The 48,958-nt window shown below is 37.9% G+C and carries 39 protein-coding genes, 1 other RNA gene, 3 pseudogenes and 2 riboswitches (1 of these 45 cut by a window edge); of the genes and pseudogenes, 38 read left to right on the top strand and 5 right to left on the bottom strand.

Translation table 11 applies throughout. The features are described from left to right. Positions 1-290: 290 nt before the first annotated feature. The 7 genes from VEB00_10475 (at position 291) to VEB00_10445 (ending at position 10,301) form a co-directional block, all read left to right on the top strand. Positions 291-2,285 carry a methyl-accepting chemotaxis protein gene (locus tag VEB00_10475; protein HYF83435.1) on the top strand — a complete coding sequence of 665 codons (1,995 nt, stop codon included), beginning with the start codon at positions 291-293 and terminating at the stop codon, positions 2,283-2,285. A gap of 122 nt (positions 2,286-2,407) precedes the next feature. Next, positions 2,408-3,901: a YjjI family glycine radical enzyme gene (locus VEB00_10470; GenBank protein HYF83434.1), complete on the top strand. Its 1,494-nt coding sequence runs from the start codon at positions 2,408-2,410 to the stop codon at positions 3,899-3,901. Then, positions 3,894-4,730, top strand: coding sequence for a YjjW family glycine radical enzyme activase (locus tag VEB00_10465; GenBank protein HYF83433.1), 837 nt, complete (start codon positions 3,894-3,896; stop codon positions 4,728-4,730). The genes VEB00_10470 and VEB00_10465 overlap by 8 nt, the downstream gene beginning before the upstream one ends. Before the next feature lie 70 nt (positions 4,731-4,800). Then, positions 4,801-4,988, top strand: a non-coding RNA gene (gene ssrS, locus VEB00_10460) — 6S RNA. Positions 4,989-5,272: 284 nt separating this feature from the next. Continuing rightward, positions 5,273-7,429, top strand: coding sequence for an ATP-binding protein (locus VEB00_10455; protein HYF83432.1), 2,157 nt, complete (start codon positions 5,273-5,275; stop codon positions 7,427-7,429). 179 nt (positions 7,430-7,608) lie between these two features. After that, the gene (locus VEB00_10450) at positions 7,609-9,273 is read left to right on the top strand and encodes a Na/Pi cotransporter family protein (GenBank protein HYF83431.1); all 1,665 of its coding nucleotides are present in this window, start codon (positions 7,609-7,611) and stop codon (positions 9,271-9,273) included. A 176-nt stretch (positions 9,274-9,449) separates the two neighbouring features. Then, a complete protein-coding gene (locus VEB00_10445; protein HYF83430.1) occupies positions 9,450-10,301 on the top strand; it encodes a histidinol-phosphatase HisJ family protein in 852 nt (283 codons plus the stop codon). A 38-nt stretch (positions 10,302-10,339) separates the two neighbouring features. On the opposite strand, the gene VEB00_10440 is transcribed toward VEB00_10445, so the two are convergent. The 5 genes from VEB00_10440 to VEB00_10420 form a co-directional block, all read right to left on the bottom strand. Beyond that, positions 10,340-11,176 (bottom strand): MetQ/NlpA family ABC transporter substrate-binding protein, encoded by an 837-nt coding sequence (locus tag VEB00_10440; protein HYF83429.1) that lies wholly within the window; start codon positions 11,174-11,176, stop codon positions 10,340-10,342. A gap of 92 nt (positions 11,177-11,268) precedes the next feature. Further along, a complete protein-coding gene (locus VEB00_10435) occupies positions 11,269-11,934 on the bottom strand; it encodes a methionine ABC transporter permease (protein ID HYF83428.1) in 666 nt (221 codons plus the stop codon). Then, positions 11,934-12,938 (bottom strand): ATP-binding cassette domain-containing protein, encoded by a 1,005-nt coding sequence (locus tag VEB00_10430; GenBank protein ID HYF83427.1) that lies wholly within the window; start codon positions 12,936-12,938, stop codon positions 11,934-11,936. The genes VEB00_10435 and VEB00_10430 overlap by 1 nt, the downstream gene beginning before the upstream one ends. A 65-nt stretch (positions 12,939-13,003) precedes the next feature. Further along, a riboswitch (SAM riboswitch) is annotated at positions 13,004-13,099 on the bottom strand. A 70-nt stretch (positions 13,100-13,169) separates the two neighbouring features. Then, positions 13,170-13,265: riboswitch (SAM riboswitch) on the bottom strand. Positions 13,266-13,360: 95 nt separating this feature from the next. After that, positions 13,361-14,854, bottom strand: coding sequence for an AAA family ATPase (locus tag VEB00_10425; GenBank protein HYF83426.1), 1,494 nt, complete (start codon positions 14,852-14,854; stop codon positions 13,361-13,363). After that, the gene (locus VEB00_10420; protein HYF83425.1) at positions 14,854-15,396 is read right to left on the bottom strand and encodes a hypothetical protein; all 543 of its coding nucleotides are present in this window, start codon (positions 15,394-15,396) and stop codon (positions 14,854-14,856) included. Before VEB00_10420 ends, VEB00_10425 begins: the two co-directional genes overlap by 1 nt. A 212-nt stretch (positions 15,397-15,608) precedes the next feature. Between VEB00_10420 and VEB00_10415 the strand changes: the two genes are divergently transcribed. From VEB00_10415 to VEB00_10265, 31 genes and pseudogenes are all read left to right on the top strand, one after another. Continuing rightward, positions 15,609-15,827, top strand: coding sequence for a DUF378 domain-containing protein (locus VEB00_10415; GenBank protein HYF83424.1), 219 nt, complete (start codon positions 15,609-15,611; stop codon positions 15,825-15,827). Positions 15,828-16,421: 594 nt separating this feature from the next. Continuing rightward, positions 16,422-17,600 carry an ABC transporter substrate-binding protein gene (locus VEB00_10410; protein HYF83423.1) on the top strand — a complete coding sequence of 393 codons (1,179 nt, stop codon included), beginning with the start codon at positions 16,422-16,424 and terminating at the stop codon, positions 17,598-17,600. Between the two features lie 104 nt (positions 17,601-17,704). Beyond that, entirely contained in the window at positions 17,705-18,583 is an 879-nt protein-coding gene (locus tag VEB00_10405; GenBank protein HYF83422.1) for a branched-chain amino acid ABC transporter permease, read from the top strand. 13 nt (positions 18,584-18,596) lie between these two features. Next, positions 18,597-19,505, top strand: coding sequence for a branched-chain amino acid ABC transporter permease (locus VEB00_10400; protein ID HYF83421.1), 909 nt, complete (start codon positions 18,597-18,599; stop codon positions 19,503-19,505). A 2-nt stretch (positions 19,506-19,507) separates the two neighbouring features. Further along, positions 19,508-20,296 carry an ABC transporter ATP-binding protein gene (locus tag VEB00_10395; GenBank protein ID HYF83420.1) on the top strand — a complete coding sequence of 263 codons (789 nt, stop codon included), beginning with the start codon at positions 19,508-19,510 and terminating at the stop codon, positions 20,294-20,296. A gap of 4 nt (positions 20,297-20,300) precedes the next feature. Next, entirely contained in the window at positions 20,301-21,008 is a 708-nt protein-coding gene (locus VEB00_10390; GenBank protein ID HYF83419.1) for an ABC transporter ATP-binding protein, read from the top strand. A gap of 30 nt (positions 21,009-21,038) precedes the next feature. Then, positions 21,039-22,277: a M20/M25/M40 family metallo-hydrolase gene (locus VEB00_10385; GenBank protein HYF83418.1), complete on the top strand. Its 1,239-nt coding sequence runs from the start codon at positions 21,039-21,041 to the stop codon at positions 22,275-22,277. 17 nt (positions 22,278-22,294) lie between these two features. Beyond that, positions 22,295-23,707: an AbgT family transporter gene (locus VEB00_10380; protein ID HYF83417.1), complete on the top strand. Its 1,413-nt coding sequence runs from the start codon at positions 22,295-22,297 to the stop codon at positions 23,705-23,707. Between the two features lie 137 nt (positions 23,708-23,844). After that, a complete protein-coding gene (locus tag VEB00_10375; GenBank protein ID HYF83416.1) occupies positions 23,845-24,759 on the top strand; it encodes a dihydrodipicolinate synthase family protein in 915 nt (304 codons plus the stop codon). Between the two features lie 18 nt (positions 24,760-24,777). Beyond that, the gene (locus VEB00_10370; GenBank protein ID HYF83415.1) at positions 24,778-26,064 is read left to right on the top strand and encodes an MFS transporter; all 1,287 of its coding nucleotides are present in this window, start codon (positions 24,778-24,780) and stop codon (positions 26,062-26,064) included. 38 nt (positions 26,065-26,102) lie between these two features. After that, positions 26,103-27,185, top strand: coding sequence for a Glu/Leu/Phe/Val dehydrogenase dimerization domain-containing protein (locus VEB00_10365; GenBank protein HYF83414.1), 1,083 nt, complete (start codon positions 26,103-26,105; stop codon positions 27,183-27,185). Positions 27,186-27,286: 101 nt separating this feature from the next. Further along, complete coding sequence (gene panB / locus VEB00_10360) at positions 27,287-28,135, top strand: 3-methyl-2-oxobutanoate hydroxymethyltransferase (protein HYF83413.1); 849 nt, start codon at positions 27,287-27,289, stop codon at positions 28,133-28,135. A gap of 171 nt (positions 28,136-28,306) precedes the next feature. Then, positions 28,307-29,065 carry an IclR family transcriptional regulator gene (locus VEB00_10355; GenBank protein ID HYF83412.1) on the top strand — a complete coding sequence of 253 codons (759 nt, stop codon included), beginning with the start codon at positions 28,307-28,309 and terminating at the stop codon, positions 29,063-29,065. A gap of 514 nt (positions 29,066-29,579) precedes the next feature. Then, positions 29,580-31,610, top strand: a complete 2,031-nt coding sequence (locus VEB00_10350; protein HYF83411.1) for an S-layer homology domain-containing protein — start codon at positions 29,580-29,582, stop codon at positions 31,608-31,610. A gap of 60 nt (positions 31,611-31,670) precedes the next feature. After that, positions 31,671-32,204 (top strand): hypothetical protein, encoded by a 534-nt coding sequence (locus VEB00_10345; protein HYF83410.1) that lies wholly within the window; start codon positions 31,671-31,673, stop codon positions 32,202-32,204. Between the two features lie 41 nt (positions 32,205-32,245). Then, complete coding sequence (locus VEB00_10340) at positions 32,246-34,093, top strand: nucleoside-diphosphate sugar epimerase/dehydratase (GenBank protein ID HYF83409.1); 1,848 nt, start codon at positions 32,246-32,248, stop codon at positions 34,091-34,093. A 46-nt stretch (positions 34,094-34,139) separates the two neighbouring features. Further along, positions 34,140-34,592, top strand: a complete 453-nt coding sequence (locus VEB00_10335; protein ID HYF83408.1) for a sugar transferase — start codon at positions 34,140-34,142, stop codon at positions 34,590-34,592. Between the two features lie 521 nt (positions 34,593-35,113). Continuing rightward, the gene (locus tag VEB00_10330) at positions 35,114-36,238 is read left to right on the top strand and encodes an aminotransferase class I/II-fold pyridoxal phosphate-dependent enzyme (protein HYF83407.1); all 1,125 of its coding nucleotides are present in this window, start codon (positions 35,114-35,116) and stop codon (positions 36,236-36,238) included. A 6-nt stretch (positions 36,239-36,244) separates the two neighbouring features. Then, positions 36,245-36,976 (top strand): sugar transferase, encoded by a 732-nt coding sequence (locus VEB00_10325; protein HYF83406.1) that lies wholly within the window; start codon positions 36,245-36,247, stop codon positions 36,974-36,976. Between the two features lie 14 nt (positions 36,977-36,990). Continuing rightward, on the top strand, positions 36,991-38,244 hold the full coding sequence (locus VEB00_10320; GenBank protein ID HYF83405.1) for a glycosyltransferase family 4 protein: 1,254 nt from the start codon (positions 36,991-36,993) through the stop codon (positions 38,242-38,244). Positions 38,245-38,248: 4 nt separating this feature from the next. Beyond that, positions 38,249-39,562 (top strand): nucleotide sugar dehydrogenase, encoded by a 1,314-nt coding sequence (locus VEB00_10315; GenBank protein ID HYF83404.1) that lies wholly within the window; start codon positions 38,249-38,251, stop codon positions 39,560-39,562. Between the two features lie 11 nt (positions 39,563-39,573). After that, positions 39,574-40,656 carry a Gfo/Idh/MocA family oxidoreductase gene (locus VEB00_10310; GenBank protein HYF83403.1) on the top strand — a complete coding sequence of 361 codons (1,083 nt, stop codon included), beginning with the start codon at positions 39,574-39,576 and terminating at the stop codon, positions 40,654-40,656. 21 nt (positions 40,657-40,677) lie between these two features. Then, a pseudogene (locus tag VEB00_10305) lies at positions 40,678-41,113 on the top strand (MaoC family dehydratase). Next, positions 41,110-42,009, top strand: a complete 900-nt coding sequence (locus tag VEB00_10300) for a UDP-3-O-(3-hydroxymyristoyl)glucosamine N-acyltransferase (GenBank protein ID HYF83402.1) — start codon at positions 41,110-41,112, stop codon at positions 42,007-42,009. Before VEB00_10305 ends, VEB00_10300 begins: the two are co-directional and overlap by 4 nt. 46 nt (positions 42,010-42,055) lie before the next feature. Beyond that, the gene (locus tag VEB00_10295) at positions 42,056-43,189 is read left to right on the top strand and encodes a DegT/DnrJ/EryC1/StrS family aminotransferase (protein HYF83401.1); all 1,134 of its coding nucleotides are present in this window, start codon (positions 42,056-42,058) and stop codon (positions 43,187-43,189) included. Between the two features lie 44 nt (positions 43,190-43,233). After that, entirely contained in the window at positions 43,234-44,352 is a 1,119-nt protein-coding gene (locus VEB00_10290) for a glycosyltransferase family 4 protein (GenBank protein HYF83400.1), read from the top strand. 211 nt (positions 44,353-44,563) lie between these two features. After that, positions 44,564-45,691 (top strand): annotated as a pseudogene (locus VEB00_10285) (O-antigen ligase family protein). Between the two features lie 212 nt (positions 45,692-45,903). Beyond that, a pseudogene (locus VEB00_10280) lies at positions 45,904-46,232 on the top strand (UTP--glucose-1-phosphate uridylyltransferase). Positions 46,233-46,261: 29 nt separating this feature from the next. Next, positions 46,262-47,854 carry a murein biosynthesis integral membrane protein MurJ gene (murJ, locus tag VEB00_10275; protein HYF83399.1) on the top strand — a complete coding sequence of 531 codons (1,593 nt, stop codon included), beginning with the start codon at positions 46,262-46,264 and terminating at the stop codon, positions 47,852-47,854. A gap of 49 nt (positions 47,855-47,903) precedes the next feature. Continuing rightward, positions 47,904-48,374, top strand: a complete 471-nt coding sequence (locus tag VEB00_10270; protein ID HYF83398.1) for a VanZ family protein — start codon at positions 47,904-47,906, stop codon at positions 48,372-48,374. A gap of 24 nt (positions 48,375-48,398) precedes the next feature. After that, positions 48,399-48,958, top strand: partial view of a Wzz/FepE/Etk N-terminal domain-containing protein gene (locus VEB00_10265; GenBank protein ID HYF83397.1) — the 5' portion only. It continues 127 nt past the right edge of the window; the window shows 560 of its 687 coding nt (coding positions 1-560); the start codon lies at positions 48,399-48,401; its stop codon lies off the right edge, out of view.

The raw sequence follows: 48,958 nt of genomic DNA, 5'->3' as shown, positions 1-48,958 counted from the left end.
TATATCTACTTTTACAACTATGAGCGTATCCAATTAAAAACTAAACTGACACCATACGAAAAACGGTGTCAGTCTGCTTAATTTTATGAAATTCTGCGATAGGGCTTTTTATTTGTGTCCGATTAACGGGTATCAGTTCATTATAATGTGGTGCTTTTTTTTTAAAACAGATGAACCATAATTCGCGAAAATTGCAGGAATTTGACGAATTATGTAGAAATAGGACATAAGTATTCATATTCGTATTATTATATCATTATAAAATAAACTAAGCTAGGGGGGGTAAATGTATGAGGTCAATAAAAACCAGATTAGTAATCTTCTTCAGTATTGTTTTAATTCTATTATGTGCGGTTCTGGGGTATGCTGCCGACAACAGGGCAGCTGCTGCTGTAATGGCTGAAGGAGAACATGGTTTGGAAAGTACGGCAGCAGAGGCATCAATGCTTATTGGGAGCTTTGTAAATCAGAAAATAATTTTAATGGAAGCAATAGCGGCTCAAAAGATACTTACAGATGAAACACCTTGGGAGGAGAAGGTAGCAACTCTTCAGCCCGAAGCTGAAAGGAACGGCTATGAAACCTTTGTTATAGCTGATTTGGCAGGGAATGCTACAAGACTTAAAGGGGATCCGGTAAACGTTGCAGACAGAGCTTATTTCAAGCTGGCTGCAAGTGGAAAGTCAAATGTTTCTGATGTATTAATAAGTAAAGCTACCGGAAAGCCTTCTATAATTGTAGCTGTGCCAATTATTAGGGATAGCGCTGTAGTGAGTGTACTGTATGGTGTTATAGATGGGACAGAGCTCTCAAATATTATAAAACAAATAAAACTTGGAGAAACCGGATATTCATATGTCGTAAATAAAACAGGCGTGTTGATGGCACATCCAAAGGACGAAAATGTATTGACACAGCTTAATCTAATCGCAGATGCGGAGAAAAGGCCAGAACACAAAGAACTTGGTGATATTGTTGCTAATAAGATGGTAAAGGGAGAGACCGGTATTGCTCATTATTATTTTGAAGGCTCCCAGCGAATTGTAGCCTATACACCAGTCGCCGGTACTGAATGGTTCATAGCCATAGCGATTGAAAAAAGTGAAATGCTTGGAAGGATAAAGGAATTGAATACCTGGATGCTGATTCTTTCATCGATTGCAATACTGTTTGGAATTGCTATTACATTTGGGATAAGCATATACATATCAAAACCAATTGTGGATGCCAGCAATTATGCAAAGAAAATAGCTGAGCTGGACATTACTCAGGATGTGTCTGGCTCATTAAAGAAGAGAAAAGATGAATTAGGTGTGCTTGCACATTCCTTCCAGCTTGTTACAGATAATTTAAGGGTTTTTGTTAAGGGAATTGCAGATGCTTCACAGCATGTGGCCTCTTCAGCTGAAGAATTGACTGCTACAAGCCAGCAGGCTGCAACATCTGCTGAAGAAGTTGCGAAAACCATTGAAGAAATGGCGACGGGTGCCGGCGATCAGGCAAGGGATACAGAGGTTGGCGCAGTGAAGGTCAATGAGATAGGTCAGATGATAGCTGAAGAAGAGCTTCAGAGGAAGGTGCTGAACAATGCTGCACTTGAGGTAACAAACCTTAAGGATGAAGGCTTCCAGGCACTTAAAGACCTTGTTGTGAAAACTGAAGCAAGCAGCAAATCCTCTAAAGAAATATATAATGTAGTGCTTAACACAAGTGAAAGCGCTAAAAAAATTGAGAATGCAAGTCAAATGATACGAAACATAGCAGAGCAGACAAACCTGCTTGCATTAAATGCAGCAATAGAAGCAGCTAGAGCTGGGGAAGCCGGAAGAGGCTTTGCAGTTGTTGCTGATGAAATACGAAAGCTGGCAGAGAATTCAAACATGTTCACTAAAGAAATTGAGGAAATAGTGAAGGAACTTACAGATAAGACTAACAGCGCAGTCAGTACGCTGCAAGGAGCAGCTGTTCTGGTGGCTGCACAAACTGAAGGTGTTGAAGTAACAAAAGCAAAGTTCGAAGGAATTTCAGATGCAATTGAGAAGACAAAGGAAGCTATTGTGCAGTTGAATCAAACTGGAGAAGCAATGAATCTGAAGAAGGACGAAATAATCGATGTAATTCAAAACCTGTCTGCTCTTGCAGAAGAGAATGCAGCAGGTACACAGGAGGCTTCCGCATCAGTTGAAGAGCAGACCTCATCAATGGAGCAGATTTCAGGAGCGAGTGAGGAGCTTGCAAAGCTTGCAGAAGATATGCAGAGAAGCATATCGAAATTTAAGTATTAATATAAATTAGTTTTAAAAACACCGTATTTTAAATACGGTGTTTTTTATGGGTTCAAACTATACTATATGATATAATTTAAATATAATGTTTAAAAAATGTAATTTTTGTGGAAGGTGTTATGATGAGTGATATTTTAAGTATTATTAAAGACAGAACTCAGACTTATGAACAGAAGCTGGTGAGTCTGGCACGTGCTGCAGAAAATACTCTTGAGGTGCTGAACGTTTCAAAAGAGGTTCAGGAGTATAAGCGGGAAGGAATTATATGCGATTTGAACGAGGGAAATGCGCCATACAGACCTCGCTATATAGTACCGGATTATAGAAGGTTCATGGAGCAGGGCAGTGAATTCCTTAGACTGAAGCCTGCAAATGATATATGGGAAGCTGCAAACAATCTGCTGATATTATACAGACATGTACCATCAGTTACTACGATGCCTGTTTATGTAGGAAATCTGGATACTTTGCTGGAGCCTTATATCAATGATGAAGAGGAAGCTTATAAGGCTATTAAGCTATTCCTAATGCATTTGGACCGCACTATTACTGATTCGTTTTGTCATGCTAATATTGGCCCGGAGCCGACAACGGCTGGCAGGCTTATTCTGAGGGCAGAGAGGGAGCTTCAGGATGCTGTCCCGAACCTGACAATCAAATACAGTGCGGAGACACCTGACGATTTTGCACTTGAAGCAGTCCGTACTGCGCTTGTATCAGCAAAGCCCAGCTTTGCAAACCACGAAATGTTTGTTGGAGATCTCGGTATCAATTACTCCATAGCAAGCTGCTACAATGGGCTGCCAATAGGCGGAGGAAGCTTCACACTGGTAAGACTGGTGCTTGCAAGATTAGCCAAGAAGGCTGATAATCCAGAGCATTTCTTAAATGAAGTACTACCGGATGCTGTTTCTAAAATGTCAGAATTCATGGATCAGCGCATAAGCTTCATATTAGAAGAAAGCGGCTTCTTTGAAAGCAGCTTCCTTGTAAATGAAGGATTATTGAATAAGGATGCATTTACAGCCATGTTTGGCATGGTAGGGCTTGCAGAATGTGTGAACCATCTGCTTGGGGCGAAGGAGCAGAAGGATAGGTTTGGACATAGTAAAGCTGCTGATGCACTTGGACTTAGAATAATTGAGAGAATGCATCAACTGGTATCAAAGCATACTAATAAATACTGCAAGGCATCTGATGGTCATTTCCTGCTGCATGCGCAGGTAGGAATTGATACTGATTTGGGCATTAGTCCGGGATGCCGTATTCCCATTGGTGATGAGCCGCAGATTCATGAGCATTTGGTGCAAAGCGCGCCCTTTCATAAGTTCTTTCCTTCTGGGATAGGAGATGTATTTAGCTTTGATGAGACTGTAAAGAATAACCCGGAATATTTGCTGGATATTATTAAAGGCGGTTTTTCCGCAGGCTTAAGATATATCTCTTTTTATGCTTCAGACAGTGATTTAATCAGAATAACAGGATACCTTGTTAAAAAGTCAGATATTGAAAGACTTCAGAAAGGCAAGCAGGCTCTTCATGATACTGTTGCATTAGGGCTTGGAGCAGTACAGAACTCTAGAATAATGGAGAGAAAGGTCAGACATAATGGCTAAGGCACTTGTGAACAAGATACTGCCTTTCAGCTCAGTTGATGGTCCTGGCAACCGTATAGCTATATTTTTGCAGGGCTGCAATTATAGATGCCTATATTGCCATAATCCTGAGACAATAAGTCGGTGTACACACTGTGGACTGTGCATATCAGCTTGTCCCTCCAGTTCATTGGACAATATTAATGGAAAAGTGACTTGGAATTCCAGCAGCTGCATAAGCTGTGATGCTTGTCTTGCTGCCTGCCGCAATAAAAGTAGTCCCAAAGCGGTTCTTATGACAGTAGGAGATGTAATGAAAACAGTTGATAAGGTAAGGCCATTCATTTCTGGAATTACTGTTTCCGGAGGCGAGTGTACTTTGCAGAAAGAGTTTCTTGCAGAGTTGTTTTATGAGGTGCATAAATCAAAACTTACAGCCTTTATCGATACTAATGGCAGCATTGATTTTTCGAAAGAGGATATGCTGGTAAATTCTATGGACATGGTGATGCTCGACATTAAGTCCTTTGATGAGGAAGAGCATAGAATGCTGACAGGCATGTCCAATGATTTAGTACTTAAAAATGTCGAATATCTTGCAGGTTTGGGAAAACTATATGAGATAAGGACAGTCATTGTACCGGGTTTGCTTGATAATCATCGCAATGTATGTGAAATAAGCGCGATGATATCGAAGTTGAACCCCGAAATAAAATATAAGCTCATAAAATTCAGGCCGCTGGGTGTTTTTGGAGATATGAAAAAAGTACCCATGCCATCCAATGAGTTAATGGAAGATTTAAAGAAGTCTGCAGAGGAAAAAGGCTGCAGGAATGTAATAGTGGTGTGAAAATGCTAAAAACTGATTGTTGATTAGATTAATATTAGCGTTTATAATAGTGTTACACGAAAGATAAAAAATGTTTCTGAGATATTTGATAAGCTTTTATTTTGAACCTACATCAATGAATCGGGAGTCCTACATCAAATGACGGATATCAAGCCCATAGTAAGTCCTAATGAGGCCGGGGAAGGTAAAAGCATGCTGCGGACACCCACCTATCGAGAGATAGGTGTCAAAATAAGGCGTCGGTATCTTGGTACAATAACGCGCAATAAATAAACCTGAATACGTATGTATTCGGGTTTTTGCTTTTCATATCCCATATATGTTTACATATAATCCCATAATATATAAATAGTGGTTTGTTAAAAAAATGGTTTAGAGATATAATATACATAATATGTAATCAATGTGAAATTACACCATAATCTGAAGTCGCATCTTGATTAGGGGAGGTAAGTGCATTGTTTCAGTTGTCCAAAAAAAAACCTATCTTCGCAAATAACCGTCATTTGTTGTTATTGGCAGCTATAATAATTTGTGGATATGTGGTATCACATTTATTATTTGTAAAGCTGTGGAGTGCAAATTATCAATTCCTGCACACAACTATAGAGCTATTCAGCCTTTTCTTAATGATATTCACTTTCTTCCAGGTATGGAGTACATATTCAGAAGCCAATTGTTTTATTCAATGGGTTGGATCTGGCGCTTTGGCAATGGTAATCTTAAACTTACCTCATATTGTAAATCTTTCCGATGTGATAAATCTACCATATCCCTTAGTTAATTCCCTTATAGATATTTCATTGAAATATGGGGTGTTAACAGCTTTTTTTGAGTTATTAATTTGGCTGCTGCTTAGCTTTTATAAGAGGGGATGTACAATTAACCGGTGGCTGGGTCACCTGCTGTCACTGTGTACAGCTTTGCTGCTGCTGACTGCAGCTATCGGTATAGTGAACTACATCCCTGTTTTTTATATTAAATCAAACATAACCATAAATAAGCATCATGCGGATATATCATTGGCTTTAACCGCGCTCTGCTTGATAGTCATCTATAGGGCAAAGTACATAGAAAGTACGGATGACAGAGAAAAAGCCATGTATAAATATATAATACTTTCCATGAGTGTCTTTATGCCTGCAAGGATATGCTTTGCAATGAGTGATGCAGTAGCATCTCCAGTGCAGTTTATGGGGCACATATTCAAGCTGGCATATCATGGTTTCATTTATTATGGCGTATATAAAACAACAGTTGAATACCCCTATATGCAGGTAAGAAAAGTTAAGGATTTTTATGAAAAGCTGCTAGATAATTCGCCTATTGGAATAATAACCTTCGATTTGGAGGGAGTTATTACTTACACCAGCAAATTGTGCGATAATCTATTCAGATATGAAATGAGAAATCTGTATGGAATAACAATTGAAAAGTTTTTGGGGTCCATAGAGCTTTACGGCTTAAGCAAGCTTGAGCTATTGGAGAAGCTGCCGAAGCTTCAGGATGGAAGCATAACCTTTTATGGGAAGACGTCATTTTCAAATGAACCGGGAGGGAAATTGATTTTTATTGCCATGAAACAGTCCATGGGTATGGCGTTTGCTGTGAGAGATGCAAAAAAAGCACAAGCAATTGAAAATATGCAGCTCCAGACACAGACTGTCCTTGATTCAATGGATAATCTGATTTGCATTCTTGATACAAATAGAAAAGTAGCTATGTGCAATAAAAAGTTTGTGGAAATCACTAATATGAGAACCAATGAAATAATAGGGTTAGACATTATGGAGCTGTCCCGTCTTTTACAGTCCAATCTTAAGGACAGCGCTCATATAAACATTAAGAATGAGAATATGATGCACGGTGAAAAATGGAATATAAGGGCAATGAATGGAGAAATAAAAAAGATAAGTCTCGATAGCTCATCAATCTATGATGTTGATAATGAGAAAATAGGATGGATAATTATAGGCAGAGACATTACCGAGTTTGAGGGAGAACAGGAGAAGATAATACATGGCGAAAAGATGGCAGTAATAGGACAAATGGCTGCTGGACTAGTTCATGAAATAAAAAACCCCCTTGCATCAATTAAAGGCTTATGTCAATTGATGCGCAGCAGAGCCAAACCGGAAAAAGTATCAGAGTATACTTTAGTAATGGAGAGTGCTGTGGATGATATAGGGGAAATAGTATCGGATTTCCTGCAGTTTTCTAAGCCGGCTTCGGGAGATTATATAGAAACAAGTATAAACAATCTGCTGAACTCCCTTGAGATGCTGATATCAAGCAATGCCTACAAGCATGGAATAAAGACCAGATTTTACTATTCCGACACAGAGCAGCCTGTTCTAACGAGCAGTCAGCAGATAAAGAATGCTGTACTTGGAATGGTTGACAATGCTATTGATGCTATGAATGGTGCAATTGATCCCAAATTGGATATCAGCACTGAGCATGATAGAAAAAGCAAGGTGATGCGCATTATCATCAGAGACAATGGAATCGGAATGACTGAGGAGCAGCTTGAAAGCATCGGGACTCCATTCTATACGACTAAACCAAAAGGGACAGGTCTGGGGGTAAGCGTTTTCAAATATATAATCAATGAGCATGGTGGGTCACTCAAGGTCGCTAGTAAATTTGGTGAAGGAACTACATTTATGATTATTCTTCCATGTGCAATAAATAACTAACTATCAGAGCAAGACTGCACTTTTATAGATGTAGTCTTGTTTTTTTTCTTGTGAACAATTTGTTAAATTTCTATTAATTCTCTCTAATTGCCTTGTAAGCTATTGTGTAGAAAGTCTTGTTGTTATATAATATAAAAGGTCTTGTACAAATATAATATTATATGTCAGGGAGGATTCTTATGCCGGATTTGAACCATTTAATACAGGATAATGTCACAATCCAGATAATTTTCAACCTTTTTGGTGGGACAGCCTTACTCATGTATGGTGTTGATTTCATGGGCGGCGGACTGGAAAAGGCCTCAGGGAAAGTGATGAAGAAAATTCTCTCTGTGCTGACAAAGAACATATATGTAGCATTTTTTGTAGGTACGTTTATTACAATGCTGGTGCAAAGCAGTACAGCTATTACAGTAATGACTGTCGGTTTTGTGAATGCAGGTTTGATGAATCTGACCCAGGCAGTGGGGATTATATATGGAACAAACATAGGAACGACTATAACTGCACAGCTTATGTCATTGAAGCTGACTTACATAGCGCTCCCGGTTGTGGCAATAGGCTTCTTCATAATGGCCTTTTCTAAGAAAGATAGCACAAAGAATATTGGTCAGGCACTAATGGGCTTCGGTCTTATGTTCCTTGGATTGAAGACTTTGAACGCCAGTCTGCCTTATATAAAGGACAGTGAGACAGCAAGACAGTTGTTCCTGCAATACGGACAGAGTCCATTCTTAGGATTATTTGTTGGTATGATCGCAACGATGCTTATACACAGCAGTTCTGCTACAGTTGCTTTGACCATATCACTCTTTAGTGCAGACTTGATCAGCTTTCAGGCTGCTATAGGCTTAACGCTTGGTGATAATATAGGAACATGTGTCACAGCTCAGCTGGCAAGTTTGAAAGCAAATACTGCTGCCAGAAGGACTGCATGGGCACATACTCTTTATAATGTAATTGGTGTTGTGATGGCGATTATTGTTCTGAAACCGTTTACAGGTATAATTGAATGGGTCACTTATAATGTGCTTCATGAGCCAAAGGCGTTTCTGGTAGCAAATACACATACTGTTTTCAATGTAATCAGTGCCCTGGTATTCCTTCCAATAACGAAATACTATGTGCAGTTCCTAGAAAAGATCATCCCTGAGAGAAAAAATGAAGAGTATGAGGGTGAGCATTTGGATCGCCTTCTTATTGAAACTCCGGTAGCTGCTTTGAAAGCCGCCACTCAAGAAGTGCTTAATGCAGGAGCGATTGCTAAGAGTATGCTGGAGGACGCTGTTATCAGTTTGATGGATGATGACAGGAATAAGATAAGTACAGTACTTGAAAATGAGGAAAAAATAAACAAAATGCAGGCTGAGATTACCCAGTACCTGGTGGAGATATCTAGGAAAGACCTTGATAGTGATCAATCAGCAAGAATACCGGCACTTATTAACAGTATCAATAACTTTGAAAGAGTCGGAGATCATTGTGAGGATATAATTGAACTGGCACAGCGCAAGATGGAGTTGAGGCTCCAATTCAGTGAGATGGGACTGTGTGAGCTTGACATTCTATACAATGAAATTTCCTTAATGATGAATGAGTGTCTCACAGCGTACACTGAAGACAATGGGGAAATAGCATTGCTGGCTGCATCAAGGGAAGACACAATAGATAACCTGTCCGATGAACTCAAGGAAAAGCATATTCAGAGGTTGGAGGCAGGCACCTGCAATGTACAGTCAGGCATCATATTCCTTGATGCAATCAACCATTTGGAGAGAATTGCTGATCATCTGCATAACATTTGCTTGATAGTTGCAGATAGCGTCAACTCAAAGGAAAATTAGAGCAGCTGATAATAATAGAAAGAAATAATACTCTCGAAATATTAAGGCCGTATAGGTAAATCTATACGGCCTTTTGTCATATTTCTTTGTAATCAATATTTAACATAATTTTCATATATCCATAACCTTTCATAAGCCGATAAGTGATAATATAATATAAGAAAGGAGGTGAGAGAATGAAATATTTAATAGATTATCATGTACACTCCACCTATTCAACCGATGGACACAATACTATAATGGAACTTTGCCAGAGCGCGGTTAACAAAGGAATAAGGGAAATAGCCGTAACAGATCACTTCGAACCATACATTGGAGATGTGAAGTGCCTATATTATGATCAGAAGGGATACTGGGCAGATATCACAAAAGCCAAGCAGGCATTTAAGGGCAAGCTGAAAGTTAAACTAGGCGTAGAACTGGGTCAGCCCCATTTGTTCCCAAAGGTTTCAAGTGCGATTCTTGCAGATTTCCCCTATGATTATGTCATTGCATCTGCACATAAGCTTCCAGAGGGTATGGATGTTTCAGAAGTTGACTATTCCAAAATAAGTGAAGAGGAAATATGCAGCAAATACCTGGAGCAGCTAAAGCAGCTTGTTAATTGGGGTGATTTTGAATGCATCGGCCATCTGGACTTGATTAAAAGGTACAGTGCGGCCGTGTACAAGAAGAACATAACCTTGGCGTGCCAGTATGAGCTTCTGAAGGAAGTACTGCAGCTTGCGATACTTCGTGGGAAGGGCATAGAAATAAACACTTCAGGACTGAGACAGACCCCGAAAGAAACAATGCCGGGCTTGGATGTGCTGAGGCTCTATAAAGAACTGGGAGGCGAGATACTGACCACGGGCTCTGATTCACACTTCGCAGAGGATGTGGGCAAGGGTCTGGCGGAAGCGGAAGAGCTGGCAAGGGAAGCGGGCTTCAGATTCATAACAGTATTCAGCAATAGAAAGCCTGAATGGGTAAGTATTACAGAAGAGAAAAACACCTTCAGCAACATGAAGCAAATTATCAATAGATAAGAAACAGATGCCGGAAGGTGTTTTTTTTATGTCATTTTTTAGAATGCAGGTACAATGGCTCCATCATATTTGTCCTGTATAAACTTTTTCACTTCATCACTTTGCAGGATCTCAATGAGCTTCTGAATTTCAGGCCGTGTTTCATCACCCTTTCTTACTGCAACTAAATTCGCATAGGGAGAATCCTTTCCTTCAATCAACAGTGCATCCTTTGCAGGATTGAGGTTAGCCGGCAGTGCATAATTGGTGTTAATCACCGCTGCCTCCACATCTTCAAGTATTCTTGGAAGCTGTGCCGCTTCAGCCGGTTGTATCTTTATATCCTTTGGATTTTCTGCGATATCTTTCTCGGTTGCTTCTATTCCAACTCCATCAATCAACTTGATAAGGCCGTTTGCCTGAAGCAGCAGCAGTGCTCTTGCGGCATTTGTTGCATCATTGGGTATGGCTATGGTGCTGCCTTCTTTCAATTCCGAAAGGTTCTTAATGCTTTTTGAGTAAAGTCCCAGAGGCTCTATATGTACATTACCTAAAGGGACCAGGTCAAGGTTTCTTTCTTTTATGAAATTATCCAGGTAGGGCTTATGCTGAAAAAAGTTCGCATCCAATTCCTTATCTGCAAGTGCGGTATTAGGCTGTACATAGTCCTGGAACACTACAATCTCAAGCTTGATATTTTCTTTTTCCAGAAGCGGTTTTACAAAATCCAGTATTTCAGCATGAGGGACCGGCGTTGCGCCGATTTTCAATACTATCTGCGCTGGCTCAGCTTGTCCTTGGGTTGTACCGCCTGTTGATGCTGCTTGCTGACTGCATCCTGCAGTGAATGAAAGTACCAGTGATATTGTGATTATTAGACTTATTATTTTTCTCATATTATTCTCTCCTTTAAATTTTAGAATTTGTTTTCCCGGAATGACTGGCCAAGACAACCCGGATAAATATATAAATGTTGCAACAATTTATCTTACTTTTGCAGTTTCCTATACAATGCATTTCCAGCACCCTGCACGGACTGGACGATAATTACAAGTACGATTACAGTTCCTATCATGATGTCTTCCTGAAAACCCTGGTAACCAAACCTGAGTGCCAAGTCCCCAAGACCGCCGCCGCCGATGGCTCCGGCCATTGCCGAATAGCCTATGAGACTAATAACAGTAAGAGTTATACCAGATACAATAGAAGGCAGCGACTCGGGTATCAGCACCTTGAGTATTATCTGGCGGGTATTGGCCCCCATGGAAAGGGCAGCTTCAATAATACCATGGTTAAGCTCATTTATGGAGCTTTCCACCAACCTTGCGAAAAATGGAATCGCTGATATGGTGAGGGGTACTATTGCTGCCGTAGTGCCGATTCTCTTACCCACAATGAGCTTACAGAGTGGGAATACTGCTATCATAAGTATTATAAAAGGCAAGGATCTTGTGATATTAATCAATATATTTAAAGCCTTGTTGAGTATTGGGCGCTCCCACAGGTTTCCCCGCTCACTGATTGCCACAATTACACCAAGAGGAAGACCAAAGACTACCGATAGAAGAGTTGAGAGGAGTACCATATAAATTGTTTCTCCTAAGGGTCCAGGGACTAAGGCTATAAGCTTGGTTACTGATTCTAATATGTTCATTAGTTAATCACCTCGACTATGAGATTTTGTGAAGACAAGTGTGATATTGCACCCGCTAGCACGGCGCCTTCGCCTTTAATGGCTATAATGAGCTGCCCATAAGACTTTCCCTGGATATTACTTATGTGCCCAGACATTATATTCACTTCTACTGCAAATTTCCTTATGGTATCAGAAATAATCGGCTTTCCTGCACTGTCATTGGGAAAGGTTACCTTGACCAGCTTACTGCCTTTATCAATGACGTATAAGCTCTCATCAATTTCTGTACTTATGTCCTTAACGAAGTTTTTGGTCACATGATCAGCAGGGTTGGAGAATATATCATAGGTATTGCCCTGCTCAACCAGTCTGCCATCAGATATTACGGCAACCTTGTTGCATACTTCCTTGATTACCTCCATTTGATGAGTGATTATCACGATTGTAATGCCTAAGGATTCATTTATGGTTTTCAGCAATCTCAGTATGGACTTGGTAGTAGTGGGATCAAGAGCGGAGGTTGCTTCATCACAGAGCAGTATATCGGGCTTTGTCGCTAATGCTCTGGCTATTGCTATTCTCTGCTTCTGCCCACCGCTAAGCTGGCTTGGAAAGGCATGACTCTTATCCTGCAAGTCAACCAGCTCAAGCAGTTCCTCAACTCTTTTCTGGATATATCTCTTGTCCTGACCGGCTATTTCCAAGGGAAAGGCAATGTTTCTGCTGCAGGTTCTTCTGCTTAGCAGGTTGAAATGCTGGAATATCATCCCTATCCTGCGGCGCAGGGCTGTGAGCTCAGACTTATCCATGGCTGTTACATCTGTTTTATCTATGTATATTTTCCCTGAGGTAGGCTCCTCAAGTCTGTTTATGCATCTCACAAGCGTCGATTTGCCGGCGCCTGATAAACCGATAATCCCGAATATATCACCTCTTTCAATTTTTATGCTGATGTCCTTCAAAGCATGGACATTACAGCTCTTGTCTTTGAAAACCTTGCTTAATGCGTTAATCTCTATCATCATATACCTCCAAATAATACAAAATGAAAGCCCTCTTTCATGATAAAAGAGGACTTAACAGACCTCTCTTATCTTTCAGCTTTAGCTGCTGGATTTAGCACCTCGCTTACGCAGGTTGCCGGGTATCATAGGGCCAGTCCCTCCACCACTCTCGATAAGAGTAAATTGCTATTCAGTTTTGTTTAATTAAAAAGCCTCTTCTGAAAAACAGAAGAGGCATATAATACGCATTTCCTATCTTGCAGCTTTAGCTGCTGGATTTGGCACCTCGCTTACGCAGGTTGCCGGGCTTCATAGGGCCAGTCCCTCCACCACTCTTGATAGAACAATATTCAATTGGATTAGGTTTATAATACAGGTTAGAAGTGATTATGTCAATATATTATTAAATAATTTTTTGTGGGAATTTATTACAAACCAATTTATGCGCATTCTGAATTTTTACAGTTTTTCAATACTAACCTCAGTTCGTCACCTGATATTGTCTCTTTATCCAGCAATAATTCAGTGACTCGTTTCAATTCTCTCTTATGCTGCAGCAGCAGCTCACGAGTCTCATTTTCTGCTTCTCTCAGTATTGCAGTGATAGCAGAATGAAGTTGATCCTTTGGTATATCTTCTACTGATATGATCCCCAACTCCGACATTCCGCTGTAAATGATTTGCTTTGCCATATCGGAAGCATGCTTAAAATCGCTAGAGCCGCCAGTGCTCCTGTTTTCAAATATTACCTCCTCGGAGAGAGTACCTGCCAAAGCAACTGCGATTCTTGATTTAAGATGATCATAGGTATATAGATACATATCATTTTCCTGTGTCTGACGTACGTAGCCAAGAGCATTGCTTCTGGATGCTACATTGACGCTGGCGACAGAGGCGGGAAGCTTAAGCTCACCAATAATCGCATGACCTGATTCATGTACTGCTATTCTGTGCTTTTCTTCCTTGCTGGGAAGTCTGTCCAGCTTTTCCCCCATCATTACCTTTTCAATCGCGCTTCGGAAATGTAGAGGGGTAATCTTATCAGAGTCTTCACGCATTGCGAGAATGGCCGCCTCATTTGTAACGCTTTCCAGCTGCGCCCCGGAAAAACCGAAGGTGTCCTTCGCCAGAGCATCAATGGAAACATCTTCTGCAAGGGGCTTGTTTTTCGCATGCAGCTTAAGGATGTGCAATCTACCTTTCTTATCAGGCAAATCAACCTTAACCAGACGGTCAAACCTACCGGGGCGGAGCAAGGCTGAATCCAGCATATCAACACGGTTGGTGGCTCCGATTATGAGGATCTTGATATCCTCATTTGAGGATACGCCATCCATTTGCACCAGAAGCTCGTTCAAGGTCTGATCATGCTCCTGATGTCCGTTATTTGATCCTCTTGCTCCTCCGAGCACCTCTATTTCATCGATGAAAATGACAGCACTAGGTTTTTTGAGTTTTTTCGCTGCCTGCCTTGCTTGATCAAAAAGCTTACGTACCCTCTGAGCTCCAACGCCCACATACATTTCTACAAATTCTGAGCCGCTGGCAGATAAGAACACTGAGTTGGTGAACTGTGCAGCCGCTTTTGCCAGCAAAGTCTTTCCTGTGCCTGGAGGCCCACTGAGCAATATTCCTTTTAACGGACGTATCCCCAAGTGCTTTATCTGCTCATCACTTTTCATGAATTCAAGAGCCTCGCAAAGCTCATTCTTGGCAACCTCCTGGCCTCCAATATCATCAAAGGAAATTGAAGAGACATTTCGCTCTACAGAAGTGAAGTCAGTACGTTTACTCTGCTGCTTGCTGGAATTGAGATAGTAAGCTGCACCTATAAGCCCTGCGAAGAATAGCAGAGGGAGTATATTTATGCCTTTAAGCGTAAGAAATATCAGTATTCCTGCTGCTGCTCCTGCGATAATCTCCTTGTTTTTCATTAGAAATTCCCTCCTAACCTGTCAGAATGCCGGGAGACCACAGTATACAAAGAGCTGTCATTCTTGGTCAGCTGAAGATATATGTATTTCTCATCAACATAAACCTTTGCCGCAGCTCCTGTGGCGCCAGCCTTCTCCTGAACTTTTTCTTCAAGCAGCGGAAAATCTCCGTCTACAATAGCTTTCTGAATATAGTAGTGAATATCATAATATGACTCTTCCAGCTCTGGAGAACGGTTATCCTTTATCTCCAAGTTAAATTTTTTATTTTTTAATGTCTTTTCAATTTTACTGTCGATATCTCCATATGTTTTTTGAAGATTGGCCGTATTATTGAGGGTGACATATATATTAATTGTGTCATTTATATTATTACTGTCATCCCAAGTAACCTTTTCCACCCCTTCAATGCCATGCAATACTTTGTCTAAAGGCTGGTCAACGGCGTAGTCATGCCAAATTGCTTGTCCTACATACAAGCAGGCTACTGTAATGATTAATGCAATACAGCCCTTTAGGAGCTGAATGTATTTCTTATCCATAACGAACCTCCATATCTAAAATGGTTTACATAACATTATAACATATGAGATAATGCACACCAACGTAAGATTTTAACATATTGATTGACTAGAAAGCTGTGACGTTAATAAGCACTAGTATAGCAATTTTAATAATGAATATAATATATAGTGGTTGATAAATTTGTATGTTCTGCATATTAAATATTGCAGAAGAAAGGAGATCTAGGAATATGGATAGATTAGCACTTATTTTAGTGATTGTCGGTGCGTTGAACTGGTTATTGGTCGGGCTCTTTCAGTTTGACCTGGTAGCAGCTCTCTTTGGAGGGCAGGATGCATTACTCAGCAGGCTTGTTTATACCCTAGTGGGCGTTGCTGGTATTTGGTCTGTCAGTTTGCTTTTCAGAGATCGTGATAAAGCAGGAACCCATAATAGGGACAGAGCATAGAACCTGAAAAAATCATTTTCGCTAAGCAAATAGAATCTCGGAGAGACGAGGTTCTATTTTTGTTGTCTTAAATTAGATTAGTGTATCATAAAGAAATACACTATATGGTATAACCAAGTTGAGCGCGCCATTGAAATGTTCGGTAAACAAAGATAAACAAAGCGCTACCAGCTATTAAGATTATTGATGCTACTATGGTAAATCTGCCATTTAACCTTGTAAGGTATATCGTTATAACAATAAACAGAAACCTCCAGTAATGGAGATAAATTAAATAAATTTCAAAAGTCTGTTTGCTTATTGTGAATATTATGATAATATAATAGGCATACGGTATGACACTACTGCGTACTATAATGTAGGACAATATAAGAATTATAGATGATATATCTAAGACAATATACATAATAAATCCGGCAAATTTGATATCCGATTATAAAAAATAGTATTAATTAACTTATCATGCAATAGATAGTCTTGAAGCATTATTCAAGTAATTTGGGTAATAGCTATTAATAGAAAACTTTTAGAAAGGAGGAATAAGTTTACCGGATGCATCTCAAATAATACTAATAAATAGGAGGATGGCTAATAATGAAAAAGAAAAATTTATGTCTAGCACTGGGTGTATTCATGCTTATGACAGTTCTTTTCTCAGGTTGTTCAAATCCTGCATCATCGGCAACGTCATCATCACCAGCTTCAGAAGTCGTCAAAGTCGGCTTTATGGGGCCTCTAACTGGTGATTCAAGTGTTTACGGCGAAAGCAGCTTAAATGCTGTAAATATGTATTTCGAAAAAGTAAATAAAAACGGTGGTCTTTTAGGCAAGCAAGTACAAATCGTTTCATACGATACAAAAGGCGACTCTACTGAAGCTGTAAATGTTGTAAAAAGATTGACAGGTCAAGATAAAGTAATTGGTATTATTGGACCTAATGGTAGTGGACAAGCTATTCCGATTTCCAGTGTTTTAGAGGAAATGAAGATTCCGGATATTTCAGAAATAGCAACGAATCCAAAAGTAACTGTTTTAGATGGAAAGATTAAGCCATTTAACTTCAGAGCATGCTTTATCGATCCATATCAAGGTTCAGTTGCAGCTGGTTTTGCAGTTGATGTTTTAAAATCTAAAAAGGCAGCGATACTGTACGATATAGGCGACGACTATTCAACAGGACTCACTCAATTCTTCGAAGAAACTTATAAAGCAAAAGGCGGAGAAATAGTTGCAAAAGAAGCTTGGAAAACAGGGGAAGTTGATTTTAGAGCACAGTTGACAAAGATAAAGGCAACACAACCGGATGTTATATTTATGCCATACTTATTTAAAGAAGTTTCTTTAAGTGCAAGACAAGCAAGAGAATTAGGAATAACAGCAACATTTTTAGGCAGTGATACATGGCCGTCAGAGCAGTTGCTTACAATGGGCGGTGATGCAATAGAAAACTCATACTTTGTTAACCATCTGGATATGGAAGATCCTTCAGTTAAAAGTTTCGTCGACGAATATAAAGCAAAGTTTGGAAAGGCTCCTGAAATAACCGGATTCCTGGCAACAGATGCAAGTGCTATGCTGGAGGATGCTGTAAAGAGAGCTAATAGCTTTGATGGAGTGAAAATTAAAGACGCACTAGAAACTACAAATATAAGCGGTATTACAGGCAATATAAAGATTGGGAAAGATACACATAACCCTGAAGGAAAAGAAGCAGCCATCATTAAGATAACTGGAGGAAAGTTTGTATTCCAACAGAAGTATACTCCACAATAAATCTTAGTGGACCTGCTGTTGCTTTCAATTTAACATTGCAACCCTTGTAATACAAGGGTTGCAATTCACTCAACATAAGTAATCTTTATATAGGAGAAATGTTTATGTATAATTTCTTACAGCAGTTGATTAACGGATTATCCATTGGTGGTGTCTATGCCCTCATGGCTGTTGGATATTCACTTGTATACAGCATAATGAATTTTTCCAATTTTGCTCATGGCGGCGTTATTATGTTTGGAGCATATTTCGGTTTTTTCTTTATAACTTTATTTAAATTTTCATTTCCTGTCGCTTTTATCGTTTCCGGTATATGCGCAGGGTTATTAGCTGTTCTTATAGAAAGGGTAGCTTATAAGCCTTTAAGAAATAGGAATGCACCATTTCTATATTTTATAATTTCAGCAATGGGCATATCAATTTTCTTGGAAAACATCGTAATAGCGACTATTGGTCCTTCATTTAGGACATATCCGGAAATACTTTCATCAAAACCAATCCAATTAGGGTTACTCTCTATAGGAAGAATTGACTTGATGATGTTCATAATTTCAGCAATTTGTCTGGGGATACTTGTCTACATGATAGATTTTACAAAGGTTGGTAAGGCTATTCAGGCAACTGCATATAATGCAAAGGCCAGTTCGCTGATGGGCATTAATACTGACGTTATTATCTTAATTGTATTTGTCGTCGGTGGGATATTGGCAGGTTTTGCAGGTGTATTATTTGGTATGAAATATACAGTATATCCTCAGATTGGGAACATTACAATAAAATCTTTTATAGCAGCGGTTTTTGGCGGTTTGGGCAGTATTCAGGGCGCAGTGTTAGGTTCAGTGCTGCTGGCGATAATTGAAACTTTGACTTCAGGTTACTTATCTTCTCAATATCGTGATCTAATTGCATTTGTGCTGCTAATCTTTATTCTTGTTGTAAGACCTATGGGACTTATGGGTAAGATTACAGAAGATAAGGCTTAAAGGGGGGTAGTAGATGGATTTTAGTTGGTATTATATAAAAGGAATATTGGCTCTTGCTGGAATATATGTACTCCCAGTTCTTGGTCTTTCCCTTCTAACAGGCTTTACAGGACTTTTTTCTTTTGGACATGCAGGGTTTATGGCAATCGGGGGTTATACATCAGCATTTATGATGATCAAATTGCATATGCCAATTTTACCTTCTTTATTAATGGGGGGACTAGTGGCAGCACTCTTTAGCCTCATAATTGGTAAATTTACTTTGAATTTAAAAGGGGATTATTTTTGTATTGCCACCCTTGGATTTGGTGAAGCCATCAGACTTATTCTGGATAATACTGCGTATTTTGGCGGGGCAAGAGGATGGCCAGGAGTTCCAAGCCTGAATAATAGTCTATTTCTTGTTGTGAGTATGGATATTATTGGTATTATTATACTGGTTAATATTATCCATTCAAGACATGGAAGAAATATGGTTGCCATCAGAGAAGAAGAGTTGGCATCCCAAGTTATCGGGATTAATGTATTTAAATATAAGATGATTTCACTGCTAATAAGTGCTTTTTATGCTGGTGTCGGTGGAGGCCTGCTTGGCTCTTATCTCACCTTTCTCCAGCCTAAAATATTCACCCTTACTCGCTCAACGGAACTGATCATCATGGTTATTTTCGGAGGGCTTGGCAGTATCTCCGGCAGCGTCCTCGGTGCCCTGGTTCTTGTATCTTTGCCGGAACTGCTGAGAGATTTTGCAAGATGGAGATTGGTAGTATATGGAGTAGCAGTTGTTTTCATTATGATTTCAAGGCCGCAAGGACTTATGGGTGGTAAGGAACTTAGTTTGAAAGGTTTAAAAGTTCTATTCAACAAAATAAGTAGTAAACGCATTTCTATGAGCAAGCCTTTAGACAAAGGAGGCGAGTAGTTATGGCTTTACTGGAAATAAAAAATTTGACTAAGACCTTTGGAGGTCTTACTGCAGTAAACGATGTGAGTTTTAAGATTGAGAAAGGCAGTATATCAGGGCTGATAGGTCCCAACGGTGCTGGGAAGACGACAATATTTAACCTGATAACAGGCGTATATAAAGTGACTTCAGGCCAAATCGTGTTTGAAGGAAAGGATATAGCAAATCTTCAGCCTTATAAAGTTGCAGATTCCGGTATTACAAGAACCTTTCAAAATATAAGATTGTTCAAAAAACTGACTGTTTACGAAAACATATTAACGGCTTGCCATTATAATGCGGAATATTCAATCGGCGAAGCTATATTGTTTGGCTCACTTCCAAGTTCTCTGAAAATGAAGACGCGCTTTGGCAGAGAGGAAGCTATATTAGCAGAGCAGGCTCAAAATTTGCTAGAGATTTTAGAACTTGACGACAGAAGAGATATCGTCGCAAATAATCTTCCTTACGGTTTGCAAAGAAGGCTGGAAATTGCGCGTGCACTTGCTTTAAATCCAAAGCTTTTGCTTTTGGATGAACCTGCTGCCGGTATGAATCCTGATGAAACTGACAGGTTAACGGAATTAATAAAACAGGTTAGAGAAAAGTTTGATTTATCAGTGCTATTGATTGATCACCATATGGACTTGGTTATGCGTATATGCGAGAACATAACTGTTTTGAATTTTGGCTGTAAGCTGGCAGATGGACCCTGTGATGTTATACAAAATGACCCCAAAGTTCAAGAAGCCTATTTGGGAGGTGAGTGACACAATGTTAAAAGTAAATAATTTGCATGTCTACTATGGTGGCATTCATGCTCTCCGAGGCATCAATGTTGAAGTGAATGCAGGAGAAATAGTTGCAATTATTGGATCGAATGGGGCTGGAAAGTCTACTCTTTTGAATACAATATCCGGGCTTTTAAGACCAAAAGAGGGAGAAATATTTTTTAAAGATGAGAAGTTGGGAATGGCTCCCCATAAAATAGTAAGAAAAGGATTGTGCCAGGTACCTGAAGGAAGATTGATATTTGCAAATCTGAGTGTAAAGGACAATCTTATGTTGGGTGCTTATTTAAGAAAAGATACAAAGAAAATAGCTGCTGATTTGGAAAATATTTTTGATATATTTCCTCGACTGAAAGAAAGGGAAAATCAATCGGCAGGCACATTGTCGGGTGGCGAGCAACAAATGCTTGCAATGGGACGAGGTTTAATGAGTAATCCCGAGCTTATTATGTTAGACGAACCATCCCTGGGGCTTGCGCCACTTCTGGTCAATACCATCTTTGACATAATAAAAAATATCAAAGAAATGGGTAAAACTATTCTATTGGTGGAACAAAATGCATATAAAGCACTGAAAATTGCTGACAGTGCATATGTTCTAGAACAAGGTGTTTTAACAATGAATGGTTCTGCACAGGATATTGCAAATAACCCAAAGGTTAGAGAAGCGTATCTTGGTTCAAAAAGATAAGACAAAAAATTGTAGGAAGTTAAATATTTCATGCTCAGATTTTCCGTTCTGGGAAGGAGAAGCATTATGAACCAGAAATTTATCATGTTGGCGCAGCGGTACAAGGATGAAATTGTCAAAACTGCTTCAGAAATGATTCGGATTAACTCTCAATCTACACACGAAGGTGAGTTTGCCCAATATACTGTAGACAAAATGAAAGCTCTAGGCTATGACGAAGTAGTAGTAGACGCTTATGGTAGCATATTTGGTTCAGTCAAAGGTACTGGTGATGGTAGCTCTGTTATGCTGAATTGTCATTTGGATGTTGTTGATGAAGGCGATACATCAAAGTGGAAATACCCTCCATACAGTGGCGCTATTGCAGAGGGCAAAATTTGGGGAAGAGGTGCTTCTGATACCAAAGGAACATTTGCAATACAGATGTACACCCCAATAATTTTAAAAAATGCTGGCTTATTACCAAAAGGAGACATTATTGTTGCTGGTGTTGTAAGCGAGGAGATCGCTGGGTTTGGTGCAATGATGCAGACTCGTGATAACTACAAGCTCACCGATTATGCTATCGTTGGCGAGGCCACAGAAAACGATTTGGGCATAGGATGCCGAGGTAGATTCTGCGCTGTTATTACTATTACCGGGAAATCCTGCCATGCTTCCATACCACATGTGGGTAATAATCCCTTTGATTTTTTAGGTAAATTCCTCATAGAACTGAAAACCGTAGAAATGGCGAAGGATAAACTTTTCGGATCCTCCACAATGTCTGTAACCAATATTACTTCTTCGGAAAAGGGTACCAATATCATTCCGAATGAAGTGGTTGTATATATTGACTATCGCCAGTCTGCCGGAGACACTGAGGAGATTGCGTTAGCTAAAATCCAGGAAGTCATAAATCGTTGCAAGTTTGATGGCATTGCCGTCAATTTGAAGGCTCTGTACTTTCCACTGACTACCTATACTGGTTTTCAGGGTGAAGGTTATCAAGGTGAGTTTCCCTTTAGCGTAAATATGGACGAGCCTTATGTACAATTATGCAAAAAGACCGTAGAGGAGGCGGTGGGTCATTCCATTAGGACCAAAATTTGGGCATTTGCAACCGATACCGGACATTATGCTGCCAAAGGCATAAAATGTATTGGTTATTCTCCAGCGGAAATTAAACTTTGTCACACCACTGAGGATAATATCGATATCACCATGATGGAAGAGGGTACTGTGGGTTATCTGGCAATGGCCACGGTCCTTGCTAATTCAAGCAAATAGATTTGGAGGTGGAGAAGATGGAAAAACAGAAAATGCAAAAAGAGAGAAAGCCAATAGACATTAACCCCTATATATTAATCTTTTGTGTAATAGTTATCTGTGGCCTTTTAACATTTCTTGTTACACCCGGTACTTTGACTGATGGGGTATATAAAGCACTACCTAGAAATAAATTTAATTTTAACAACCTTTTTAATATTTTTAGGGCAATACCTTATGGTCTAAAAGACTCTGCAAATATCTTTATCCTAATATTAACTGTCGGCGGCGCTCTGGAAATCTACAAAAAAACAGGTGCTATCGACTCTGGTATCTCCACTATGGTGCATAAGTTTGGAAAAACATCCCACACAATGCTCCTTATAGTTTTGGTAACTGTTTTCTCTGCAATCGGAGGTTTCCTTGGTTGGGTTGAAGTATTGATTCCTTTTGTACCACTGGTTATAGCTGTGGTACTGGCGCTAGGTTATGATGCCATAACCGCTGTTGCCGTCGTTATTGTTGGGTCAATGGGTGGTTTTATTGCAGGTCCTACTAATCTGTATACCGTAGGTGTCTGCAATGGTATCCTTATAAAAATGGGTTTACTGCCTGGAGGAGACCTGTTTGTTGGTCTTGGTTTCCGTACGATTGTATGGGCAGTTATCACAGCTGTCAGCGTTTTATATATTGTTATCTATGCCAACAAAACTCGTAAAAATCCATCTAATAGTCTAGTAGCTGACATCGATGTTTCTGACATCCGTTTAGAGACAACTAACAATGAACCTACCAAGATAACTGGAGCACAGAGCTTGGTACTTCTGTCTATCTTTGGTGCTATGGTCTTTACTGTTATCGGTATGAAATACGGTATTAATGGAGTTAAATGGGCTATTGATGACGTTTCTGCCATATTTATATTATCCGGTATCGTTGCTGGTATTATTGGCAAAATGAAAGCCGGTACCATTTCTGATGCTTTCATTGCTGGAGCAAAAGGCTCCATCAGCGGTGCTCTCATCGTCGGTGTTGCTCGTGGAGTCTACTGGGTGCTCAACGCCGGCAATATAAACGCCACTATAATTTATAATGCTACAGAGTTGTTAAAAGGAACATCACCTTTGATAGCTGCCATCAGCATTGTAATTATCGTAAGTTTTATCAACGGTATTATTCCATCCGGAAGTGCGAATGGCACGCTGCTCAGTCCTATTATGGTGCCAATTGCTCTAAGTCTGGGACTTACTTCCCAAACCTCTGTCTTGGCTTATCAGTTCGGTGATGGTATTACCAACATGTTCTGGTTCAGCTACGGTACTTTGCTAATTTTCTTAAATTACGGGAAAGTTCCAATTCAAAGGTGGTATAAATTCATCATACCTTATTTGAGTATATTATTCCTTATCGCCTTTATTGTTCTGTTTATTGCCATTAAGATTGGCTTCTAAGAAGCGTGTTTTCAAACAATATTAGATATTGAATAAATAAAGAATATCACTATGATAGGACCGTGGCCATTGCCAGACATTGGACATGTAAAGGCAACTATTATTTAATGCATTATTATATTAAAGGAGTGAATTAAATGTCATTAACGTTAGAAGAAAAGAAAGCTAAACTATTTGGAAATCATGTTTTAACAGTTACACCTCTTAACGAAAAAGGCGATATTGATGAAGCCTCTACCAGAAATCTAGTGGAGTTTGTTATAAAAAATGATGTACATGGAATTCTAGCTCTTGGCAGCACCGGTGAGGTTTTTGCACTTACAGAGGCCGAAAGAAAAAAGTTTGTCGAGATTGTAGTTGATCAAACCAAAGGCAGGGTTCCTGTAGGAGTGGGAGTAAATGATTCGTCAAGTGATATTGGTGCCAATCTTGCAAAACATGCAGAGAGTGTGGGAGCAGATTACATATTTACCTGCCCACCTTATTATCATCCACATAGGTCTGAGGGAATCTATAGACATGTAAAATACATTAGTGATTCTGTAGATTTACCTATCATGGTATATGACGGAGGAGCTGGGATAGAAATACCTCTTGATCTATTAAAAAGAATGGCAGATACGATTCCCAATATGGCATGCGCAAAACTTTTTATACCCTATCCTGAGAAGATTTCCATGTACGAAAAGGCAACAGGGGGTAAGCTTGCAGCATGGTCAGGACATGATCAGCTGAATTATCTTATGCTGCTAGAGGGTGCAAAGGGAATGACTTCTGCTGCTAGCTGCGTTCTTCCAAGAGAACAAACCGATATGTTTAACTTTGTTCAGGAAGGAAAATTAGAGCAAGCTAGAAAGATTTTCTATGATAAGGTAGCACCATTAAATTCAATAGCTTTTGCTAACGTACTGCAATACCCGCAATGTTACAAATTGGCCTTGAAATGGATGGGTGTAATCGAAAGTGAAACCTGCAAGGTAGTGATGGAGCCCATTTCAGAGAATAGGAGACGAGAACTCAGGGCGGTAATGGAATATATAAATTTAATATAATTATGGAAAGAGTAGAAAATGAAAAACCGTTTAAGTGAAAAGAATAAAGTTTTTTTATTTATGCTAATAGCAATGGTTCTAGGTTATCTGCCATGGTATAACTTTTCAGCAGTTTCAAAGTACATAGCTGCAGAATTTAGTCTTTCTGTGAACCAAACAGGTATTATTTTATCTTCGTTTCAAGCAGGATATGTAATAATTGTTTTAGTAACGGGCTGGCTGGCTGATCACGTAGGTAAAAAAAAGGTGGTTGCTTGGGCTACGTTGTGTACAGCAATATTTTCCACACTGTTTATATTCTTGGCTAAGGATTTTACAAGTATACTAATACTAAGGTTGATTACAGGCCTTTCAGCAGGTGCAATATATGTTCCTGGGATGGCACTCCTTTCTAACTGGTTTCCACCTAACGAAAGGGGTAAGGTACTAGGGGCATATACAGGAGCACTAACCCTGGCTTATGCAGGCGGTTATTTCGTTGCAGCTCCTATAGCAGCGGCTTATAATTGGCGATATGGTATGCTTTGGACATCGTTACCTGCATTTATAGCAGCCTTTATTATTTTTTTCCTTGTAAAAGAAAAACCTGCGGATGCAATTGAAAATGTGAAAACTGTACCAAGGGTAAAAGGTGGTGGAGAAATTAGAAAATCCACACAGAAAAGAGAGTATGCAGGGCCAATATTAATAACCACAGGTTATATGGGCCATATGTGGGAACTCTATGCATTCTGGGGATGGATAGGACCTTTTATGGTTGCATGCTCTTTAGCAGCAGGTTATGGCGAAAGACAAGCCGTAGCAATTGGAGGTCAGATAGCGGCTTTTATTATCTTACTTGGTGTACCGTCGGTCTGGCTTGCAGGTATCGTAGCTGATAAAATTGGGCGAACGAAGACAATTATTGTGTGTGCATTTAGCAGCCTTATCATGGAGTTCTTCTTCGGCTATTTATACGGCAGGTCACTGGCGATTGTTGTAATAGTGGGGCTGTGGATTGGATTTTGGGTTGTTGCGGACTCAGCAATATACAAAGCAGGTATGACTGAAATGGTTGCTGGGGAAATTCGAGCTACGGCACTAGGAGTACAGTCAGCATGTGGGTATTTTATGACTATACTATCCCCTTTTGTTTTTGGTAAGGTTTTAGATAAAATGAACTTGGGGATTAAAGATGCAACTTTAGCTACTAATTGGGGGATACCATTTTTAATTCTGGGAGCAGGTGCAATTCTATCCCCGATTTCGGTATTTATTTTGAGGCGATTAGCGCAAGCAAAGCTTATGAGTAATGGAAAGATGTAGTGCAATTAAATATAATAAAAAATATGGAGGGGATTTAAGTGGGAAAAGTAATATTTGAGGTCATGGAAAAGGATGAATTTGAGCAAATTGTATATGCATACGACAAATATTCAGGTTTAAAGTGCATTGTCGGTATACACAATACGTCACTAGGTCCAGCCTTTGGTGGAACAAGAATGATGCCATATGCAACAGAAGATGATGCTCTAAATGACGTTTTGCGTTTGGCAAAAGCAATGACCTATAAAAATGCAGCAGGAGGAATTAATTTTGGCGGAGGTAAGGCTGTTATCATAGGCAATCCTAAGACTGACAAAACCGAAGATTTACTGAGAGCTTTTGGACGAGTGATTGAAGGATTGGGAGGTCGCTATATAACAGGGGTAGATGTTGGGACAGATGAAGACGATATGGTCATTGTCCATCAAGAGACAAAATATAACGTTGCACTGCCAGAAGTTTATGGAGGCGGTGGGAGTACTTCGGCTGCGACAGCTTATGGTTTATGTTATGGAATGAAAACAGCTGCTCAATCAATTTTCGGGGAATCTTCTCTTAAAGGAAAAACAATTTCGATTCAAGGTGTAGGGCATATTGGCTATGTTCTTGCAAAGTACCTCAAAGAGGAGGGGGCTAATGTCATAGTATGTGATGTCGACAAGGATAATTTGAAAAGAGTCACAGAAGATTTAAATGTAGATGTAGTAGACCCGGATAAAATTTATGATTTAGATGTTGATATTTTCTCACCTTGTGCATTAGGCGGCATATTGAATGACAATACAATACCTAGATTAAAATGCAAACTTATTGCCGGTTCTGCAAACAATCAGCTGGCAGACGAATTGAAACATTGTAAAATGCTACAGGATAAAGGAATAGCATATGCTGTAGATTATATTTTAAGTGTTGGTGGTTGTATTAATAATTCCCATCAGTTTATGGGATATAATCGAGAGCGTGCATATGGTCAAGTTAAGAATAATATAACAGCCAATATTAAGAAAGTATTTGAAATAGCCAATGAGGAGCATATTACTACCGTTGAGGCAGCCAGGTCCTTAGCTGAGCATAGGATGCAAATGGCAATAAATCGCAAAAGTTGGCATCTTGAAAAATAGATTGTGTTGATGTATGGTTTTTATGAATGCGGCAAGATTGCCCGAAAGCAATTTTTCGCACATTAAAGGGTTTCAAAAAAAAGTATTGGAGAGGTGTATTTATGAAAAAGACTATATTTGATTTTAACGAAATGGTAGCAAAAGGGGATAAGATAGTATACCTTACAGCTTATGACTACCTTACAGCAAAGATGGAGGAAAAAGCAGAAATCGATATGATACTTGTAGGTGACTCCCTTGGTATGGTAACCCTTGGGTATGATACTACATTTCCTGTTACTATGGAAGATATGATAAGTCATTGTAAGGCAGTCCGAAGGGGTGCTCCGAACACGTTCATTGTTGGAGACATGCCATATATGTCATACCAGGTTTCAGATGAGCAGGCAGTTGAGAACGCAGGTAGATTTATAAAGGAAGCTCTTTGTGATGCAGTTAAGTTAGAAGGCGGCGGCCCATTCATAGCAAGCAGGCTAAAGGCTATTAATGATGCAGGTATACTGGTAATGGGACATATAGGACTCACACCGCAGTTTGCAGGGCAATTAGGCGGATATAAGGCTCAAGGCCGCAGTGCTGAGGCAGCGGTTAAATTAGTTAAACAGGCAAAATTACTTGAGGAATCCGGGGCATTCAGTATACTTGTAGAGGGCGTACCTGCACCAGTTGGAAAAGCTATAACAGAAAGAGCAGGCATTCCTATACTTGGAATAGGCGCAGGCCCATATACCCACGGACAGCTTTTAATATACGCAGATATGGTAGGCTACTATGACAATTTCACACCCAAGTTTGTAAAGAAGTATGCAAACGTAGGAGAAATACTCGTAAACGCATTTAAAGATTACGCTGCAGAAGTAAGAGAAGAAAAGTTCCCAATTGATGGAGAACATACCTACAAGATGAAGGACAAAGAAGAAGAAGAATTTTTAAATCTTTTAGGGAAATAATTATTATATAGGATTAATGTAATAGAGAATGTCCTGCTATGGTTCTTAACTCTCAACTAATGGGGATGACATAAATTTTTGACCTAAAAGGGACATTCTTTATTGCTTGCCTGGGTTGATAACGTTATAATATTATTGTATGTCTATCTTGATATCAAAATGGAGATTAAAATGAATGAAGATAAAAAAGGCCAAATACAGTCTGTAGCTAGGGCAATCCAAATACTGGAGTGCTTTAACCAATATAAAGAGTTAGGTGTTTCAGAAATCAGCAAAATGATGGAGCTTCATAAAAGCACAACCTTTGGGCTTATCTGCACTCTAAAGGATTTTAATTTTTTGGAGCAAGATAAACAGACGGGAAAGTATAAGCTAGGTAATGAAATATTCCGGCTTGGAACCAAAGTAAACGTGGATCTTCGTAGCATCGCTTCTCCATACCTAGATGAACTAGTGGATAGCTGTCATGAGACGGCGAATCTCGTAGTACGTGACGGAGACACAATATTATATTTAAAAAAGGTAGAAAGTCCACACTCTATGAGGATATGTACAAAAGATGGTGAAAAGATACATATTTATTGTACAGCTGTTGGTAAAGCCATTTTGGCCTATCTTGAAGATGAAGAAATTAATGATATTATTAACAATACCAGGTTTGTTAAATTTACGGATAAGACTATTACCGATAGAGATGTTTTTTTACAGCAACTGAAAAAAGTACGCCAGAATGGGTATGCGGAGGATTTTGAGGAGCGGGAGGTCGGTCTTGTATGTGTGGCAGCGCCTATATTTGATCACCATAATAAACCTATAGCAGGTTTAAGCGTTTCAGGGCCTGCTACAAGAATGACCGATAAACTTAGAGCAGAAATAGCTGAAATACTCCATAGGTATACACTGGAGATATCTAGAAAGCTTGGATACTAAAAAGATCAAAGCTACTTTATATGCATAGCTTTTTTATAGCTTTGGTCTCTCTCTGGGAGTATCATTGCTTTTTATTTAAGCATGTTTCGGCAAATTATTGAAGAGAATGCAATTAATTAACAGACCGTATGGATATATGTCCAAGCGGTCTGTTTTTTTATTGCATTACTATTTTGCAGAATTTAACGATTTTTAGCTGGAAAATATTTTATTTTGTGTGTAATTTAATCGATTTTGTAAAATGCATTACGAGAATGGTTTTTTACACTCGCTTGTCCTCTAAAAATGTTGCAACGCAGTACTTGCTGTAGTTTTAGGTCGACTGAAAATAAGTGATAAATATGGAAGGTAGTGCTAAACTTAAAATAAAGTTTTTGAGAGATTATTAGGTGTTTTTGGGGGGGCGGTATCTGGAATTGCAGCGAAAAACGTATGCTCAGGGCTCTTCAAGTTTTCGCTTGTGAATTAAATAGCAAGCAGCAACTATAAATAACTTTAGGAGGTAGGTAAATAAATGATTCTTGAGAAGAAAAAACTGCAAGCAATTGTAAAGGTTACTTTAGTGGTCTTCCTGACGTGCACTATATTGTCATATGCAGGTGCTATACCGGCCAGCGCAGGGATCAGTGATTCTAAGTATAACTTGATACAGGTTCTTTCTCCACTATTGAAGGATGATAGTGCCGCAACCAAGGCTGACAGGGAAGCAGTATTGGTGCTTATGGGGGTTGACCTAAGTGCAGAGACATATGCAATAGATGAAAACATAGACGATAATTTGGATGATATCATAAGCATACTGGATGAATATAATAATGCAGCCAGTCCAAGTGTCGATCCGGCTACATTAGAAAGCTGCCTAGAGGATTTTTATACCTTTCAGCAAGGTCATCAAAGTATAGCCAGTATTACTTTATTAGAGTTTAGAAACGGCTTGATAATTACGACTGAGTACCCAAGTACATATCCGAATTTTATAACAATAAAAACGAATATTGAGACTTACACTTATGATTATCTGCTGCTCATAAACTTCATTCAAAAGGCAAAAGTACTGAATGGATTATCCAATGTCTTATATGAGGATGAAGATGGTGATGTTAATGTCAGTCAAAAGTTTATCGAAGATATTGATGATATAGCTCCACTTATTCCTAACATAGGTACTTATAAGACAAGGATGACTGAATTGATTGGAAAGCTAAATGGAAGCCAATATGACAGCGAAAGACCGTACTTTATAGCCAATTTAGCTAAATATAACTTGATAGACAGATATAACGCACCGGATGACGATGATGACAATGGACCATCTGGAGGAACAAGCGGAGGAACAGCAACACCTTCAGCGCCCACACCACAGGCTAACTCAGACGGATCCTCATCAATTAAAATTGCTGCAACATTAAACAGCACAACAGGAAATGCAGCATCAGCAGTAAGTGAAAATGTTATAAACCAGCTGCTGACATTGAGTAAGCCTCAAACTGATGGGACTAAAGATATAGTCATAGATGTTCCAAAGGTTGATGGCGCAAAATCATATACAATGAGCATTCCAGGTAATGCACTAAGCAAGTCAACAGCGTCTGAAGAGATCACAATAAAGACAGATGCAGGTAATATCACATTGCCTAGTAATATATTTGCCGGCGATGACACAGTGAAGAACAAGAATGTAAGCTTGAACATTGCAAAAGTCGATAAGAGCACATTATCTCCCGAATTGCAGCAGAAGGTCGGAGACAAACCGATAATTGAGCTGAGCTTCACAGTTAATGGGGTAGTAAAGGAATACAGCAATCCGGATAAACCAGCAACAGTATCCTTCAAGTACACGCCAACTGGGGCAGAGGCATTGGATTCCGAGTTCCTGGTTGTATGGTATATGGATAACGCAGGCAATCTTATAGAAGTTCCAAATGGCAAATACGATCCTGCAACTGGTTTGGTGAGCTTTACAACAACTCACTTCAGCAAGTATATACTTGTATTCAACCAAAAGACATTTACTGATGTTACCAAAACCCACTGGGCGAAGAAGGAAATCGAAGTAATGGCTTCAAAGGGTATTGCAAGAGGCACTACCGACAAGACCTTTGCACCTGATGAAAGCATTACAAGAGGGGATTACATGGCTATTCTCGTTAGAGCATTGGGAGTTAATGCTGTAATTACTGAAAACTTTAGTGATATAAAGGCTACAGACATTAATTTCAAGGAGATTGCAATTGCCAGGAAGTTAGGAATAACAAACGGCGTAGGCAACAACATGTTCAAACCTGATGAATATATCACAAGGCAGGATTTGATGGTGCTTACTGAAAGAGCTCTAAGTGCTGTAAAGAAGATAAAGAATAAAGGAACAGCTGCAGACCTTGATAAATTCTCCGACAAGTCAAAGGTGGCATCCTATGCTAGAGACAGTGTTGCAACAATGCTGAAAGAGGGCATCTTAATAGGTGCTGGAGCTGAGCTTGGTCCGGTTGAAAAGACAACAAGAGCACAAGCTGCTACGATAGTGTACCGAATCTATAATAAGTAACATAAATAGAGGTGCGCAAGCACCTCTATTTTTTAAACATTCCATTTGGGTGGTGCATTCATGAAGAAAATAATGTTGTTAATTGCTGCATTATTGTTAATATCGGCTGGATTAGCTCTTTCACTCTTATATGGCTTGGGAGAAAGAGCCATAGTAGAGAGCATCATTAAGGATAGTGCAGAGATTGAAAGAGCATTTCAAAGCGCAGACACGGAAAAAGCAGCACCAGCTGCTGCTGGGAGCGAGAAGGCAGAAGAGGTAAACAATAAACCTGCTGGCGGTGCAGAACCATCTAAGCCTGCGGACCACAGTATTTCTCAGATACAAAAAAATGAAGAGAATCAGCAGATAATGGAGAGTGCAAAGGAGACAAAGAATAAAGTGTCTATATCCGAAAAGGCTTCTTTGACCAAGCTGCTCTTGAGCAAGTTAACCAAGAGCGACATATCTGAACTAAAGGGTATGCTGTCAAATGGAATAACATCAGAAGAGAAAAGGCGGGCAAAAGAAATATTGTACTCGAGACTTTCAGAGGATGATATAAACAAGATCAAGGATGCGTACGTGCGATATACAAAGCAGGAGCAGCAATAATTGAATATCATCGATACATATAAATTGAGGGGTGGATGGCGTTGAGACCATATAACAGAAAGCTAGTTTTGCTTTTTACTGATTGCCTCTTAGTAGGCATTGCAGTATTTTTTGGTTTGTTTTTTAGGTTCGAAGGGGTAATCCCGGAGCAATACATCCAAGCATACATACATTCATGTATTTATATTATTTTCATTAATATTGCTATCTACTATTTGTTTGGATTATATAAAGGACTATTGAGATACACAAGCGTTAATGAGCTTTTGAAGATTTTCACGGCGACTGCAGTTGCAAGCGGCGCTTCGTCCATATATGGATTGTCTCACATTATGAGATTTCCAAGATCAGTTTATATAATCTCGTGGCTATTGATTTTTCTTCTTGTCGGAGGAAGCAGATTAAGCTACAGGATACTAAAAACGATACTAAGAGCAGCAAAGTTCAATAATGCTGATAGAAAGCGTGTAATGATTGTTGGCGCAGGCGATGCAGGTTCAATGGTAATAAAGGAGCTGCAGAACCACCATGAATTAGAATATTTGCCCGTAATAGCAGTTGATGATGATATGAAGAAGCATAGGTCAAGTATCAATGGAGTACCGGTGAGGGGGAATACAGAAAGAATAAAAAAGCTTGCTGAAAAATATAGTATTGATGAAATCATAGTGGCCATGCCCTCCGTCGGCAAGGCAGATGTAGCTGCAATACTGTCAAAATGTAAAGAAACCAAATGCAAGCTGAAAACGCTGCCTGGAATATATGAGCTTATTGATGAAAAAGTAAATATAAAGCATATAAGGGATGTCAGAATAGAAGACCTTCTGGGACGGGATGAAATTCATTTGAACAATGAAGAAATATCAGGGTATCTCCAAAATGAGGTGGTAATGGTTACCGGGGGTGGAGGATCCATTGGTTCAGAGCTTTGCAGGCAGATAGCAAAATATAACCCTAAGAAGCTGCTGATATTCGATATTTACGAGAACAATGCTTATGATTTATCTAACGAACTGATACATATATATAAGGGAAAGCTTGATTTTGAAGTGATCATAGGTTCTGTAAGGGATAATAAGCGGTTGGCCGAAGTCTTCGGAAGCTATCGACCGGGGGTGGTTTTTCATGCTGCTGCACATAAGCATGTACCACTAATGGAGATTAATCCTGCAGAAGCTATTAAAAATAATGTAATAGGAACATTAAACACAGCCAAGTGCGCCCATGAGTATGGAGCAAAGAGATTCGTGCTCATATCCACAGATAAGGCTGTAAATCCAACAAACATAATGGGTGCTACCAAGAGAGTGGCTGAAATGATTGTACAGTCAATGGACAAGATAAGCAATACTGAATTCGTTGCCGTAAGGTTTGGGAATGTGTTAGGAAGCAATGGCAGTGTTATACCTCTTTTCAAGAAGCAGATTGAACAGGGGGGACCGGTGACTGTCACACACCCCAATATCACCAGATATTTTATGACCATACCTGAAGCAGCACAACTGGTCATACAAGCAGGCTCAATGGCACAAGGGGGAGAAATTTTCATTCTTGACATGGGTGAATCAGTAAAAATCTCAGATCTGGCAAGAGACCTGATACGACTTTCGGGCTTTGAACCGGACAGAGATATAAAAATAGAATACACAGGGCTAAGACCCGGGGAGAAGCTTTATGAGGAGCTGCTTCTGGCTGAAGAGGGCATCAAGACTACAAAACATCCGGATATATTTGTAGGCAATCCTCTCGATTTATCGCACAATGAAATACTACTGTGCGTAAAAGCCCTGGAAAATAGCCTTAACAGTCCGGAGGAGCTAAGAGAATGCATGAAAAAGGTTGTACCAACCTATAAGCATGACTATACCGAAGTAGCTATTGCAAGGTAATTGCCCAGGAACAAACAGTATCGGAATCATTGGAGGTTAAGTATAAATGTACAGACATTATATAAAAAGAGTATTAGATTTTATGTTTGCTTTATACTTAATCCTGCCTATTACTTTAATAGTTGCTGTATATGCTTTGTTGATCAAGCTGGAGGATGGTGGACCAGCCTTCTATATAGAGAAAAGAGTAGGAAAATATGGCAGGACTTTTAAAACTTATATACTTCGCTCTACAAAGGTAGATGCAGACGATCCGCAGCTTACAAAGATTGGAAGGTTTATAAGAAAATCAGGCATAGATGAACTACCGCAGATATTTAATGTTCTGTTAGGAAATATGAGTTTTATTGGCCCAAGGCCTGATTTACTGGACAATAGCAGATGCTATGCGTTGGACGAAATAAGAAGGCTTCAGACCTGGCCAGGTATTGAGGGTATAACCAGCAACTGCAAAACAACATCTATTATGCAGAAAATGTTTCACTTTGGCTGGATCTAAAAATACTCTGCAAAACTATAAAAGCAGATGTAGCCCGAAAAGGGATAAATGATGCTTCAAATCTTCGGAGTGTAATAGATGAGAGTAAAAATGGGAACTAATGAAGTCAACCCTCGCGGTGTCATTCTGAGTATGCGAAGAATCTTATGCCTGTGCGCGTGACCCGGATAAAACCAGACTCGTAATATAGGTAATTACACTGAAAAGGGGCATCTAGAAAGAGGCTCCTTGTTAATTTAAAAGTAATTCAACAATCGTACATCAGGAATGTACAAAAACCACCGCCATTTGACAGTACTATAAGTAACATTAAAGAACTTCATAGGTATAAAGAGCCGCAAACGTCGAAATTGCAATGGTTTTGTTGTAAGAATATACCATGTAAAAAGCAGGAAAAGAGTGAACTGCGAAGAAAACATATTATACTTGTTAATACATCAAGTTATTACATAATTTGGATGTTGCTTCTTGGAAGATAAAGAAGTCAAATCGATATTTGGAAATAAAGAACGGAGTTGACAATCATGAGTAAACACATGTATTTGGCATCACCTCATCTTTGTGGTAAAGAGAGGGAATTTGTAACAGATGCTTTTGATACAAATTGGGTTGCACCACTAGGTCCTCATGTAAATAGTTTCGAAAAAGAAATTGCTGAATATGTCGGTTCCAATTCCGCTGTGGCATTGAGCTCTGGTACTGCAGGCATACACCTTGCACTAATAGCACTTGGGGTAGGTAAGGGGGATGTGGTATTTTGTTCAAGCCTAACCTTTGCGGCAAGCTGCAATCCTATTATATACCAAGATGCAATACCGGTTTTCATAGATAGTGAACCTGGAAGTTTAAATATGTCTCCGGTTGCACTTGAAAAAGCATTCAGTGAACATAAGCCTAAAGTTGTTATTGTTGTCAATCTTTATGGACAATCAGCGGATATGGATAGTATCAAAGCTATTTGCGATATGCATAATGTTCCAATCATCGAGGATGCTGCAGAGTCTCTAGGTGCTACATATAAAGGCAAGAAGAGTGGAACTTTTGGCCGATTCGGAATTTACTCATTTAATGGAAATAAGATAATAACTACTTCAGGTGGGGGCATGGTTGTATCAGACGATGAAGTGGCAATAAACAAGATGCGGTTTTGGGCAACTCAAGCGAGAGATAATGCAAGATATTATCAACATTCTGAGCTCGGGTTTAATTATCGAATGAGCAATATTTGTGCAGGGATAGGTAGAGGGCAGCTGACTGTAATTGAGGAGAGAATTGCACAAAAAAAAGCTATTTACACTAGGTATAAAGAAGCATTTAAAGATATAGAAGAAATTGAAATGGCACCGGTTTGTGATTATGGAGAGCCAAACTACTGGCTTTCAACCATGACTATTCTTCCATCAAGTAAGGTAACACCACTAGATATAATGATTGCACTTGAAAAGGATGATATTGAGAGCAGACCAATATGGAAGCCTATGCATTTACAACCGGTTTACATGAAGTACCCTTTTTATAATCACTATGATGATGGTATATCAGTAGCAGACGATGTTTTCAACCGCGGTGTATGTTTACCGTCTGATACGAAGATGTCCAACGAGGATATTGACAGAGTTATTGGAATAGTTAGAGGATTGTGGTGATAGAAGATGCAGACTGAGGTTAGACCGGATTTAAAGCCCTATATACCGCCTGTACAGCAGATTCCTAGAGGTGGTGTGTACAGAAGATATATCAAGAGGCCAATGGATGTTATTTTATCACTCTGTGCAATTGTTACTTTGTCACCTGTGCTTATTATCATAGCGATACTAGTTACGGTAATGCTAGGCTCACCTGTTATATTCGAACAGAAACGCCCCGGACTTAATGAGAGGATATTTACTCTTTACAAATTTAGGACAATGACAGACGACAGAGACGGAATCGGGGAGTTGCTGCCTGATGAAATTAGGCTCACCAAGTTCGGAAAGCTCTTAAGGTCATCATCGTTAGATGAGCTTCCAGAACTGTATAACATTCTAACAGGAGATATGTCAATTGTTGGACCAAGACCTCAGCTTGTAAGAGATATGTTGTTTATGACTTCAGAGCAAAGGCAAAGACATAGTAGTTTGCCTGGACTTACTGGATGGGCACAGGTTAATGGCCGTAATGGTATTACATGGGAAGAGAAGCTGGAATTAGATTTAGAATACATTACTCACATAACTTTTTTAAATGATTGGAAAATAATTTTTATGACAGTTGCTAAAGTGTTTAGAAGAGATGGCATTAGTGCTGAAGGTATGGATACTGGCGAAGATTTTGGCGATTACCTATTACGAATAGGTAAAATAGATGAAAATATCTATAACAATAAAATAAAAAGTATATATTAAGGAGTACTTTATAAATGAATATTTGGTTTTTCAATCATTATGCGATTCCACCATGGTTTTTTCCTTTGGCAAGGCCTTATAATTTCGCAAAATATTTGATAAAGAAAGGGCATAATGTTACTGTTTTTGCTGCAAGTACAGTACATAATTCAAACTTAAATTTAATAAAGGGTAATGAAAAATTCAGTAAAGAAATAATCGATAATATAAATTATGTATACTTAAGGACAAGTAATTATGTTGGTAATGGTAAATCACGTATAATTAATATGCTTCAATATACCTTAGGCTTGTTTACAGTTACAAGAAAAATTAGTAGTCCTGATGTAATAATTGCAACTTCAGTCCATCCATTAGCTTGTTTCGCAGGTATAAAGATAGCAAAAAAATATAATTGTAGATGTATTGTTGAAATTGCAGATTTATGGCCATTAACATTAATTGAATTTGGTTTACTAAAACATAATAGTATAATGGCTAAGGCATTATATCAGCTAGAACATTGGATTTATAAAAATGCTGATAGCATAATCTTTACTATGGAAGGTGGTAAAGATTACGTTGCTGAAAAGTATTATGGGAAAAAAAAAATAGATTTAAACCATATATACTATATAAATAATGGAATAGATTTAGATATATACAATAATCAGAAAATAAAGAATGTATATAAAGATCTAGATTTAGATGATGATAACTTTTTTAAGGTTTTATATACTGGGTCGTTAGGAAAAGCAAACTATGTAAACTATATTGTTGAGACAGCCAAGATTATTCAGGATAGAGGTTATAAAAATATAAAATTCATTATTTTTGGTACGGGATACATGAATGAAGAATTAGAAAGTTATTGCATTGATAATAGCCTCAGAAATGTTGTTTTTAAAGGAAAAGTAGATAAGAAAAGTATACCGAATATTTTGAGTAAAAGTAGCCTTAATATTTTTACCGGCGAGCAAATTGGACTGTATAAATATGGATTGAGCTTAAATAAAATGTTTGATTATATGGCTTCCGGTAAACCGACAATTTCTAATATAAAATGTGGATATGATAATCTCGAGAAATTCCAATGTGGTATAACAGTTGAAGGTGGGAGTGCTGAAACGTTAGCCGAAGGTGTATTGAAGTTTTACAATATGTCTTCTGATGAATATGGCAAATACTGTACCAGTGCATTAAATGCAGCAAAAGAATTTGATTTTGCTAAACTAACAGATCAGTTAGAAAATATAATCATAAATGCAGTGCAGAGAGGGGTAGCATGAGTTAATGAAACAAAAATTGTTAGACAAAATCATAAATAAAAAAATCACTGTTGCTGTAGTTGGCCTTGGTTATGTTGGTCTCCCTTTAGCGGTAGAAAAAGCTAAAGCTGGTTTTAAAACTATGGGATTCGACATACAACCTCAGAAAGTTGAAATGGTTAATCAAGGAAGAAATTATATAGGTGATGTTGTGGATAGTGATCTTTCCCAACTGGTTGAAAAAGGAATATTGTCTGCTACATCTGATTTCAGCTTTATAAAAGATGTTGATTTTATAGCGATTTGTGTACCTACACCATTAGATGACCATCAACAGCCAGATATTAGTTATGTAAAATCGTCTTCTGAAGAAATAGCGAAATATCTGAAAAAGGAAACAATAGTTGTATTAGAATCTACTACATACCCAGGTACTACAGAGGAACTCATTAAACCCATATTAGAATGTGGTTCGGGATTAAAGTGTGGTGAAGATTTCTATTTAGGATTTTCTCCGGAGCGAGTTGATCCAGGCAATTTAATTTATAAAACCAAGAACACACCCAAAGTAGTAGGTGCTATTGGACAAGATGCTACAGAGGTTATTGCAGCAATGTACCGTGCAGTTTTAGAAGGAGATGTACATACGGTATCTTCACCGGCTGTTGCTGAGATGGAAAAGATTCTTGAGAATACATATAGAAATGTGAATATTGGCTTAGTTAATGAATTGGCTATTCTTTGCAATAAGATGGGAATTGATATTTGGGAAGTTATTGAAGCTGCGAAATCAAAGCCTTATGGATTTCAAGCATTCTATCCGGGCCCTGGACTTGGAGGACATTGCATTCCCCTTGACCCATATTATCTTTCCTGGAAAGCTCGTGAATATGGATTTCATACTTCAATGATTGAATCTTCAATGATGGTCAATGACCGAATGCCGGAATACTGTACTGAAAGATCCAGTAAAATTTTGAACAGGTATAAAAAAGCTATGAATGGATCTAGAATTTTAGTGCTTGGTATAGCTTACAAACAGGACATAGATGATTATAGGGAAAGTCCAGCTATTAGAGTAATCGAAGAACTGGAAAAAGGAGGGGCAGAGGTTGTTTATTTTGATCCTTATGCATCAGAATATCGTAGACATGGAGAAGTGAGAAAGAGCGAACCGAAATTAACAGATGAGCTTATAGAAAGTACTGATCTTGTAATAATAACAACAGCTCACACCAATATGGATTATGGATTTGTTCAAAAGCATGCAAAGATAATCTTTGATACAAAAAATGCTATGAAAGATATTTATGATAGGGGAAATATTGAATTATTATAGGGGGTAGTGTTGTGAGTTTAAAATATGCTTTGATAGGATGCGGAAGAATTTCACCAAATCATATAGCAGCAGCGCTTGAAAATAATTTAGAAATTGTAGCTTTATGCGATATCGTTTCAGAAAATATGGAGGATAAAATCCTTAAATTCAATCTTCCAAAGAAACTAAAAGAATATACAGACTACAGAGAATTAATATATACCGAAAAACCTAATTTAATTGCTATTTGCACGGAAAGCGGTAAGCATGGGCAAATTGCATTGAACTGTATTGATGCTGGATGTAATTTGATTATTGAAAAGCCAATATCCCTTTCCTTAGAAGAAGCAGATAAGATAATTGAAAGAGCAAAAGTAAAAGGTGTTAAAGTAAGTGCTTGCCATCAAAACAGATTTAATAAGTCTATTCAAAAGATAAGAGAAGCCATTGATAAAAAAAGGTTCGGGAAGCTTTTCTATGGAACTGCACATGTAAGATGGAATCGAGGATATGAATACTATGATAGAGCTAAGTGGAGAGGCACATGGGAGCAAGACGGCGGAGCTTTGATGAATCAATGTATTCATAATATTGATCTTTTAAGATGGATGATGGGTAATGAAATTTCAGAAGTGATAGGAATGACAGATAATCTTAACCACCATTATATTGAGGCAGAAGATTTAGGAATTGCACTGGTTAAATTTTCAAATGGAAGTTATGGAATTATAGAAGGAACGACAGACATATATCCTAAGAACCTTGAGGAGACACTTTATATCTTCGGGGAAAAAGGTACAGTAAAAGCAGGGGGTCAATCAGTTAACTTAATTGAGGAGTGGGAGTTTTCAGATCTATTAGATGATCCTAATGAAGTTAAAATTAAGTATCACGAAAATCCACCTAACGTATATGGTTTTGGACATATACCCCTTTATGCTGACGTAATTGATGCAATAGAAAATGATAGAGAACCTTATGTAACAGCTGAAGATGGAAGGCGTGCACTTGAGTTGGTTCTTGCAATATATAAGTCGGCAGCTGAAGGCAAATGTGTGAAGTTACCAATGGAGAAGTGCAGTACATTAGATTTTAAAGATAGGTTCGGAAGATAATTTGAAGGTGGATAATTAAAAATGATAACGGGAAAATCTATTAATGAAATTTCCATAGGAGATAAAGCTTCGTTTCGAAAAACAATTTCAGAGTCAGATGTATATTTGTTTGCAGGTATAACAGGGTATATTAATCCCGTTCACTTAAATGATGTTGAAGCTAAAAACACAATTTTAAAGAACAAATAGCTCATGGGATGCTTACTGCAAGTTTAATATCCGCGGTTTTAGGAGTGCAGTTACCAGGTCATGGGACAATATATTTAGGGCAAGGGTTATCATTAACCGCCCCAGTGAAATTTGGAGATACAATAAAAGCTAGTGTTGAAGTTATTGAAATATTTCCAGAAAAAACATAGTTAGACTTAGCACAATCTGTGTAAATCAGGATAAGAAAGTTGTCTTTAAAGGAATTGCATCTGTAATGCCGGTAAAGAAAGAGGAGGTAAAGTCATGAAATTGGCTGGTATAAAAGATATAATATCTGATATTGAGATTATAGTAGATGGCGAATTTGACGCATTAGGTATGGCAACATCAGAATATAAAGATGAAAAAGTGTTATCTTTTTTGGCTGATGTAAAATTTCAAAGATCTATAGTTGAAAATGAGAATATTAAATCGGTAATAATATCTAAAGAAACTTATGATTCAATGGATCTTCCAAAAGATATGGGTGTGATATTATCCAGTTCACCCAAAGCAACATTTTATAAGCTTCATAATAAATTAGCAGATATGGACTTTTATTGGGATAGATTTGAAAATAATATTGCTAACTCTGCGGTCATCTCAGATAATGCAGTTATCGGAGATCATAGTATTAGTATTGGAGAAAATTCTATTATTGAGGCCAATGTTGTTATTCATCCTGGAACAGTTATTGGGAATAATGCTATTATTCGTTCAGGAAGTCAAATTGGATCAAATGGATTTCAATTTATGAATAATGGTGAAATAGTTACTTCGGTTAAGACTGCAGGTAGAGCTATTATTAAAGACAATGTTGAAATCCAACATAACTGTTGTGTTGACAGAGGCGTATTAGGAGGAGACACCGTCTTAAATGAGTATGTAAAATTAGATAATTTTGTACATATTGCTCACGATGATGTTATTGGGAAAAGGACATTCATAACAGCAGGCGTAAAATTGGCAGGAAGAGTTGTAATTGGTAATGATTGCTGGTTAGGGGTAAACGCAACAATTACTAATGGCATAACGATTGGAGATAATTGTAAAATTTCATTAGGTGCTGTAGTAACAAAGAGTATTGCATCAAATTCTACAGTAAGTGGGAATTTTGCTATAGATCACGAAAAGTTTATTAATTTTATAAAAACTATCAGGTAAACACTTGCCTAGAATATTATTGAACTTATCATGGGAGGAGAATTTTATGGAATTCAGAGATTTAAAATCGCAATATCGAAAATATAAAAATGAAATAGATGCTGCAATTCAAGAAGTAATAGTGAATACAAACTTTATCGGTGGAAAAGAAGTAAGAGTTTTGGAAGAACAGCTTGCTGAATACGTTGGGGTGAAGCATTGTATTTCCTGTGCCAATGGAACGGAAGCTATGACACTGGTAATGATGGCATGGGACATCAAAGAAGGAGACGTAGTGTTTGTTCCTGATTTTACATTCTTTTCAACAGGTGAGATCGTTTCATTCAGAGGAGCAACACCCATTTTTGTGGATGTGGATAGGCAAACCTTTAATATTGATACATGTAAGTTGGAGAAAACAATCCAAAAAGTTTTAGAAGAAGGGAAACTAACACCCAAAGTCATAATCCCGGTTGATTTATTTGGACTTCCAGCGGACCATTATGAAGTTAATAGAATCGCTAAGAAGTATAATCTCCTAGTATTGGAAGATGCTGCTCAGGGATTTGGAGGAAGCATTAATTGTAAAATGGCTTGCAGTTTTGGTGACGCAGCAACCACTTCATTTTTTCCAGCTAAGCCATTAGGTTGCTACGGAGATGGGGGAGCAATTTTTACTAATAATGATAAACTAGCAGAGTTGCTTAACTCATACAAGGTACATGGTAAAGGCGATAACAAATATGACAACGTAAGAGTTGGTGTAAATTCCAGACTTGATACAATTCAGGCAGCAATCTTGAGTGTTAAGCTGACTGCATTTATTGAACATGAACTAGATGATGTAAACAAAGTATATAAGTGGTATAATGGGAAACTTGGCGATGTTGTTGAAATACCAGTTATTCCTGAAGGATATATATCGAGCTTTGCTCAATATACAATAAAACTTAAGAATAAAGAAGAAAGAGATATGCTCCAAGCTAAATTAAAAGAGCAAGGCATCCCAAGTATGATTTATTATGTAAAACCAATGCATAAGCAAGAAGCTTTTTCAGATTTAGATTTTAGCGACTATAATTATAAAGTAACTAATATATTATGTGAGACTGTACTATCACTTCCTATGAATCCATATATGAGTGAAGAAGATATAAAAAAGATATCAAAAATTATTATTGAAGTATTGAAGTCTAAATAAGGGTAAAAAACATAGAATTAATTTGATTTATTGGGGGTAGAGGTGTGATTAGAATATGCCATATGACAAGTGCTCACAATAGATATGATGTTAGGATATTTAAAAAAGAATGCACTTCTTTGGCTAATAATGGATATGATGTAACTTTATTAGTGAATGATGACCAGCCTGATGAAATTTTAAATAATGTTAAGATAGTCTCAACGAATTATAGACCCCAAAACAGGATTGACAGAATGATGTATTCTAATAAATACTTTTATAAAAAAGCTATCGAACTAGATGCGGAAGTATATCACTTTCATGACCCTGAACTGTTACCAGTAGGTAATAAATTAAATAGAAAAGGGAAAAAAGTAATATTTGATTCTCATGAAAATTATACATTGCAAATCAAAGAAAAATATTATATTCCTCAAATCTTTAGAAAATTGTTATCTTATATTTATTTTAAATATGAAACTCATTCTATTAAGAAGATTGATTTAGTAATATTTCCTTGTACAATTAATCATGTTAATCCTTTTGAAAATCGAGCAAAGAGAACAGTTTTTATAAACAATGTACCTGTTTTGGATGAATTATATAATGAATATGATAAAGAAGAATCAAAAAAAGATAGAACAATATGCCATGTTGGGAGTTTAACATATAACAGGGGTATAACGCATTTAATATTAGCAGCATATAAAGCAAACGTTAATTTAATATTAGGAGGCAACTTATCTCCTGAAGAATATCATAATGATGTAAAGAATTTGAAGGAATTCATATGTGTTGATTATAAAGGTTATGTCGGAAGAGATAAAGTATTAGAAATATACAAAAAAAGTAACATGGGAATTTGTACCATTTTAGATGTTGGACAATATTGTAAAGCAGATAACCTTGCAACGAAAGTATATGAGTACATGGCTATGGGATTACCTGTTATAATTTCTGATTATCCCTATGTAAGGGAAGTATTAAAACAATATGAATTTGGAATAGTAGTAGACCCTAAAAACGTAAATGAGATATCAGATAATATAATATATTTATTAAGAAATCCGAAAATAGCAAAGAAAATGGGACAAGAAGGTAGAAGAGCTGTGAAAGAAAGGTTTAATTGGAATATTGAAGAACAGAAATTGTTAGAGTTATATAGTGATTTAACAGAATGAATAATAAGAAATATTAACATAAAGTGTAATACTAAGCTTCTTGTCTTACAGTCTCCGAGTAGGAATTAATAGTATCGATTGGGCGCTTACCATTATTCTTATAGCCCTGATACGGCCTTTCTCTATTGTAATGATTTAACCAGATTGTTTATTTCATTCTGAAGTGCTCAATGAAACCATTAGTCTTAGGTGTTCTGATTTTGGTTTTTCTATGTTCTATATCGTTCAGTACAAGATAGAGTTCAAAGGGATGATTGCCTTCCTGCAGAACTCAGGGCCATCTATCAGTGAAACCTTGCTAAATAACATAAATTCAATTCATCAATTTGCTAGAATAGATATGGGGGATAAGATGATAACTATTGTTAAGAATGTATATTATAAACCTGAAGAAGATATAAAAATAAGTATTTCTATAATGTCTCCTTTTGTAGTATTAATTGTACAGAGTTTTATCCTCTATTATTTTAATGCAATAGATACTAGTACGGGAGTATTAGTTCAATTATCATCAAAAGTAGTAGTAGGATTAATTTATCTCTATTCGCTAAATGTTGTATTGAGAAGAAGAAGTAAATTATTCATACTAGCTTACAGTGTTTCTATAGTTATCTTTTCTTTGAACTATCTATACTTTAGACAAAATGCAATATTTTTAAATGATATATTGTTCCAGTTCTTTTTTGTATGTCTGCCGAGTTTCATTTATAGCTCAAGCGTTAAAAGTTTAGAAATATTGAATGATGTTGTAGAAAAAGTGAGTTTTTTAGTATTTATTGTTGGAATGATTATTGGACTCTTGGTACTTACAAGAAATATAACAATTGGAACATATAATATGTCGCTTGGATATTATATGTTGCTTCCCGCTGTTATATATTTAAATAAATTTTTTGGAACAGTTTCAATTAAATATCTATTCTTAGCTATCCTTTCAATATTTATAATTCTTGCTATTGGATCCAGGGGGCCAATAATGAGCATAGGAATATATATAATAATTAATCAAATAATCAATTTTAAAAAAATAACTATTAAAAATCTTTTATTTACTTTATCAATATCTATACTTGCGATACTGGGTATTTTGTATTTAGAACAGATATTTATAGTGTTAATCAATATCATGGATGATTATGGAATAAGTAGTAGAAGTATAAGCCTATTTATGCAAGAAGAAGTGTATCTTAGTGGGAGAGAAGCCATTTATGAAGAGATACTATATCAAATCAAACTACATCCAATTACAGGAATTGGGATAGCAGGGGACAGATTGTACACTGGTACATATTCACACAATATTATATTAGAAATTATCTCTGGATTTGGTGTTGTAGTGGGATCGATGATTATCATAGTACTTACTACTATTATAACTAAATTGATGTTTTCGAAGGACATTGAAGGGTTGAATAAGATTTTAATCTGGCTTATTGTAGGGATTGTTCCAATGTTTGTAAGTGGATCTTATTTGACTAGGTTTCAGTTTTGGATATTTTTAGGATTAGCTGTTAGATTTCTTAGAGGCATAAAGTATAGTAATAAAAAAGTGAGAGTTAATATAGTATAGCTATTCTTGGTAGATATATTATTAATCCGGCATATTTGATATTCTTGAACATACGCAGCCGTGGAAGGGTGGAGAGGTCCAGCTGACTGACGCTCTTAAAGAGTTGGCTCATCGGGAAGCTATGTACGCATTTAGTTTCGAGGGCAGAAGATATGATGTAGGAGATAAGCTAGGCTTCTTGGAAGCTACCGTAGAGTATGCGCTGAGAAGGCAAGACCTAAGAGAAGAGTTTCTTGAGTTTTTAAGAGGTGTTATTGATAAGGAAGTAAGCAAGCCCCAGCTTAGCGAGGTAGCAGCTGATAAAGAATAGATGGGAAAATAACTTTAAGGATGGATTATATGACAAAAGGAAAGAAAATTGCACAAGCTGCGTTTATAATAATGGCTATTTCTATATTCAGCAAAGTACTTGGATTTGTAAGAGAAATGGTTATTGCTGCAAAGTATGGAGCATCAATTAATACAGATGCATATCTGATGTCTATTACTATACCTACATCTGTGTTTGCTGTTGTCGCAGGTGCTTTGGCTACTACATTTATACCTGTGCTTTCAGAAAAGGTAGTTAGTAAATCAAAGGGAAATGCCTTTAGTTTTACAAGCAATATCTTGAATATAGTATTTTTCTTAAGCATTGCTATCACAGTTCTAGGTATTATTTTTGCTCCAGCACTTGTAAAGATTATTGCGCCAAAGTTTACAGGGGAAAGGTATGATTTGACTGTTCAGCTGACGAGACTGATGTTTCCTTTGATTACATTTATAGGACTATCCAATGTACTTACAGGAGTACTTCAATCCTTCAACAGATTTGCAGCACCGGCTGCAGTCGGCTTGCCTTTTAATATAATAATAATTTCTACTGCTCTATTTTTTACAGATATATACGGTATAGAAGGCTTAACAATCGCTACAGTAGTTGCTGGACTGACTCAGGTACTTATACAATTGCCTCCTCTGTTTAAAGAGGGCTACAAGTATGAGCCCATATTTGACCTTAGCGATGATGGAGTCAGTAAGATATCAACTCTTATCGTCCCGGTTATTATAAGCACTGGTGTTCAGCAGATAAATACTGTTGTTGACAGAATGATGGCATCGGGACTTGCTATAGGCAGTATATCGGCTCTGAATTATGGAAATAGGTTGATAGGTTTTGTATCTGGAATATTTATAGTTGCGATAGCTACAGTTGCTTATCCCACTATGTCCAAGCTGTCAGCGAGTAATGACATACTGACTTTAAAGAAGGTAGTATTAAAGGCACTGAATGTAATTACTTTGATTATATTGCCAGCCGTTGCTGGGTTTGTCGTACTGAGGTATCCCATAATAAGGCTCTTATTTGAGCGAGGTGCTTTCGATCAGAATGCAACTCAAATGACTAGCATAGCTTTGCTTTTTCTGTCCTTCGGACTCATTGGGTTTGGTATGAGGGACTTTCTGAATAGAGCGTTTTATGCAGTTCAGGATACGAAGACTCCTATGGTTAATGGTGTTTTTACAGTAATAGCAAATATTTTGTTGCTCCTATTCCTTGTGAGGTTTATGGGTATTGGGGGATTGGCACTAGCTACTTCATTATCTGCCATTCTAGGTACCATACTAATGATACATAGTCTTTATAAGAAAATTGGCGACTTCGGTGTCAAAGAACTGTTGAGCACATTTATTAAGACATTATTGGCTTCAACAATAATGGGAATTGTTGTTGATACGTCTTATAAGCTCGTTGCATCAATAAATAGCACAAGTACTACAATCAGCCAAGCTGTAAATCTTTTTTTGGTAATCGGCATTGGAGGGCTGGTGTATTTATTAATTATTAGCTTCCTCAATATCGAAGAAGTGCATATGGTATTTGATTATGGGAAGAAGTTTGTCAATAAAGTTACTGCGAAGTGGGTTGCGGTGAATATTCAAAGTAAATAGGGGAATATACTTATTGTATGTATTCTAATTAGGGGAGCAGACAGTAAGTATGTTTAAGAAAATAGTAATGTTTATACTTTTGATAGCATGGATATTTGTAATCGCAGGGTTGTCCGGTGAGGTAGGGGTTGAATCAAAGGACAGAGGAGCACAGGTGGCAAAACTGGTCAAAATATTCATAAGCAATGGCAGAATGCCTTTTGATTATAGCATTGTCAACGACGATAAGGTTCTAATGTATGTTATAAGAAAGCTGGGACATGTGCTGACTTACTTTGTGCTGGCATTATTGATATATACATTCCTGTGTCAAACCAGACTAAGCAGGGGTAAGGCTTTAATGCTGACGATTATATTCTCTATGATGGGTGCAGCTTTGGATGAGTACAATCAATTGCACGTAAGCGGCAGGGATGGAACTGTCATGGATATTTTAATAGACAGTATTGGAGTCATAGCAGCTTTAATACTTAGTAGTACAATATCACAAATAACAGCGAAACTACCTGAAAAAACATAAATCATACATATGAGGGGGAGAAACATGGACTTGGAAACTATTGATTTGAGGGAGATATTCGATATTATCAGGAAAAGGCTGTTGCTTATTGGTATCATAGTGCTTGTATCAGTTATCACCGCGGGTGTACTAAGCTACTTCGTACTTGATAAGCAATACGAGGCAACTACAAGCCTGATACTGGGCAAGCCTAACGATTATAGCTCAAATCCACAGCTGCAGTATAATGATGTGCTGCTTTATCAGAAGCTGGTAAAGACCTATGGGGAGATTGCAAAGAGTAGAACTGTATCTGAAAAGGTAATTGATGCAATGAAGCTCAACATTACAGCAGAACAGTTACAAGCAAAAATTACTGTAACTCCTGTTGGAGATACAGAACTGATAAGGGTAAAGGTAGTTGACAACAGCCCGGAGATGGCAGCAAATATTGCCAATAAACTGGCTGAAGTTTTCAAGAGCCAAGTAGTTCAGATAATGCGTGTAGAAAATGTACAAGTTGTAGATACGGCAAAAATACCGGATAGCCCAATAAAACCAAGACCTACCATGAACATTGCCATTGCTTTTATGGTGGCGCTTAT

It is taken from the genome of Clostridia bacterium (genome assembly GCA_035628995.1).
GTDB lineage: Bacteria > Bacillota > Clostridia > Lutisporales > Lutisporaceae > BRH-c25.
This window is presented reverse-complemented; position numbering and strand designations above follow the sequence as displayed.

Coding starts and splice junctions, on each gene's coding strand:
- VEB00_10475 (HYF83435.1), top strand. CDS start 291: ATGAGGTCAATAAAAACCAGATTAGTAATCTTCTTCAGTATTGTTTTA.
- VEB00_10470 (HYF83434.1), top strand. CDS start 2,408: ATGAGTGATATTTTAAGTATTATTAAAGACAGAACTCAGACTTATGAA.
- VEB00_10465 (HYF83433.1), top strand. CDS start 3,894: ATGGCTAAGGCACTTGTGAACAAGATACTGCCTTTCAGCTCAGTTGAT.
- VEB00_10450 (HYF83431.1), top strand. CDS start 7,609: ATGCCGGATTTGAACCATTTAATACAGGATAATGTCACAATCCAGATA.
- VEB00_10445 (HYF83430.1), top strand. CDS start 9,450: ATGAAATATTTAATAGATTATCATGTACACTCCACCTATTCAACCGAT.
- VEB00_10440 (HYF83429.1), bottom strand. CDS start 11,176: ATGAGAAAAATAATAAGTCTAATAATCACAATATCACTGGTACTTTCA.
- VEB00_10435 (HYF83428.1), bottom strand. CDS start 11,934: ATGAACATATTAGAATCAGTAACCAAGCTTATAGCCTTAGTCCCTGGA.
- VEB00_10430 (HYF83427.1), bottom strand. CDS start 12,938: ATGATAGAGATTAACGCATTAAGCAAGGTTTTCAAAGACAAGAGCTGT.
- VEB00_10425 (HYF83426.1), bottom strand. CDS start 14,854: ATGAAAAACAAGGAGATTATCGCAGGAGCAGCAGCAGGAATACTGATA.
- VEB00_10420 (HYF83425.1), bottom strand. CDS start 15,396: ATGGATAAGAAATACATTCAGCTCCTAAAGGGCTGTATTGCATTAATC.
- VEB00_10415 (HYF83424.1), top strand. CDS start 15,609: ATGGATAGATTAGCACTTATTTTAGTGATTGTCGGTGCGTTGAACTGG.
- VEB00_10410 (HYF83423.1), top strand. CDS start 16,422: ATGAAAAAGAAAAATTTATGTCTAGCACTGGGTGTATTCATGCTTATG.
- VEB00_10405 (HYF83422.1), top strand. CDS start 17,705: ATGTATAATTTCTTACAGCAGTTGATTAACGGATTATCCATTGGTGGT.
- VEB00_10400 (HYF83421.1), top strand. CDS start 18,597: ATGGATTTTAGTTGGTATTATATAAAAGGAATATTGGCTCTTGCTGGA.
- VEB00_10395 (HYF83420.1), top strand. CDS start 19,508: ATGGCTTTACTGGAAATAAAAAATTTGACTAAGACCTTTGGAGGTCTT.
- VEB00_10390 (HYF83419.1), top strand. CDS start 20,301: ATGTTAAAAGTAAATAATTTGCATGTCTACTATGGTGGCATTCATGCT.
- VEB00_10385 (HYF83418.1), top strand. CDS start 21,039: ATGCTCAGATTTTCCGTTCTGGGAAGGAGAAGCATTATGAACCAGAAA.
- VEB00_10380 (HYF83417.1), top strand. CDS start 22,295: ATGGAAAAACAGAAAATGCAAAAAGAGAGAAAGCCAATAGACATTAAC.
- VEB00_10375 (HYF83416.1), top strand. CDS start 23,845: ATGTCATTAACGTTAGAAGAAAAGAAAGCTAAACTATTTGGAAATCAT.
- VEB00_10370 (HYF83415.1), top strand. CDS start 24,778: ATGAAAAACCGTTTAAGTGAAAAGAATAAAGTTTTTTTATTTATGCTA.
- panB (HYF83413.1), top strand. CDS start 27,287: ATGAAAAAGACTATATTTGATTTTAACGAAATGGTAGCAAAAGGGGAT.
- VEB00_10355 (HYF83412.1), top strand. CDS start 28,307: ATGAATGAAGATAAAAAAGGCCAAATACAGTCTGTAGCTAGGGCAATC.
- VEB00_10350 (HYF83411.1), top strand. CDS start 29,580: ATGATTCTTGAGAAGAAAAAACTGCAAGCAATTGTAAAGGTTACTTTA.
- VEB00_10345 (HYF83410.1), top strand. CDS start 31,671: ATGAAGAAAATAATGTTGTTAATTGCTGCATTATTGTTAATATCGGCT.
- VEB00_10335 (HYF83408.1), top strand. CDS start 34,140: ATGTACAGACATTATATAAAAAGAGTATTAGATTTTATGTTTGCTTTA.
- VEB00_10325 (HYF83406.1), top strand. CDS start 36,245: ATGCAGACTGAGGTTAGACCGGATTTAAAGCCCTATATACCGCCTGTA.
- VEB00_10320 (HYF83405.1), top strand. CDS start 36,991: ATGAATATTTGGTTTTTCAATCATTATGCGATTCCACCATGGTTTTTT.
- VEB00_10315 (HYF83404.1), top strand. CDS start 38,249: ATGAAACAAAAATTGTTAGACAAAATCATAAATAAAAAAATCACTGTT.
- VEB00_10300 (HYF83402.1), top strand. CDS start 41,110: ATGAAATTGGCTGGTATAAAAGATATAATATCTGATATTGAGATTATA.
- VEB00_10295 (HYF83401.1), top strand. CDS start 42,056: ATGGAATTCAGAGATTTAAAATCGCAATATCGAAAATATAAAAATGAA.
- murJ (HYF83399.1), top strand. CDS start 46,262: ATGACAAAAGGAAAGAAAATTGCACAAGCTGCGTTTATAATAATGGCT.
- VEB00_10270 (HYF83398.1), top strand. CDS start 47,904: ATGTTTAAGAAAATAGTAATGTTTATACTTTTGATAGCATGGATATTT.